The following is a 57,671-nucleotide window of genomic DNA, read 5'->3' as shown; positions in this document are numbered from 1 at the left end:
CTCCCAGAACTTGTTTCTGCCTGCAGTTGGCCTTCAAAATTTGACAAACTAATACTTCCCGAACTAGCCCTTAAAGTTGTCATTTCAGTTAAAGCTTGATCAATCTTTATACTTCCAGAACTTGTTCGAATACTCATTTTTTGTACCAGCATTTCATTAATGGACACCGATCCTGAAGATGAAGTGATTTCAATTTCCTCTAAATGGGTTTCTGGAAGGTAAATATCAAATTTTACATTTTCTCGATGGGTCCCTGAAAAACTACCACTGGGTCTTCTAGATTCTATTGAAAGCTTATTTCCTGAATCTTCAGAGTGCATATATGGTATATTACCTGTATTTGTTTCAACACTACCATGAAAATGCACTCTAATTTCTTCTCCATCGCTTCTAAAGACATTCACCGATGGACTACTTGTTCTAATTTCTATCTTTTTTACCGACTCTATAGGATAGGTTTTTTCTTCATCTATAATGTGCTTCTCTAGGTTTCCCCTATTAGTAGTAATCCCGAATTCATTAAGCCCAAATAAATTCCAACCCCTTTGGCTATTCAACACATTTTGTTTTCTATAAGTGGATATCATAGATCCGCCTATCCCAAAAGAAACCACCATTACAATCAATAAAATAACGACAAGATTTCTTACATTAATATTTGATTTCATTTTTCGCCCTCCTATCGGTAATCAATTTCAAATTGAATTTAAGATATTTAACAGTTAAGTGATAGAATAACTTTCCTAAATAACATACACCAATTGTAAAGAGAAGCCCCATTGAAGTAAAGCCTATACCAATGAAAAAAGTACTTATGGCATTGACATACAATGATGATGGTAAATGAATCCATCCCACTTGACCAATAATGCTAGACACCACCATTGCAATTCCTGCCAAGGTTATTCCTATTGATGCTGCAAAAAAGCCTATGCTAACACCAACCACTCCTATAAATGGTCCTAAAACAAAGATTAAATTAAAGGCACCTAAACTCACAGTTGCTAATACTCCTATTCCAACGTTATTGGTTGTGGCAGTTTCTTCAGCTCTATTAACCATGTATCCAGCTTTAAACTCTTTTGCCAACAAGATGGGATCACCTAATGATTCAGTTATTTCTTCTTCAGCTTTCCCTTCCTCTAAACCCATTCTAAAATATTCTTCATAGTCATATAGAATATCTTCCCGTTCATCGTGGGGAATGTCTGCTAGTAATCCTTCTATTTTATCTAAAAATTCATTTTTATTCATGGTCTTCTCCCTCCCTAATTATTCGGTTTACCCCTTCTACAAAACTATGCCATTCTTCAGTTAATTTATCCTTCATAGTCCTTCCTGTTTCCGTCAGTTGATAATACTTTCTAGGGGGTCCCCCTGTAGATTCCTCTAGATAAGTAGTGAACATTCCTTCATCCTTTAATCTCCTTAATAAAGGGTAGATGGTCCCTTCAGAAATAGATATATTCTTTGAGATTTCATTTACCAACTCATATCCGTAACAGTCCTTCTGACTAAGCATTGTAAGAACACATAATTCTAAGACACCTTTTTTAAATTGTATATTCATAGTAACCCCTTCCTCTTAATAGGCTTTTTTCTATTATTTGGTTATTTATGATTATAATATAACATAAGCTACCTTTTTATGCAAGGTACTGGGATAAAAAAATACAATAGAATTGTATTTTTAATTTTATCCTATCGCTATGATACTTTATCTATTTAATGAAGAAATTCCATACTCCCAGCAAATAAAAGGTATCCACCTTATTCTTCAATAGCTATTGCCCTAATCGGTGAGCCGTCCCCTTTTTGAATTTTTAAAGGTAAACAAGAGAACTTAAAGGAATCCATACTTATTTTATCGAGGTTTTTTAAGTTTTCAATGATCACTACTTTATTTTTAAGTAGGATATCATGAATGATCAACTCAGTTGATTCTACAGGTTCTACAGAAATCGTATCGATTCCAACACCTTTAATATTTAATTTTGTTAGTGCCTCTGCCAATTGAGGAGAAATTGATGGAAATCCTTTAAAGTAACTTTCCCTACCCCACTTTTTATCCCATCCAGTATTAAATAAAACAAAATCTACAGATTTAATTTTTTCTAAGTATGGCTCTATCGTTTCTAAACAGATTTTATCCCCCTCCTGTAGTTGTCTACAATCTACCACTATTCCATTTCCATAGAAATAATCTACTGGTAAGTCTTCTATCGTCTCTCCTGCTTGAAGCATATGAGCAGGGCAATCAAGATGGGTTCCAGTATGGGTATATAAAGTCATTTCTATCTCTCGAAAACCGTGTTTTTCAAAGGTACAGACATGGTTAAATTTTGGTGGTTCAGTATTAGGATAAACCTGCATATCTGGTGCAATAACATGTGTTAAGTCTATTATCTTCATTCCTTAGTCCTCCTAGGTATTTATATATTTTGAGATTTACTTCCATTTCTCAATATTAATTATATCTTTTTTTAATTTTCTGTCAATGTTTATCCACAAGTTACAAATAGTTGTTTCTGTATAGAACAATGTCTTCTTCTAAAGACTTTAGGATTAACTTCTTTGAAACATATTACGCAAAATCTTTTATATCAAAGCTAAAAAGTATATCAAAATTAGAACAAAGTCTTCCTTAGGAAGATTTATAGGATGACTTTAGGTGAAAAAAACTAAGCTACTTACACAATTTAATCCATTAAATTGGTTATCTGCTTATCTTGAAACTCATTACGTAAAGTTCTCTTATTTTAATAATAATTAAAGTCGAACTTTCCTATTCGTTATAAAAGTAGAACTTTCCAATTCATTAGAACAATACCTTCCTATGAATGATTTAGTGATAGGCCTGTATGGAAATACTTGACGGAAAATCATGATGATTGTAATCTTTAAAAACTATAATATTCCTATGTATTATAAAAAATAAGGACCTCTTACCAGTAGAAGCCCTTATTTTCATATCTATTAAATTAGTATAATCTTAAGTAACGATCCAATTCCCATTGATGTATTTGCTGGTGGTATTCCTTCCACTCTTGTTTCTTAGCATTTAAATAAATATTAAAAACATGTTCTCCTAAAGTATCCTTCATTAATTGACTATTTTCAAACTCTTCTAGAGCTTCCTCTAATGAGCTGGGAAATCTTTGTATCCCTTTTTCTTTTCTTGTCTTTTCATCTAAATCATAAGTACAACCTTCGAAATAGGGTGGCGGTTCTATTTTATTTTTAATTCCCTCTAAACCTGCTGCCAAGATTGCCGCAAGTGCTAAATAGTGATTAGCCGTTGGATCGGGATTTCTCAGTTCTACTCTAGTTCCTGTTCCTCTAGAACCTGGTATCCTTATCAATGGGGTTCTATTACAAATTCCCCATGCGATATCTGTTGGAGCCTCATACCCTGGTACAAACCTTTTATAGGAATTTACCGAAGCATTGGTAATGGCAGCTAACTCTCTACCATACTTAATTAGTCCCCCAATAAAATGGTAGGCTTCTTGACTTAAGCCTAATTTATCTTTCTCATCATAAAAGGCATTCTTACCATCTTTAAACAAAGACTGATTGATATGCATACAAGTACCATTAACGCCACTAATCGGTTTTGGCATGAAGGTAGCATGTAGACCATGCTGTTTAGCAATAGTCTTAACGACTAATTTAAATGTTGATATTTTATCTGCTGTAGCTAGGGCTTCGTCATATTTAAAATCTATTTCATGTTGTCCAGGGGCTGCTTCATGGTGGGAAGCTTCTATTTCAAAACCCATTTTTTCCAATAATAAACACATATCTCTTCGAGCATCCTCACCTAAATCTGTTGGGGCAGCATCGAAATAGCTTGCATCGTCATGGATTTGTGTAATGGGGTTTCCTTTTTCATCAGTTTCGAAAAGGAAAAACTCAACTTCTGGACCAACGTAGTAATCATATCCATAGGACTTTAATTCTTTTAATACTTTTTTTAATATATTTCTTGGTCCCCCAACAAAAGGTGTACCATCAATGTTATAAACATCACATATTAGTCTAGCAGACTTTCCATGCTCACCTGTACGCCATGGAAAAATCTGAAAAGTTGAAGGGTCGGGCTTTAAATACATGTCAGACTCTTCGACTCTTTTATAACCGTCTATAGAAGAGCCATCAAACATAATTTCACCCTTTAAGGCAGTTTCTAATTGACTAGATGTAATTGCCACATTTTTTAGTTTTCCAAATATGTCTGTAAACTGTAGATTAATAAAACGAACATTTTCGGCCTCCGCCATCCGTATGACTTCATCACTGCTTACTGATTTCAAATTTAATCAACTCCAATATTTTTTTTACCTGATCAGGGTCTTTTATACTGGTACGTACCAGCAGTGATTACAAATATAATTTATCATAGTTTAAATATTTCCACAAATCTCCTATAATACAGTATCTATACCTTACTCTTCCTCAGTCAAGGTCAGATGCCATTAGCTAGTAGGTCTTCAAAATAATTCTCATATAATCCCAATATGGGCTTATCCCTCAAATATAGAATTAAGTAAAGAGTTTAATGCCGATTAATGCCAGCATAAAATTTAATGTCAATCGTCTAATAGGTACATTTTCAAAATAATTCATATCAATTTATAAGATTCTTTGCAATTTACGATCAACTTTGGATAAAACGAATTTTAATTCAAATTTATGGTATTATGCATTTTCCTCAATTAAAAGAGTTAGGTACCCTGCACCTAACTCTTTTAATGATCTAAGTTTTTTTGAATAATAGTTAAGGTTCATAAAAGAAGTACTTAAAAGAATATTAATTAGTTGCTTTAATCCCACTATCTTCTTTTTTGCTTTCCACCACTTTATAACCAATGAATAGTAATGCCATAATTAGATATCCGATTGTATATTCAGAGGTAATTAAAATTTCTAATTTGGCTGCATGCATTAAGCCAACTGCCGACAGTAATGCTGCTACACCTGCAGCATAAGCTGCCTTCTTAAATTGATTATCAATAATAAATACCAGTATGGCTCCCCATAGAAGACCTGTGAACATTGCCCCTTGACCTAATGGTACGATCGCTGGTGATAGATTTTTTACTACATCTCCTGCTGGGCCATTAAATCGGGTCATGATATAGTTTGCAAAATAAGGGAACATTGCCAATACGACAGCAGGATGATGCTTAATTTCCACTGATGAAAAGGCTTGGGATACCATTGATATTCCTACAAAAACCAGTATTGGAGCTATTACTGCCATAGGAATGATTTTTGACATCGCTGCAATGATTCCAAAGGTTGAAGCTAATAGGAAAACAACTCCATTTAATACAGAATAACCTCTACCTGCATTCATCCACTTCGAACCAATTGAGGCAATATAAACAGTTGTTGGGAAAACCCCACCAAATATTGTACCTACCATAGTTCCAACACCATCCGCTAATTGTGCTTCTTGAACATTGTAATTATCGCCTGCAGCCGCCATCGCTTCCACATTGTTCATCGTTTCAATGAAATTATAAATTGAAATAGGTAATAAAATTGCTAATAAACCGATCATTTCTTTTGTTAATAGAGATAAACCTTCTAGAAATCCTAACGTTGGCACTGGTGGATAAAATCCAACTGTTGATAATCCGTCTGAAATCTGACCTACATCCGCTTTTCCAATCGTATAGGCTAAAAATGTTCCAATCACAATAGCAAATAACGATGCAGGAATTCTGAAGGGCATTTTCTTCTTGGCAATTAAACCCATTAATATTATTGCTAATACGACTAATCCAATTACTGGCATTTCATATGTTCTAAATAATAACTCAGCACCGATAAAACCAAATGCTACCCCTGCAAGAGAACCTAACATTGCTGCTCTAGGTAAGTGATCTCGACAAAACTTACCTAAGACGCTTCCCAATGCTTCAATTGCTCCACCTAAGAAACAGGCAGCCATTGCTATTTTCCAACCAAGCTCAGGATCTCCAGTTAAATTTAAGGCTGGTTGAAGAACACCAAATAAATAAATAAACATAACTGGAGTACTAATTCCATAAGACAATGCCGTCACGTTTGTACGATTTTCTTTAATAGCTAATTTTTCCGCCATACGAGCATAATAATAATTCCCAAATAAAACAGAAATCGCAGCACCTGGAATAACTCTCCCATAAACAATACTACTCGGGTAACCCATTGCGATCATGGATACTGCAATTAGTACAAAGTTAGCTAGATTATTCTGAAATAGTGCAAAGAAACCATCAACATCTTCCCTTTTAAACCATGGATAATTTACCTTTGTCATCATACTTCCCCCCTATTTTTCTATTTTTAAGACAGTGATCACACTAGTCTTCAAAAACAATTTTTTCCTCCTGCATTTCTCTAATAATTGCTAGAGATTCAACGTTGATGTTAGCTTCTTCCGCCAGCTTTCTACCCTTTTGAAACCCTTTTTCAATAACAATTCCTGCTCCCACTAGGTTCGCTTTAGCTTCATCTACAATTTGCTTCAAACCTAATAACGCTTGCCCATTAGCTAAAAAATCATCGATAATTAAAAGGTGATCTTCCTGACTTATATATCTTTTTGAAACCCTAATTTTATAATGTTTATCCTTTGTATAGGAGTAAACTTCTCCTTCATAGGTTTCATTGTCTAAATTTTTAGATTCAGTTTTCTTTGCAAATATAACTGGAACATTAAAATACTGTGCAGTAATGGCAGCAATAGCAATGCCAGATACTTCTGCCGTTAAAATCTTAGTAATATTTTTGTTATTAAATCTTTTTTTAAATTCTTTTCCAATCTCATTTAATAACTCAATATCTAATTGATGATTTAGAAAACTATCAACTTTTAAAACTTCACCTGCTTCAACTCGTCCTGCTTCTAATATTTTTTCCTTTAGTAAATTCATATGCTACCTCCTACTGAAAATTACCAGCTATCTCTTGCCCAGAAATTTAGGGTATAAAAAATCCCGTAGTTTTCATAACTACGGGGTTTAATGTAGAAAATGGGTATGCAAAATAGGCCATTAAATAGGCATGTTTTTTACATAGTAAAAAAACAATGATTAATGACTATACATATCTTCATTTACTAAGCATCAAACACCAGTAGTCAGGCTATTTACGGCAGCCTGGTAGAAACTCTTGGACCTATTACCAAAAATATACTAGGTTATTAGATTAGCTCTTGGTATTAAATTCTTGAGTTTAATTCTAAACCAGAAGGAGATAAAAATCAAGACTTTTCTAAAGGACCTTATGAAACTATATTATGAAGAAATGTAAATGTTACGTTATATTCATAATTATAAATGCCTTTAAAATATAAATCAACTTTTTTCTGAATATTCATAAATTATATACAATAAGACTTAATAAATGAATAACTTTACACCCCTACTTTTTTAATAAAATCACAAAAGTATTACTATCCTCTTTCCATTAACTGTCTAGTTAAATTTTTAGTATCTTATTGTTGTTTTATCTTTACCATGTTAAGATAGATTAATATGTTTTTTGTCGAATTTTGTCTTTTGGTTTTAATTAACGGAGGTTAATCTAGGTTTAACTAAGGGGGTTGTATTATGGTTATTGGAAAAGAACTTAGACCGAAAAGAAAGCCTAAGAAGGTAGTCTTTATTTTGCATTTTTTAATTATCTTCATCCTTTGGACCTTCTTAGTATTGTATCCTAACCCATATCGCTTTGCAGTTTCCATCTATCGAATTTCTAACCCTGCTATTAACCCCGAAGCGATAAGCCATTTATTAGAAGAAGTCCCTGATGATCCACAGGAAATCGAAAGATATGTTTTAACCAAAATCCCTTACCAATTTGACTGGTTAACCTATGGTGTACCCTTCTATTTCCCAACAGTTGAAGAAGTATTAGCCAATGGTACAGGGGACTGTAAAAGTAGGTTTGTGGTTTTAGCATCAATCTTTGAAGCAAAGGGGATCTCCTACAGACAAAGCTTTTCACTGAGTCATTTTTGGGTTCATTATGATGGCAAAGAAGAAAATCCGATAGAATTAGAAACTAATGCATTATTTATCAGAAACGATGATGGCGAGATGAAGATTCAACTTCCTCAGGAGGATCTTAAGGAAATATATGAAGTCTTGAAGGAAGGTTTTTGGGATTTTATGCCCCTACACCGAAAATTTCTTTTCGTGGCAGGGCTACCCATGTCAATAATGATCGCTTATTATATTAGAAAAAGAAGGCTAGAGGATCTCTATTAAAGACCTCTAGCTCTTTTTATGTTTGGGAAATGATATTTTTTTTAGTTCCTATAGTTTTTAAGTTTTTTCCTATCTACTTTTTAATAATCGATCCCAACCTAACAATGCCGCCCCAATGGCACCATTAAACTGAGAATCCGTTGAGTCATGGATCCCTATTTTAAGCTTTTCTCCTAATCTACTTTTAATATAATGACTTTTTGCTACCCCACCAGTAAAATAGACTTCTTCATCTACCCCTAATTTACTTACCTGGGCATAGGTTTTATTTACAACTGATTCTAATAAACCTGCTGCGACTTCTTCTTTAGTAGCGCCTTCAGCTAACAGACTAATTACTTCTGATTCAGCAAAAACGGTACACATACTGTTTATATTGCAAGGAGTTGCCCCTAAGGCAATTTCAGAAAGCTGACTAATATCTAGTTCTAATACGTTGGCCATTACCTGTAGAAAACGACCTGTACCAGCAGCACATTTATCATTCATAATAAAGTCTACAACTTTACCTTTTTCGTCCAACTTAATAACCTTACTATCTTGTCCTCCAATATCTATAACTGTTCTGATGGCAGAATTAAAATAGTGGGCTCCCCTAGCATGGCAGGTTATTTCTGTAACTTTTTGCTCTATGAAGGGAAGGGACACTCTACCGTATCCTGTTCCTACCATTACTTTTATATCTACTTTTGAAAAATCACCTTTAGTAATCAGTAAATCTATTAGGGCTTCACCTGCTTGTCTTGGACTCCAACCTGTTGGAAGGATTTCTTTTGCTATAATTTGTTCTCCATCATATGCAGTTCCTTTAGCAGCTACAGAACCTATGTCGATCCCTATACTTATCATTTTTTCCCTCCTTTTGCTTCTCAAAATCTAAATAACTTAAGGAAAAATAGAGCTGTCATTAAACAGCTCTATACACTAGATAGATTATATTGGTTAAAACTAGACTCTAAACAGCTCCTTCTACTGCAGTTTCAATGGTTTCTAAGAAGGCTTCAATTCTTACTTTAAGTTGACCTGTGTCAGAATCGGAATAGTCAGTTTCGATTTGAATAAATGGTAACCCTAATTCATCTTTTACAAAGTTTCTTACAGTGAAGGACTCAATATTATAGGTGTGACAGGCTTGCCAGGTTAAGTCTACTACCCCATCAACTTGATACTCTTCTGCTAGTCTTTTAATTAAGTCTAATCTTCCATTGTTATTAGACATACAAGAACATGGTGTAGATAAGTATTTTTCAGCTAATGCTTCAATTGGGTCCTTTGTTTCATCAACAAAAGAGTCTAATCCTTTGTAGCCTGTACAGTTTTCTAAAGCTACAACACTTCCACCAGCCTCTTCAATTATTTTTAATACCTTCTCTGACCCAGCACCAATTGGTACCCCTGTTAATAGGATTCTCGGTGCTTCTTCTCCATAGGCATAGATGCCCCTAGCCATTTGATCTTCTGTTTCTTTAATTAATTCTTCTATTAAATCAATTCCTGCCTCTTTATCAACATTAAAACCCTTCAGCCATTGGGCTAACATCATGTCCATTCCCGACAAAGGTGCAGGTTTATGGGCATTCAGTTTATGTAATCTTTTTAAAGCACTTCTTTCACGGTTAACTAATTTAATTGCATTCCTAAGTTTTTCATCTGTAATCTCCAAATTAAACTTTTCTTCTAAGAAGGATTTAAATTTAACCATCTCTTTTTTCCAATTTTCTAAAGCATCAGGATCATTGGCTGTTTGAGGAAGATTCATAACATGCATAGGTTTGATCTTTCCCATAAGCTCATACATTTTCTTCTTGCCATCACATGTTGTTTCGGCTAATAAAACATCACTAAAATAGAAATATGGACAGGTATCAGTTATAGCAAAACCATAGCTTGATTTTATCAGTGGACAGAGATTTCTTGGCAAATGCTTTTCTGCCTCTGCAATTGGTTCTTGTTTTGTTCCACATAATGTAACAGAAATAGCATCAGCTGCTAAAGCAATTTCTTGTGGCGAAAAAACACAATACATTCCCACAACCTTCTTACCAGCCTCACTTGCTTCTTTAATTTTAACAGAATTTACTCCCCTTAAACCTTCAATCTTCTCCATTAATGATGGTCTCACACTAAATTCCCCCTATGTTTTTATTGTCCTAATTTCCTTCTTTATTGAAATTCTAGCATAAAGTTAATTTTTTAACCAATAGTATCTATCTATAGAGGTCTAGTAAAACATTGGTCTTCTCTATAGAAAAACCAGTGACAGACTAAAAATAATCTGCCACTGGCTTTTCATTAACAAAGTCTTCTATAGCTTTAATTTCAGCTTCTTCTAATGAATATATTCCATAAACAAGCTGATCTATACTAGACTGTAATTTTGTCCGTACTAATCCATCATTACAGTGTAGCATTCTGGTTACTAGGTCAGTTAACTTACCTTCAACTCTATGATCAATTAAAACAGGTGTTTCTTTTAAAGGTGTTTGATAAAGTTCCAGTACTTCTCCCTTTCTCTTCCCTCTAAAATAAAACCATATATAATATAATTTTGAGTTTAAGAGCCCCAATAAATACTTTAAATTGATAGGATTATCTTTTTTAGTAATGTAGTAAACATCAGCACTAGAATACCAGGGGATTTCGTTATAACCAAAGGTGTTTACTCGACTTCTTTGGGGAGCAATAATTTTTTCTTCTAAAAAGATTCTTTCTTTTCTAGACCATTGTAAATGAAAGAATTCTATTACACCATTTCTTGCTTCCCTTCTATCCCTTAGAATTGGAGCATATTTTTCTAGATGTAACCATAAGTTTGGACACAAGTCATCTATACTTTTTATCTCACGATCTATGTAAATAATTTGTTTATTGGTTTTCTTAGCAGAATAATATCTCATGATGTCTGAGTTTTTAAAAAATGGCTTTAAGAACAACCCTTCTTTCTCAGTTAAATTCAGTTTCTTTACCTCTTCATCAGCTAAAACAAAGATGCCATCATTTTTATTCCCTTCTAAACTATACTTTTCAATATGCTTGCTGGTTAATTTATCGGCGCCTGAAACAATCCCTTGATTAATATGACAGAAATTAGCTAAGTTTGTGCCATTAGAAATTTTCCTTAGGGCCCTTCGAATAAATTGATTTTCTTCATCTACAATTCTGATATAAAGTTGGTCTCCTTCATATAGCTTATCATTTTCCACTAGAGAATAATTTGATTCCTTATCATTTCCATGGAGTATTCTTTTTATGACCGATTCATTTCCATACCCCTGCTTATTTACATTCATAATTTCTGCAAGTTGGGGTTTTCCCACAATTTTCTTCTTCTCAAATATTGAAATTAAGTTATGCTGACCTAATGCAGACTCAAAAATTCTAAGCTCGTTAAAATTAATTAGCTTTATAATATTGCTTCTTTCCTTCAAATCTGCCCTCAGTTTATAGGCTCCATTGGCAGTAGGAAAATAGTTAGTAGTTATAAAAGCAATAACTGCATCATCATTACCGATTTCTAGAGCCTTATGAAAGAAGAAATAAAACAAATCCATTTTACCCTGATAAAACCTTCTCCCAAAATCTGTATTTGCAATCCTTCTAAAAATCTCTTTATTCCCTTTCTCTCCCACATAAGGAGGATTACCGATAATAATGTCAAATCCTTTTTGTTTTTTATAGATATCTACAAATATTTCTTGCCAAACTAGCTGTTTAAAATCATCTGATGATTGCTTTTCATCTTTTAAATTTTCCTCTAGTAAATCAAACCTTGAATTAGGGAGGATCTGTTGAAAATCCATTGTCAATTGCTCTTCCCTTTTACTTATAATACCCGCATCAGTTTCTTCATTAAAGGGTTGTCCTAATAAGCTATTTCCAACATAGATATTCATATCTAAATTAGGTAGTGGTTCTGGTTGACCAAACCCCTCAAATACTTCCTGTTCAACCACCAGTGAAAGCCATAACCGTAACTTTGTAATTTCTACAGCCCTGGGGTCTATATCCACTGCATATATAGAATTTTTAATCGTTTCTTTCTTTAGATGATAAAGAGATCGCTCCTTGTAATTGGTCTTATTTTCTTTCATCCAACAAGGCTTTAGGTTAGATTCTTCCTCCATCATATGAATATATTCAGTAATAACATTTCTAATCTTAACGATCTCACTAAGGATTCCTAATGGAAATGCTCCAGACCCAACGGCAGGATCAGCTATTTTAACAGATTTAAGTGCATCGTCTATTGCTAATAATTGCCCTTGTATTGTTGGTTTAAGGAGATATTCTCCTTTTATGTTTTCACTTTTATAGATAATCTTTTCATAAGACTTCTTATGTTTTATAAAATCTTCATCCTTTATTAAGTCACCAAACAAGACAAATTCTCTTAAGTCCTGAATAGATAATTTAAGCTTTTTAGATAGGTAATGAATCAACCCTTCTTGGCTCATATAGTGGACAATCTCTCTAGGCGTATAAAACACTCCTTTAGATTTTCTATCCACTTCCTGTAGCAGATTTTCAAAGACCTTTCCTAACATTTCTGGATCAACTGCAATTTCTTTTTCGTAAGGCTCGTCCTCTTTAAGGGTAAAGTTATATCTCTCGAAAATATCTAGAACTCCTGTTCCAACCGTCCTTTGGCTATACCCCTTTGAAAAAAAATCATTAGGTATCCCAATACTACTTGTTAACCACTTTTTCCCTTCATTCTCTTCTTCAAATAGTTGTGATGACTCCACCTGCATAGAAAGTATGCTTAATATTTCTTTTAGAAGGGGGCGTAGTTTATTTAAGTAATAGCTACCATTTTCTTCTCCCAAAGTCTCATAATATAGGTCCCGCAAATGGGTTTTACTGCCATTCCCCCAAGCCATCGTTTTTTCAACACCAAGCCACCCCTTCTTTTGAAGGAAGTATAAAAAAGAAAAATATCCCATTAGCTTTTTAGCGTATTCTTCAGCATATTTATCTACTTCTAAGTTTAGTTTCTGGCAAGTTAATATTAGCTCATTAGAATCTTTAAAATACCTCTTTAATTCGAGGCATTTATTTTTGTAATCATAAAAAAAATTTTTCGTAACCTGTTCTATACTGAAGGCATCTTCAAGTTGTTTTATTGTTGTACTACTTTTAGTAATATTTAAAATAGCGAAAAATTGTTTTTGGGCCAAAATACTTGGTTCATCCCTACCAGCCAAATAAGAATACCTAATCATAGGAGGACGGTTTAATGGAAGTTGATCTCCTTTGAAGGTTTCATCGAACTTTAAATAAGATAAACGCCAATGATCTATTCCCTCTACGTAAAAGGCAACTAAAGCTGATTTCAGTTTCTCTCTTTGAAGTATTTCAGAAACAAAGTGTCTTTGTATACTCTTTCTAGCATTTAGCCCCTCTAGATTTTTAAGTTCGATGACCAATATTAATAAACCTTGATCTTCTAGGTCTATGTATTTTCCAATGTTATAATAAGCTACTATATCACTTGTATAGGCTTCTTCTTTTACCATCTGTTTTTCTATCTGATTGATAGCTGTTTTATGAAATAGGATAGTTAGTAATTTAATAAATTGTTCTATTTTAAAAGGATTTTCTAGTGTTTCCTTTAATGTTTCTAACTTGCTATTCTTCATCAATTGGTGCTCCCTTCATGAAATAGCCAAGACTTTTTATTATGTATGTTATTAAATTAGTAAATACTTAGTCTTATTATATTGCTAATTTAATATTAACTCAACTAAAATGGTGGTTTTTACATTTGCACCATATAAATTTGAATAACTAGATATTATCATTCTCCCTCAAAAAAATAAAGTCTTCAGTTAGAAGACTTTAAATATAGTTTACCTTGATGATATTAAGCTACTAAAATTAATACATCAGTATTTTTTCAATTCCCTACATTAAACCAATACTTAAACATTTATAGGGCTTAGAAATATGTTAAAAACCAAATTTTAAAATTTTTTTATTCATCTTTTCTCAACCTAATTATCCCTTTTTAGGGGTTAGAAAAAACACGATCAATGTCATACATAAAATAGCAGTAATAATGATTGAGGGATAGCTTTCTTGTTGTCTTAATTGATGTATGATAATACCTAAATACGCCCAAAGAACAACAAGGCAAAAGACGGTATCCCTTCTTCTAACTAACATTCTATAGCTAACTATGGTGCCAAAGATTAATGCTGCAATAGTCCAAATTGCCGCCAAAGTTCCTAATCCATTTAATCCAAAATATACCAATAAAGTTGTTAAGTTAGCAATTGTTGCTATTACGATCCAACCTAAATATACTTGAAAGGGTAAGTGAACATATATTTCTATTCTCTTATCTACCTTAACTCTGCCAATATTTAGATTTTGGTATATCTTAATAATTGAAAATAAAAGTAAAAGCATAAATGCCATAGAAAGGGGAATTTTTAAGTTGTGCCAAGCTAATATCCAACTTATATTTGCTATACAAGATACAATGAACCAAATTCCTATTTGGTCAATAAAAATTAAATTGTCTTTTCCATTAATCACTAAACTTTTACCTTGATAAACAATAAATAGTCCTAGTAAAAAATAAATAACTCCCCAGATAGCAAAAGTAATAGGAGCTGGTGTGAATAAGTTAGGATACATACTAGAAACTTCCCCAGTAGTATAGCCACCTATAGGTATTCGATTTGCCAACCAATTCACTAAAATCATCATAATAAAAAAGACAATATTTAATACCTGTAACAGCATATAATTTTTCCTCATAACAATGAACCTCCTTCATTAAAATTGGTCATAATTCTTTTATTTTTTATATATATGCTTCAACTACATTAACAAGGACAGGTTAAATAAAAAATATCTGATTTTTCCCAATTAAGAAGGATTCTTATATCATTTAACGAATAAGTACTAAAAGCTTTTTAAATACTAATACTTGACCACCAAGTTAGAGGGTCCCCTCTTTTTTTGTGGTCTTATTACATATTTTTGGAGGTGTCATTTATGAAAATACTATATTTTGACTGTTTTTCAGGTATCAGCGGAGATATGTTTTTAGGCGCTATGCTAGATATTGGAGTAGATGAAAGCTATTTAAGAAATCAGTTAAACCTATTGAAGGTATCTGGCTATCAATTAGAAGTTTTTCAAGATGAAAGAAAAGGTATTAATGGAACAAGAGCTAATGTCAAGTTGAGCCATCATCAGGCTGAACATGGTCATCATGGGCATCATCATCATGAACACCATCACAGCCATGAACACCATCACAACCATGAACATAATCACAACCATGAACATAATCACAACCATGAACATAATCACAACCATGAACATAATCACAACCATGAACATAATCACAACCATGAACATAATCATAGAAATTTACATGATATCTCTAAAATCATAAATGAAAGTGATCTTAATGATCGAATTAAGTCCATCAGCCTTGAAATGTTTAAACACATAGCCACTGCTGAGGCTAAAATACATGGTAAATCCCTAGAAGATGTGCATTTTCATGAAGTTGGTGCTATAGACTCAATTGTTGATATTGTGGGTGCCGCCATTTGCATCGATTACATGAAAGTTGATAAAGTAATATTTTCAACTATTGCTGTTGGTAGCGGCTTCGTAAATTGCGCCCACGGAAAATTCCCTGTTCCAGCTCCTGCTACTGTAGAAATATTAAAGGGAATAAAAATTACCTCTGGACCAGTTGAAAAAGAACTAACCACCCCAACAGGTGCTGCTATCGTTAAAGTGCTTGCTGATGACTTCTCAGATAATAAAGAGTTTTGTATTAAGCGCATTGGATATGGTATTGGAGGACGAGATAATCCTGTCCCTAATGTTCTTAGGGTTTTTGTTGGAGAAATAGAAGAAAAAGTAATGGACCTTCCCGAAACCCTCAAAGAAAAAGCTTCAATAATAGAATGTAATATTGATGATGGTAATCCAGAAATTCATCCCTACATAATGGAAAAATTATTAGAGAAGGGAGCAATGGATGTTTGGGTCACGCCAATTCTTATGAAAAAAGGCAGAAATGCAATTAAGCTGAGCGTCTTATGTTCGGCTGATATCATTAACCAAATAATGGAGACACTTTTTTTAGAGACCTCTACTATAGGGATAAGAACCTACAATGTGGACAAAGTAATGCTGAAAAGAGTGATTAAAAGTGTAACGACTCCCTTTGGCGAAGTTAACTTTAAATGTGTTTACTATGGAGAACAAGAACTTAAACATAAGCCAGAATACGAAGACTGTAAACGGATAGCTAAAACCCACAATCTTCCCCTTCAGAAGGTTTATGAGCTTGTTAATAAACTTTACCAAGAACAAATTAAATAATAGCTAATTAATCGTTAGAAGAGGTGATATTTTGAATACTAAAGAACTTAAGCAATTATTAGAGAACGTTAAAAACAACAACATAACCATAGATGAGGCCTTATCCAACTTAAAACAGCTGCCTTTTCATGACCTTGGATTTGCAAAAGTAGATCACCATCGGGAACTAAGACAGGGCTATCCCGAGATTATCTATTGTGCAGGAAAAACTACTGAACACGTAGTTGCAATCGTTGGCTCACTTTTAGAAAAAGGTAATAATATTTTAGGAACCAGAGCTACTAAAGAAATGTTTGAAGAAGTACAAAAACTTTATTCTGAAGTCAATTATCATCCTTTAGCAAAAACCCTCACTATCAAACAAAAGGAATTAGAGCTTAAATCCACCTACATTGTGGTGGTTACAGGTGGAACTTCTGATATTCCCGTTGCTGAAGAAGCTGCAATTACAGCTGAGATATTAGGTAATAAAGTTGAAAGAGTTTATGATGTAGGGGTAGCAGGTATCCATCGATTATTTGCTAATTTAGATATCATAAGAGGTGCTCAAGTAGTTATTGCAGTTGCAGGAATGGAAGGTGCTTTAGGTAGTGTTATTGGTGGACTTGTGGATAAACCTGTTATTGCTGTTCCTACCAGTGTAGGTTATGGTGCTAATTTTGGTGGTTTAGCCCCCCTTTTATCAATGCTAAATAGCTGTTCTAGTGGAACCGCTGTCGTTAATATTGATAACGGTTTTGGTGCAGGTTATATGGCTAGCATGATCAATCATTTATAACATAATCGATTCATCATCAGCTTATGCTAGATATCAAGTTAAATCAGCAATTAGAAATCTACTTAGATTATCTAAGTACCGGTATTAATCCAATACCTTTTATAATTCATTAATTTTAATAGCTTTCTCTCCTTACCTTAGCATGGATTGTTTAAAGCTAGTAAACCTAAGTTTATCAACATATAAGGTTTACTAGCTTTTTTATTTATCCCTAGAGACTTACCCACGATCCCTTCCGTCTTTTTTAATATTTTCCATTAAGTCTACAAACTGAGCCACCAAGACTGGATCGAATTGAGTACCGGAACATCTTTTAATTTCTTTTATAGCCTCTTCATGACTTCTAGCCTTTTGATAGATTCTTTCATTTGTGATAACATCATATGTATCTATAATTGATAGAATTCTTGACAAAAGAGGTATTTCTTCCCCTACTAACCCATTTGGATATCCTTTTCCGTCCCATCTTTCATGATGAAAAAGTATATATTTTGCTATATGAAAAAGGTCAGGGGATGATTCTGCAATCCGATAACCTATTTCTGAATGGCGCTTCATTTCTTCCCATTCTTCTTGAGTTAGCTTACCTGCTTTATTGAGTATTTTGTCTGATATAGCAATTTTTCCAATATCATGTAGTATTGATAATAATCCTAAGTCGCTTATCTCATCATCACTTAGCCCAATTTTTTTTGCCAGCAAAATGGATAATTTTTTTATCCTTTCTCCATGTTCCTTTGATTCATAGCTTCTTGACATAAGGGAATTTTGAAGGGAGGAAATCATATGACTACGAATACTTTTACTTTTTAGTAATTTGTTTCGATACATTTTCTCTTCAGACTCTTTTATTACATCGGATATTACTTCTTCCTTTAAAGTCTTAGTTGCACAACCTAATGAAATACTAATTTTGATTGGGTCCTCTTCTGCTTCTTTACATAATCTCTGAATTTCTAAACAGATATCTTTCGCTACTACCAGATCTGTTTGCGGAAGGATCACAGCGAATTCATCTCCCCCCCAACGGGCTACAATATCCTTATTTCTACAGGCAGTCCTAATGATCTCTGCTATTTTAACTAATAGTCGGTCTCCCTCTGCATGGCCAAAAACGTCATTGGTTAATTTAAGACCATTTACATCCCCAACAATGATGGAAATAGGAAAATTCTTCTCTGTATCTAAGTTGCTCAGTTTCTCTTCAAAATAGGCCCGATTATATAGTCCTGTCAATTTGTCATGAAAACTTAAGTAGCGAATTCGATCTTCAGAAATTTTTCTTTCGGTAATATCAGTATAAAAGCCATACATTCCAATTATCTTTCCATTAACAATAGTTGGTCCTCCCCTTATAGCTACTGGAAAAAGCTCACCATTTTTTCGCTTTCGATAAGCCTCTACCTCCACCTGTTGATTTTCTATTGTTAATCTACTTAATTCCTTTGCTTCTTCTAAACCATCTTTATTTGTAATTAACTCATCTAAATTTTTTCCTTTGCACTCTTCTAAAGTATAACCAAAAACTTTTTTAAACTGATCATTTATATTGATGATATTACCTTGCTTATCTAAATAAACAATTGCATCGGGGGAGTATTTAAACAATGAGTCTAAGGTCTTTTTTTGATATAGGATTCTCTCTCTATTTAACTTTCGTTCCCTGATATCTGTATAAATTACATAGCCTCCTATTACTTCATCATTAACTATAATCGGCGCACCCCTTAATATAACATTTATTTCATTGTGTTCTTTATCATATCTTACGGTGTCATTAAATAAAATTGTTTTTCCCCTTAAAATTTCATAAGATCCATATTGATTAACTTTCTGCTGGGGGTCTATGACATCATTAATATGTTTACCTTTTACTTCGTCAATACTATATCCAAATAGTTTACTAAACTCGCTATTAATCTCTACAATCCCATGATTATTATCAAACCTAACCATCGCATCTGGCGTATTATCAAATAAGCACTGATATGATCTAAGTCGTTCTTCTAATTCTTTCTTTTCTGAAATATCAGAAAAGATAAGAGTTATTACGTTATCCTCTCCCACTATCAACATTATTTCATAATGAAAACGTTTATCATTAACTACTAGCATGCCTTTAGACCTATGAATATTATCTAGCTTATTATCTTTTCTACTTACCTCTTCCCTCAAGAAATAAAATTGTTTAATTAATGTTTTCGGTAAAAAATCATCTATTTTTCTTCCAATTATATCTTTTGTTAGCGTGTTGAAGTACCCTTTAGATACTACTACATTAAGGCATGTCCCATCAAAATCGACCAACAAGATTCCATCTACCACTTCCTCCATAAGTATTAGTAATCGATCCTTTGATATGGAATATTCTGTCATGATCCAGTCCCCCTCCCATGCATCATAAAATCTTGGGATTTTTAATTTTTAGTTTAATACCCCTTTTCTGACAACTTAAATATATTTATTTATTTTATCACAAAAATATATGTAATGCCTGCTTCAGACTATTTTACCCACCCTTAGCAGACATTAGCAATATTACTTTATATCAAGAATCCTTCGATGTGACCTACAACCTTAGTTTTAAATTAATATGGATAATATAATCTATCGCCTCATTTAATGATAAAACCATTAACTAACCTTATTCCACCTCTAAATTTTCGCCAATGCCTTGCCATAGAGTCAAGTGTAAAACCCTTTCTCGGAGACATATGAACAAATTCTCGATTTGATACCATAATCCCAGTGTGGGTTACTATATTCTTCTTGACTGAAAAATAGATAAGATCTAAGGGTGCTAGTTCATGAAGCTCAACTTCTTTTCCCCCTATAGATTTAAGTCCCCTCAGGTATCTTTCAGGATCATATCTATACCAATCCTTTTCAATATCATTACCGTCTCCACTGGGGATCTCTATGCCAAAATCTTTATAAAACATAACCATAAATCCTAAGCAGTCTAAACCTTCTTCTAAAGTCCTCCCGTTGTGTTGAAAGTTTACATATCTATACTTCTCAACTAACTCAGTCAATTTATTCCGATAAGCCATTTGATCCATATTCTTTCCTCCTACAAAAGCCCATGGCTTTACTTTTACTTTCATCTTATGCATTTTTAAAAAACAAGTGATTTTTTCATAAAGGAAATGTATTGACATGAAATAATTTGATTTAGTTTCATTTAGGAAGATTATACAACCTCCTATCTTAACTAAAGATTTTTATAAATATTTAAGAAAATATATACTCCAAATTAATAATTACAAGTTATAATAGTTATATGCTAAGGGGTAGCCCTTAAATTTAAATGTAACAGTAATATAATTGCAAGCATTCTATGATATAATAGATATAGACCAAAGGGAGGAGATTTAATGAATATTGCTTTTTTTATAACCCCTAAAAGTGAAAGTGTTTATTTACCCCACAATGCAACAATGCGACAAGCCTTAGAAAAAATGGAATACCATCGATATACAGCTGTTCCTCTAATTAATGAGAAAGGTGAATATGTTTCCACCTTAACCGAAGGAGATCTTCTATGGAAACTTAAAAATACTTCAGGACTTACCTTTAAGGAGACTTCGGAGATACGTTTACAGGATGTACCAAAACACATGCACAATAAACCCGTTTCCATAAATTCTGATATTGAAGATTTATTTTCACTAATCTCTAATCAAAACTTTGTTCCTGTAGTAGATGATAAAAACATCTTTGTAGGTATTGTGACAAGAAACGCTGTCATGACCTACCTATACAACCTAGCCCAAAGGAACCATAACTTAACCTTCCAAGCAAATCTGATGAGTGTATAACATACCATAAATCAATAACCCCAGAAGCCTATTAGTTGGCAACTGGGGTTTCTTAATTCCTCTACTAGGGTCAGTCTAAGTCTCTAGACTGAGATAAAAACCGTCTATGGTGGGTTTTATTGTCTCTTTATTTCATGTATATTATAATTACAATAAATAACCAGATAAGTTTTTTAACAAGAAATTGGAAGTTAGGGTCTTTTTCTTATATCACATAATAAAGGAGGATTTTTTATGAAGAGATTTTTATTTGGTGTATTATTAATTAGTGTTGGCATACTCTTTCTACTGAGCAATATGCAACTTATTCCCTATAATATGGGTGATTTAATTTATAATTATTGGCCTGCCCTACTGATTTTCTGGGGGATCCATGAATTTTACGACGAGTTTTCTATTTATAAAAGAAGACCGAGTATCAGTGATCTATTTTTCCCAACGCTTCTTACCACTTTAGGGTTAGTGCTATTAGGTAATCGACTTAATTGGTTTCCCAATGGTTCCATCTCTATCTGGAATGCCTTTATCCCCGTAGTCATTATTTTCGTAGGTCTTTCATTTATCTTTCCATCTAAAAGAAAGAAAGTGGTAACCTTTCATTCAGATGGGAAACACAAAGAAAAAGTTAAATTTAAAGATAAGCATATCCACTTTTTTTCATCTCAAGATAATGATACTAGAAATGTACTTTTTGGTTCCTTTGAGATCGGCAATGAACCCTGGGTATTAGAAGACTCTTCCTATCATGTGGGGGTTGGAGAAGCAAAAATCAATCTCTCTAAAGCTTATATTAAAGAAGGTGAGACCCATCTAGATGTCTCTGGCTGTACTGGCAGCATTGTAATTATTATCCCTGCTGACATAGCTGTCAATATAGACGCTCACTTAGATTTAGGTTCTGTTGTAATCTTTAACGAAGAGCATTCTGGAACCCCCGGTCGTGTTAATTATAGAAGTTTAAACTATGACGAAGCCTATAAAAAACTAGACATCAATGTAAAGTTAAATATTGGCGAAATCTTAATTAAGCAGGTGTATTAAAATGCTTTCCCGATACCTTCGACACGGCCAATTTAGCGATAGTATTCAGTGGGTTATCCTTGAAAAAATATTTATTGTATCTATTTTTAGCAGTTCATTGACCCTATTAACCCTCTGGCTACTACCCCTTGAGATGGGAAACTATAAATCTTTGTTTATCATTCTATTAGTAATTTTTTCATCCTTTTTATTTACTTTTCTAATTGGGTTACCCTTTGGTAGAAATTTAAAATATGAGCTTCAGTCTATCCAGGAAGCCCATGAGGCTATTGGCCGTGGTAGAATTGATCTTCGCCTTATGGATGGAAGTTATACTGAAGTTAAACAAATAAACAATCAATTTAATATTATGGTGGACTATATCCAAAAACAAGTAGAATCTCTACAACGTTTAGTAAACGAAAACAAGATGCTTCTTAAAAATGCTGAGGAAACAGCTTCCATCGATGAAAGGAAAAAAATAGCTAGAGAACTTCATGATGCTGTAAGTCAGCAACTCTTTGCAATTTCCATTACATTAGGTGCTATTAGAAATTTAATAGATTCTAAACCTGAAGAAGCAAAAAAATACTTCCAGCGAGTAGAAGAAATGGTTCATACTGCTCAACAAGAACTAAGGGCCTTGATCATGCATCTGCGGCCAGTCAATCTTGACGGAATCAACTTTACTGATGGTTTAGTAAAACTCCTTAAAGAATTAGATGAAAAGAATCCAAATGTAACCATACGTTGGGACATTGAAGATCTAATTAATTTATCTGAAGGCATTGAAGATAACTTGTTTAGAGTCCTTCAAGAAGGTATTTCAAATGTTTTAAGACACTCAAAGGCTACATCTTTAATCATCACGTTATTTAATAGAAATAACCTTCTCTCTATCAACATAGAAGATAATGGTGTTGGATTCAACCTTAATGAAGATAAAATTGCTTCCTATGGAATAAAATCGATGCAAGAAAGAATTGCCGACATCGGTGGGCGGTTTGAAATATATTCCTATCCTAATAAAGGTACTAGGTTAGAGATTCGTGTTCCAATATAACACAAGGGAGGAGATTACATGGATAAAATTCGAGTCATGATTGTTGATGATCATGAAATGGTAAGAATGGGTTTGTCTGCCTACCTTTCCACAGAAGATCACCTTGAAATTGTAGGAGAAGCCAGTAATGGTTTAGAAGCTTTAAAGCTTAGTGAAGTTCTGTTGCCAGATGTCATTTTGATGGATTTAATGATGGATCAGATGGATGGCATTGAAGCCACTGAAAAAATACTTAAACGATTTAATGAAATAAACAAAACTGTGAAAATTATAGTCCTTACTAGCTTTATTGATGACGAAAAAGTTTTTGCTGCCTTAGAAGCAGGAGCCTTTAGCTTTCTATTAAAAACTGCTACTGCCAATGAGTTATCTATTGCAATAAAAAAAGCTGTAAAAGATGAGCCAGTATTTGAAGGAAAAGTGACAAATTTAATGATTAGTAGAGTAAATAAAAAAACAAAGCATACTCAGCTTACCCAGAGGGAACTAGAAGTATTACAGTTAATCGGACAAGGTAAGAGCAACAAGGAAATCAGCGAAGAACTCTTTATCGGTATCAAAACAGTTAAAACCCACGTTAGCAACATTCTAGCTAAGCTAGAACTAGAAGATCGCACAAAGGCTGCTGTTTATGCTAATCAAAATAATCTTCTATAGATAGATACAAGTTGCTTTCTGTTAGATAAAAAAATCAGCTACCTTCCCCTTTAGGTAGCTGATTTTTTTATCAAGTAGTAAATTATACTAAATTTTGCAAATGGGAGATAAAAGCTGAATAGCTTCATCATAAAGATCATTTAAATTAATTAGATTAACTTCCTCTGGTGAAGCATCCCGTTGGCTTGTACAAAGAGCCATTTGATATTTAGCGTCTATATTATACATTTTAAAGTAGTAATTTTTATTAGTATAGTCTTCTACTGTATTAAAACTAATTTTAATATCATCACCATTAAGTTTAAAGGAAAAAGCATCTAGGGGTATACTTAAACCTCTACCCACAGCTTTTATAAAACTCTCCTTTAAAGCCCACAATTTATAGAAATAGTCAAGTTGACTAGCCTTTTCTATAGCTATTAGGTCCTTATATTCTTCATTAGAAAAGAAGCGTTTTGCAATGGCCAGATCAACTGGTTTAATCTCTTCAATATCTACTCCCAATGTAGCATGATCACAAGCTATAACTACCCAGTCGCCTGCATGAGAGATATTAAAATAAAAATCATCAATCCCTTTAAGATAGGGTTTTCCATATGAATTAACTTCAAAATTGATGGCTTGATTCAGTAAACCAACCTTCTTCCTTATCTCACACCGAACCAATATATCTGCTATTAAAGATCTTTTTAAATCCATTAAATGATAAAATTTCTTTATTCTTATTCTTTTTTCTTGAGAAATTCTTTCCATAAGCTGATTAAACTGATCCTTAGATATGTTAGCATTAACATTAACTGCTATTATTTTATTCATAGGGTCTCCTTTTAGTCTTTGACTCTTTCAATTATATTTACTCTATCAAGCTACTTAAAAGCATTAACTATTTCTTATCCATTATCAAAAATAGAAGTATCTTTTCTGCATACCATAAGACATGTTTCTACTACATGGGGATCATAGAATATACCAGAATTACTTTTGATCTCTTCCAAGGCATACTTAAATCCTAAGGCTGGTCGATAAGGTCGATGGGAGGCAATGGCTTCAACAACATCTGCAACAGTAATAATTTTTGCTTCTAAAAGGATATCCTTTGCCTTCAAACCAAAAGGATAACCGGACCCGTCTAGCTTTTCATGATGTTGAAGTACAATATCAGCTACAGGCCACTGAAAATCTATAGACTTTAATATTTCGTATGCATTTTGAGGGTGAGTTTTAATTAGATCAAATTCTAAGGTATTTAACTTAGCAGGTTTAGTTAATATTTCTGATGGAATCCCAATCTTTCCAATATCGTGTAATATTGATGCAACATATAGTCCCTCCAGTTGTTCTTCGGAGAGGCCCATGTGCATTCCAATTCGACAAGCAAGCTTTGAAACATTTTTTTGATGCCCAGCTGTATATAAATCTCGCTTTTCTATCATATAGCCTAGACTTTCTACCATCTCCATTAATGATTTTTTTAACCTCATATCCAGTTTCTTTTCTTCTGTGATATCTGAAACTAAAAGGGCAAATTCCCTAAACTTCGGACTATATGCAAAAATTTTAAAATACTTATCTAACTTCTTAGAATATTTTTCAAACTCCTTAGGGATCCCCTTTAAGGCTACTTCCCCATAGACCTTCATCCATTTTTCATCTATCTCAGTAAAAATTTCTCTTTCAGTTCTTCCAACAATATCCTCAGCTTTAAAACCTGTTATTTTTTCAAAACTAGGATTTACCCCAATATATTTAAAATCAAAAGGTTTACCCTCTTTGTCAGTAATAATTTCATGGTGGGCAATCCCTTGATTCATTGATGAAAATAACAAGCGATATCGTTGTTCACTGTCTTTTAGTGCCTTTTCTTTCTTCACTAAATATTCATAGTTTTCCATTAACTCTGATTCTGCTGCTGCTAGTTGCTGGAAGGAAGCTTCCATTTCATGTTTTACAATATTCAGCTCCTCCTGCATTTTAATTGTTCTAAGTTGATTAATGGAAGACTCTCCAATTACATCAATCCATTTCGTAAGATAAATAATCATACTTTTTAACTTGTTTTCATCAATAACCGGTACTTTTAATAATTTTTCTAAATAGGTGTCACGATCCTTAATATTGCTATGTAACTGATCAAAATTAGGTTTTTCTATAAAAAAATGATTTATAAACAGGTATGCAATCAATTCATCATTAATCGTTAATGGGGCTATTACACACATTAACCCATTACTACATTGGTTTATTGTATACTTTATGGGGCCAATTTTCTGAAAGGTTTTCGCTTGATAATGTTCTAGTAAAGCCTGATGAAAACAATGCTCTATTCCACATAGCTGGGTCCCCACTTTATCGTTAGGTGTTTTCGCAAACAACTTTCCATTTAAATCTAATATAGCGAAGGGAACTTCGGCAATGTGATAAAAATACTGTGCTAACTCATCCATTTTATTTACATCCATTAAATCTCCAAGAACGGTAGACATAAACTTCTCCCCTTTCACTATTAACTTTAAGCTGCATATTTTACAGTATCCAATTCCTACTACGAAGTAATACTACAGAAGGTTTTAAATAGTTCTTTTGAATAATAGCCTTCATTAACCAGTTTACCAAGCATTTTTAAGGCTTCTTCAACCCCTAAACCCTTTCGGTAAATTCGATCCTCAGTTAATGCCTGATATATATCCGATAAAGCAATAATCTGACTCTCTTCTGTCAAGTCAACACCCTTAAGTCCTTCCGGATACCCTGTACCTAAAAGGTTCTCGTGATGATTTCCTGCCCATTCAGCAATCTCTTTGAAGGAAAAAATCTGTTTGAGAATAAATTTTGTGTAATATGAGTGCTTTTTGATAACCAGAATTTCCTCAGACTGTAGCTTGTCTGGCTTGTCTAAGATCTCATTAGGAACAACAAGTTTACCTAAGTCATGTAAGTAACCAGCAATTCTTAACTTAACACACTTATCCTCATCATACCCCAGTGCTTTTCCCGTTAAATATGCCCTCTCCGATACGCCTTGTGAATGTTTATGGGTAAAAGCACTCTTTTTATCTATAATAATAGAAAAGGCTCTTGCGATTTTCTCCATTTGGCTAATATTGACCTCAATCCTTCGATTAGGCATACGATCTATTAAGCTGGATTGAATATCATAGTTTCCTAAATCTATCCACATTTTATCCTTCTCTAGCAAACTTAAGGTTACATCCACAATCTCATCATTAAAAGTTTTTCCTTTTTCAGATTCTAACCATTGTCGAATCTCATTACGATGATTTGATCCATCCTTAGTGCCATCAAACCTTAATTCTAATTGATCCGCCAAATGAATAACCTGTGATAAGAAAGGAGTTTCATTTCCTACTAAACCAAAAATTCCAGAACCATCCCATCTTTCATGATGATATTTTATAATTTCTGGGATCTCTTCATCTAAGGGTAATTCTTTAGCCACTTCCCAACCAGTTGATACATGATGATGTCGATTTGTTGTTTCTGCAGTGATAAAGGCATTCTTTCCTTGAAGTAATAACGAATGGGTTACCCCAATATCATGTAAAATTGCTCCTTGAAAGGCATGCTCTAAAAGCTGTGGCTTGTCCATTTTCTTTACGATTTCCATAGCAATATAAGCTACTTTCTTAGTATGCTGAAATGGTTTATTTTCTGCCACATCTAGCAAAAGTGAAAAGGATAATAATATTTCATTCAAATTTCCACTAAATTCTACCATATTCTCCACTCCTATCCACATTGAATTAATAATTAACATTATTCTACAGAAATAGCTATATCCCTTTATTTTTATGTTGATTTCAAAAAAATATAGAACTGCTTAAGCAGTTCTATATTTTATACCCAAATTCAAAGGCTTCAATATTCATTTCGATCGCTTTTTTAGGAACATTATCCTTTACAGTCTCTAACCATGTATCTACTTTTATTTCTAAGTCTTGAGCCAATGCTCCAAGTAAAATCACATTTGATACTTGTTTCTTTCCTATCCTTCTAGCTTCTTCAAAAGCGTTTATTGCGGTAACCTTATATTTAGATTTAAGATTTTCTATTTCTTTAACTGGATATTCATATTTTTCTTGTTGTACCATTGTGGGATAAAAGTGTTTTGTATTCATGATAATTCTACCTTGATCCCTTAATACTGCACTCCATCTTAACGCTTCTAAAGGCTCCATCGCCACTAAAATGTCTCCCTCACCAGGTGGGAAATTAGGGGAATAAATTTTCTTCCCGATTTTAACATTACCCCATACCATTCCTCCCCGTTGAGATAAACCTACAACATCGTTACTTTTGACGTCATAACCATCTTTAAGGGCTGCCTGAGAAATAATTCTTGTCATTAGAATTAATCCTTGACCTCCAACTCCTCCTAACATTATATTAGTTGTCAATTTCCTCATCCTCCCTATCTATATCTGCTGACGATTTAATGGCATTAACAGGACATACCTGCGCACACACACTACAGCCTACACACATATCTTTATCTATCGAAGATTTAAGTTTATCAAAGCCTTCATATTCAGTCATCATTAAAGGTGGACAGTTTGTTCGAATACAGGCTCTACAGCTAATACAAATTTTAGGGTCAACATAGAAATATGGTTCTTCCATATTATATTTCAAAGCACAGGGGCCATTTGCAACTATGATTGATAAACCTTCATAGGCAATTTCTTCTTTAAACACTTTTGTTGCTGCCTTGTAGTCATATTGATTTATTTCTTTTACACGATCAAATCCCATATTATCTAGAAGGGTTTTAATCCCTACTTTCATGTCATCCCTGTCATTATAAAGCCCTGAACTAGCATTAGGTTGACCTCCAGTCATGGCGGTTGTTCTATTATCCAAAACAAAGAATGTCATGTTTTCATTACTTTCTTTGCGGTGAAGTAAATTTAAAAAACCTGTCATACCAGAATGGAAGAAGGTCCCGTCACCTATAACGGCCACTAACGGTTCTTCGCCTTCATTTTTCATAGACATTGCCTTTCTAATACCCTTCGTTATTCCAATGCTTGCTCCCATACTGATAATTGTGTTGGATTGTTCGAAGGGGAACAAACAGGCAAGGGAATAGCATCCAATATCGCCAATAACCGTTTTAACCTTTGATTTTTTTAGAAAGTCAAAGATCGGTCTATGGGGACAACCTGTGCAAAATAAAGGTGCTCTAGGTACAGTATCTACAAATCGGTCTCCATATTCTTTAGACTCTTTAATCACACCAGCATGATATAACCCTAATTCAATATCTTTAATATCCAGTTCACCAGTAAAGGAAAAATACTTTATACCTTCGCATTCTATTCCCATTAGTTTTAATTCATTTTCAATGAAAGGTTGCATTTCTTCTAAGACAATCACTCTTTTATATCTACTAGTAATCTCCTTCGCTTTTTTCTCCGAGATAGGATAAACCATTCCCAATTTCCAAATATTTGCATTAGGATTAATCTCTTTTAGGTTCTGATAGACTATTCCTGAAGTAATAATCAAAGTATCCGAATCTTTATCTTCCTCCAAAATATTTATTTCTGCATCATAGGCATAGGCTTCTAATTTTTCAAGTCTTTCTTTCATGAAAAATTGGGCCCTTCTAGAACCAGGTGGAATCATATTAAATTTATCTTTATCTCTGTTAATCCCTTTTGCAGCAACCTCTATTCTTTCATCTAAAGCTACAACACTCCTACTATGACATAACCTACTGGTGATTCTCAAGAGCATTGGAAGAGAATATGAATCACTAATTTCTAAAGCAAGTTTGGTAAAGTCTTTTGCCTCTTGCCCATCAGATGGGTCGAGAATTGCCATATTAGCAAACTTACCAAAAATACGATTATCCTGTTCATTTTGAGAACTAGCTAAACCTGGGTCGTCTCCTGTAACTAAGAGAAACCCTCCATTAACAGGGGTTTGGGTAAAGGTCATCAATGGATCTGCTGCAATATTTACTCCTACATGTTTCATGACTGCCATAGATCTTGCCCCAAAAAATGAAGCCCCAATAGCAACTTCTAGAGCCACCTTTTCATTTACTGAAAACTCCGAATAAACTTCTTGATATTCCTTAAGCTTTTCAATTACTTCTACAGTTGGAGAGCCAGGATAGCTTGCCGCTACTGTTCCACCTGCTTCATAAAACCCTTGAGCGATGGCTTCATTACCAGTTAATACTCTTTTTTCTGTTTTCATTTAATCACTCCTTAGTAACATTTTCCAAAAGGGACCCCTTTTATTTATGCTCAAAAAAAATTGTTTATAACATTTTTTTTATTTTTCCTCAAAAGGTTTTTATCATACAGTTTAATCCTGTATATAGTTCAGAATATTATTATTATTAATTTTGGGGAAAACGATGTCATTTTTGAAATTTTCAGACGCAATTAATATGATATAATAATATACAAGAGGTTAGTTTTGGAAATAATAATTGTAATTACGCTTTAAATTATGTATTATCTTTATATTAAATATAGGAGGGATATCATGAGTAAGACAGTTGATTTAGATTGGGGTAAACTAGGTTTTAGCTACATTAAAACAGACCTACGTTATGTTTCAAAATGGAAGGATGGTCAATGGGATGACGGACAATTGGTTGAAGATAACAATTTAACCATTAGCGAAGCCTCTACTGCCCTTCATTATGGACAACAGTGTTTTGAAGGTTTAAAAGCTTATAGAACAAAGGACAATAAGATTCAACTTTTTAGACCTGATCAAAATGCAAAGAGATTAAACGATAGCTGTAGTCGTGTACTAATGCCAGAAGTTCCTGTAGAAAAGTTTATCGATGCATGTATTCAAGTTGTTAAAGCCAATGAGCACTTTGTACCACCTTATGGAAGTGGCGCAACACTTTACTTAAGACCATTTGTAATCGGTGTTGGCGATAACCTTGGGGTAAAACCTGCTCCAGAATTTATCTTTAGTGTATTCTGTGTTCCAGTTGGCCCTTACTTTAAAGGTGGAATGGCTCCTGTTAACTTTATCATTTCTGACTTTGACCGTGCAGCGCCTTACGGTACTGGTGCAGCGAAAGTTGGTGGTAACTATGCTGGTAGCTTATATCCCCACAAATTAGCAGTAAGTAAAGGTTTTGCAGACTGTATTTATCTTGACCCTGCTACCCATACAAAAATTGAAGAGGTAGGTGCAGCCAACTTCTTTGGTATTACCCATGATAACAAGTTTATCACACCTAAATCGCCTTCTATTTTACCAAGTATTACTAAGTACTCTTTAATGCACTTAGCAAAAGACTACCTTGGAATGGAAGTTGAAGAAAGAGATGTATTAGTAAATAACTTAGGTGAATTTAAAGAAGCTGGTGCATGTGGTACAGCTGCTGTAATTACCCCAATTGGTGGAATTGAATACAATGGAGATCTTCATGTATTCCATAGCCAAACAGAGGTTGGTCCAATTACTAAAAAGCTTTATGATACCCTATTAGGTATTCAATTTGGTGAAGTTGAAGCACCAGAAGGCTGGATTGTAGAAGTTAAATAAATAAATAATTGATTATTTGTTTATAATAACCTAAAATTTTATTTCAGCTAAAGGTTAATCGTTAGGGCAAGCATCTTCGTAGATGCCTGCCCTAATATTATTAAAGAATTTTTTTTTATTTTATGTAATCTTTTTTAGCGTTTTTATAATAATCCTTCTCTATGCAGACAACTTCAAAGTATAAGTTTCTCAATTCATCCTCTTGATTCTCTGGTGTTAATTCTTGAAATTCTTTCGTCAGTTGATCTTCTTCATTAAAGATTCTTGGTCTCCACAACCCTAAACCAATTTCAGGAAAATAAAATGTACAGCCTAGTTCAGGATGATTTCTATCATAAGGTGAAATTTCATCTATCATCTTTACCAATAAGTCAACTTTAGTACTAAATACATCAACTCCTCTAAATAAGCAATTAAAGTACTTAGTTATTCTTGAGTCTAAGTGAATAAAATTAACTTTTCCCTCGGGGTCATATGCAACTTGTAAAGAAGAAGCAATGGCATTCTTATCATCATCTACTCCAAGGTGCTTTTTTGAATAATAGGCTATACACGCTTCTACTTCTTTCATCGACATCCCAAGGGTGATCTTTCCAATTCCTAGCTTAGGTTCAATAATTAAATCATCCATTGCTAATCCTCCTGAATATTGAATTATTATCTAATATATCTTTTCTCCTCAAACTTATTATATCTAAATTCATCTCCTCCCACAATCACAAAGGTAAGTAACTGTTAATAATGTGCTTTTAATTATCTTGTAGCCCAAAAAAAAGGGCTGTCTTTAATGTTTGCACAAATCATTTTAAGACAAGCCCTTTTATCTAATTTTCTCTAATAATTTTAACTTTGTCATCTACTAAAACAGCTTTGATCTTTTCTCCTGCTTCAAGTTGGTTCTTTAGATAATACTCTGCAATCTCATCTTCAATATATCTTTGAATTGTTCTTCTAATTGGTCTAGCGCCATATTTTTCATCATAACCTTTTTCTAGAATAAATGCTTTAACTTCATCAGAGATTTCTAGCTTCACTTTACTTTCTAGAACATCTTCCTTCACTTCTTTTAACATTAAGTCAACTATTTCTTTAAGTTCTTCCCTAGTTAATTGAGTGAATACAATGGTCTCATCTACTCTATTTAAAAATTCAGGCCTAAAAATTTCTTTTAAAGCGTCCTTAACCTTATTTTCCATTGCTTGATATTCATTATTTCTAAAACCCATGCCCTTAGCTTTTAAGTGACTACCAGCATTGGATGTCATAATAATAACAGTATTTTCAAAATGGGTTGTTCTGCCTTGACTATCGGTTAACCTACCATCATCTAATATCTGTAGTAACATATTAAATACATCTGGGTGAGCCTTTTCTATCTCATCCATTAAGATTACCGAATAGGGTTTTCTTCGAACCTTATCAGTTAATTGTCCCCCTTGATCATATCCTACATAGCCTGGAGGAGCACCAATTAATTTAGAAACTGTATGTTTTTCCATATACTCTGACATATCTACTCGAATCATAGCCTCTTCACTACCAAAAAGCTCACTAGCTAAAGTTTTTACCAGTTCTGTTTTACCAACTCCAGTAGGTCCAACAAAAATAAAAGAAGCTGGTTTTTTCTTTCTTCTAAAACCCGACCGATTTCTTCTAATGGTTCGAGCAATACTTTCTATTGCTTCTTCTTGCCCAACAATCCTTTGATGCAACCTTTTTTCAAGATTTAAAAGTTTTTCTGCTTCTTCTTCAGTAATTTTTTGAACAGGAATTTTAGTCCAAGCCTCTATCACAAAGGCTATGTCTTCAACATTTATTTTCACTTCACCCGAAGTTTTTTCGATTTCTTTTATCTTTTCTTGTAGTCTACATTCTTCAACTTTATATTCAGCAGCCTTTTCATAGTTATTGTTATAGGCAGCCATTTCAATTTTTTCTTGAAGTTGACTTAATTCTTCTTTTAACGCTTCCAGTTCTACTAGACCCTGGTTTCTTAGATTAACCCTTGACCCAGCTTCATCAATTACGTCGATAGCTTTATCTGGTAAATAACGATCAGTTATATATCTCTCAGACATTTTCACTGCTACTTCAATAACCTCATCAGAAATTTGCACTCTATGATAATCTTCATAGTAGCCCTTGATTCCCTTTAATATTTCTATAGATTCCTCAACTGTGGGTTCATCTACAATAACTGGTTGAAATCTTCGCTCTAAGGCAGAGTCTTTTTCAATGTGCTTTCTATATTCTTCTAGTGTTGTAGCCCCAATAATTTGTATTTCGCCCTTTGCCAATGCAGGCTTAAGAATATTGGCTGCGTTCATTACACCTCCATGTACTTCACCGGCTCCCATTATATTGTGGACCTCATCTATAACTAGTATCACATTCCCACATTCTTGAGCTTCTTTTATAATGGATTTCATACGACCTTCAAATTGTCCTCTAAATTGGGTTCCAGCAACAACTGCTGTAAGATCTAGAAGATAGACTTCAGCATCAAACAACTTTGAAGGAACTTGTTTTTCTACAATTCGGACTGCTAAACCTTCTGCAATTGCCGTTTTACCAACGCCTGGTTCGCCAATTAATACAGGATTGTTTTTTGTTCTTCGATTTAATATTTGAACAACTCTATCAATTTCTCGATTTCTTCCAATAATTTTATCCACCTGATGCTGTTGAGCCTTAGCAGTCAGATTTGTACCATAGGTATCTAAAAATTTCTTTTTACCTTTAGATTTTTTCTTTTTACCTTTGGTCTTTTCTTTCTTTTCATCAATTATAATCTCTTCTTCTGACTCTTCATCCTCTATATTTTCAATTTCATCAGATTCCTTCTCTAAGCCACCTAAACCCTTCATAGCTGATAAAGAATCATTAAATAAGTTCATAAGCATATCATTTTCTTCTAAATTATCCAGGTCCATATCATCAAAAGTTTCATTCATCTGTTCTGTTAGGTTTTCCACTTCTTCAGCAGTTAGACCTGTCTGTTGCATAATTTGATCAATAACAGGTATCCCCATTTTTTTTGCACATTCTATACATAAACCCTTCATTTCTGATTTGCCATTCTCTAATTTAGAAGCAAACACAACTGCCATATTTTTATTACATACTGAGCATTTTTTCATGTAATCATCATCCCCATATAAATATTATCTTAATTTTATTTTTATTTTTCTTATTCTTTATTTAATACCTTAGTATTAGGTAAAGTAATCATTAAGATTCTACCATATTAAACCAGTTTACGATAAACTAACTATTATTATACCATAATTTTATGAAATGTATTATTAAATCCCTTAAGCTAAGACAAAAAATCACCCTAACGGGTGATTTTAAATATATTCTTTTATATAAAACCTAATACTCATCTTCAAGTTCATCATAAAAATCCAGATATGAGTATTTTTCCCCTTTTTTCTGCCACCCCAGTATACAGTCCATATTAACATTTTGAGCTGCTCTAAAGATTGATTTATCTACAGCTTCAAAGTTACTCTTTAAGTTTTCAATTAATGCCTTAACTTCATGTCTCTTTGTTCCAATTTTCTTAGCTGCCACCATACATGCACAATTTAGAGGCCAGATCCCATTTGATTGAGTAAAATCTGCGATAGCTGCTTCTTCAATATAATATAATGGTCTAATCAGCTCTAGTTTATCAAAATTTGATGACTTAAGCTTTGGGAGCATTGTACTAAAGTTTCCCGTATAAAGGACGTTTAGAAGGGTAGTCTCAATAACATCGTTAAAATGATGACCTAAGGCTAACTTGTTACAACCTAATTCTTGGGCCTTACTATACAAAGCACCCCTCCTCATTTTTGCGCACATATAACAAGGATAGTCTTTAGCTAAATTATCAACAATTTTAAATATTCCTGAATCAAAAATATGCAATGGAATATTTAAGTGTTGACAATTATCTATTAAAAGTTTTTTTATACTTTCATGATAGCCTGGGTCCATTGCTATAAATTCCAACTCAAAGTTATCTCTACCATGTTTTTTTAATTCTTGAAATAGCTTGGCCATTAAAAGACTATCTTTACCACCTGAGATGGCTACAGCTATTTTATCACCATCTTCAATCAAGTTATACTCTTTTATAGCTTTAACAAACTTTGACCAAATATCCTTTCGATACTTAGTGATAATACTTCTTTCTATTTCTTGAAGGGACTTACGATCACTAAAGGGAATTAGTTGTTCGCATCCACTTCCTGATATCTCACTCACAAAATCACCTCACTATTTTACCCCAATATTATAACATCTTTATGTTATTTTGTCTTTCAAAAGCAAAAATAATGATTAAAATCTCTGATTGTTACTGGTATCATTTCACTTCTTAATAAATATTAATTAAAATTAACATACATACTATTGCATATTTATTCATTATGTATTAAAATTAATATCGTTGTATAAACAATCACTTTACTTAAAGGAGAATGAACGGATATGATTAGTCAAAACAAAAATAATACGTATTCAACTCAAGCTATACTACGTTTTATTATCCCATCATTAATTGGTGCATTATTATTTATGATACCTATTTCAAACAATGGTGAGATTACCATTCCAATAGCTTTATTTTCAAAGTCATTACAGGGTGCCCTAACAGATTCTCTCCCTGCCATCACAACTATTTTAATGTTATTATCATTTGCAGGAAGTATCATTACTAAAATATTTAAACCTTCTTTTATATTAAAGAACTCATTCTTAAAATCCTTATTTGATGTAACACCACTATGGCTTATTTCTAGGATTATAGGTGCTACTTTTGCACTTCTCACTTTATTAGAAGTAGGACCAAGTGCTATTTGGTCAGAAGATACTGGTGGTTTACTATTATTTGATTTAATTCCAATACTATTTTCAGTATTTTTATTTGCTGGACTATTTTTACCTTTATTATTAAATTTTGGTCTATTAGAATTCTTTGGTTCTTTATTAAATAAAATTATGCGACCTATTTTTAATTTACCTGGACGTTCTTCCATCGATTGTATTACCTCTTGGTTAGGAGATGGAACAATTGGAGTTCTTTTAACAAACAAACAATATGAAGAAGGTTACTATACAAAAAGAGAAGCTGCCGTTATTGCTACTACTTTTTCAGCTGTTTCCATCACCTTTAGCCTTGTGGTAATTGCACAAGTTGGTTTAGCCCATCTCTTTGTACCTTTTTATTTAACAGTAACACTTTCTGGGGTTGCAGCGGCAATTATTGTCCCAAGAATACCGCCTCTATCTAGAAAACTCGATAGTTATTACAATGATATGAAGGTAAATACAGGAGAAGTAATTCCCGAAGACTACACTGCTCTTCAATGGGGTGTTAAGCAAGCCGTTAATAAAGCTGGTCAGCAATCAAACGTTGGTGAGTTTTTTATCGGTGGTATTAAAAATGTTTTAGATATGTGGTTAGGTGTAATCCCTATCGTTATGGCATTCGGTACATTAGCTTTAGTTATTGCAGAGTTTACACCAATATTCCAATGGTTAGGACTTCCTTTTATTCCACTACTAAAAATTATGGGGGTTCCCTATGCTGCTGAAGCATCACAAACCCTTGTCATTGGTTTTGCTGATATGTTCTTACCTGCTATTATTGGAAGTAGAATCGAAAGTGAACTTACAAGATTTGTAATTGCCTGTGTATCTGTTACACAATTAATTTATATGTCTGAAGTTGGGGGCTTACTACTTGGGTCAAAGCTACCAATTAATATCAAAGATTTATTATTAATCTTTATTCAACGTACACTAGTTACCCTACCGATTATTGTATTAATAGCACACATCATATTCTAATCAAAACAATTAAATTTACTATATAAACAAAAATCCGATTCTATCATGAAAACTAATGAAGAATCGGATTTTCCATTTTTTGTAACGAATAGGACAGTTCGACTTTAATTATTATTAAAATAAGAGAACTTTACGTAATAAGTTTCAAGATAAGCAGATAACCAATTTAATGGATTAAATTGTGTAGGTCGCTTAGTTTTTTCACCTAAAGTCATCCTATAAATCTTCCGAGGGAATACTTTGTTCTAACGAATAGAAAAGTGTTATTCTATTTGTCTCTATTAGTAGATCTATCACTAGATCTATCTGTAGAACTATTTGCACTCTACCTGTCACCGTATCTCTGTCTAGCTACAGTATTGTACTTTTCTATTTTCTAGCATGATCTCTAATATGATTCGATCGGTCTCTTCCATTCCTTGAAAACTCAACTTACCTATATTACTTATGGTTTTTTCAATATTTTCATGAATGATTCCATTATCCGATGGAACAACTGACCCCTCCACTGCTAACTGAGCAGAAATATAGGCTGTTGCAGCAGCATTATATAATTTCAATGCACAACCTACCTTACCTCCATCACAAATCATCCCTGTAATATTAGCTACCATATTTTTAATTGTACCTTCTATTTGGTGACTATCACCCCCCATCAAAAATGCTATTCCTGTACTAGCGCCGATTCCTGCTGCTACAGCACAACCGCATAAAGGAGATAGTTTACCAGTGTAGCTTTTTATATATACTGTAATTAAATGACTTAGTGCCAATGCTCTAATTAATGTCGCTTCATCTTTACCCATTTTTTCGCTAATAGCCACCACAGGTAGAATAGCTGTAATGCCATGATTTCCACTACCTGCACTACTCATAACTGGGACCTTTTCCCCCGCCATTCTTACATCAGCCCCTGCCGCTGTTAAGGTGGCAGCATATCCTTCGAGTGTATCAATATTTCTATCTTTTGATAAGAACCCCACTCCCATTCCCACTTTCATTTCTAGCCCTAGTTTTGCTACTGCCAGATTCATATCCCTTCCTTCTAACATGAAGTTTATATATTCCAAAGGAATCTCTCTTACTAAATTAATAATTTCAGTAATTCTTTCATTCTTTAACCAGTTGATTAAGCCCTCTCGATCTTCTTTTACTTCGATCTCTTCATTTTGGTGTAAAGTTAAAGCTACACCATTCTTAGAAACATAGACTATATTATTATGGCTTTTTTCAATGACGCACCTTCCCTCCCCTATTTCTGAGGTAACAACACAATCTATAAATACTTCTGACTTTTTAACTACATTAACAGTAACTGCTCCCCTTGCAACAAATTCTAATGCTTCTTTTTCACCTTTTTCTGCATGTTTAAGGACTTGGAGTCCCTTTCCTGCCTCTCCTCCAAATACTCCCAATGCAGCCGCAATATCTATTCCTACTTTTGCTGTTCCAGGAATACCTACCGCCATAGCATTTTTATAAACATTACTATTTACAGTAACCATAATATGAATGGGTTTCCCTCCAATACACTCCATTGCAGTAGCAGCTGCCAATGCTACTGCTACTGGCTCTGTACAACCTATTGCAGGTGTTACCTCTTTTTCTAATATACTCTTAACCATTTGATATTTTTTCAACTTTATGTCCCTCCTAATTTATAGTCCTACTTTATTTCATAGCAAAAACCATGCCATAGCTTAAAGTAGGATTAATCCTTAAGGATTCACTAAAAAATATAGTTCTTTACAGGACAAGGAGTTAAGCAGTCTCATATTGATACTCATATTGCGTATCAAATTGAGACTAGTATCATAATGATACATTGTTTAGATTTCATGTACTTTAAAGGATTAAAGGCATTTAAAGCGAAATTAATAACTATTGCTTTTAATCTTGTAAAAATCTCTACTTTTGACTTTTATCATAAGAAAAAAATCTTAAGTATTGTATTAAGAAAGTAATCTTAAAAGTAAGAGCATATTCTTTAATAATACTCTAAAAGGTAAAGTTTCATCTGCTCTATAGGGTCTTCCTTTTGAACTACTATCAAGATAAGATCAATTATGCAATTTCCTCAGCTATTAAGATCTATTAAATAACTATAGAACTTATTTTATCGATTCAATATGATAGGAGGTAGTTTTAAATGACTAAATTAAATTTTACACCCTTTCCTAACCTCAAAACAGAACGCCTATTTATGAGACAAATCTCCTTGTTGGATTTAGAAGAAATCTTTCTTTTAAAATCAGATCAAGAAGTTTTAAAGTATCTCGATGAAAAAAGCTACGAAACCTATGATGAAGCTGCACAGTTTATTCATAAAATTATTCAAGGAGTTTCAAATAAACAATGGATTCTTTGGGGTATAACCACTACTGAGAGTCATCAATTAATTGGGACGGTTTGCCTGTGGAATTTTTCAGAGGATGAAACAAAGGCTGATATTGGATTTGACCTGTTACCAGATTTTCAAGGATTGGGCTATATGGAGGAAGCTGTCTCTAGGGTCATTGACTATGGGTTTAAAGTTTTAGAGCTTAAAGTAATTGCAGCAGTCACCCATGAATTAAATTCCAAAGCTAGAAAACTATTAGAAAAAAAAGGCTTCACAGTCCTAAAATCCCTAAGGGAACATTCTAGGTTAGAAGGACAGACTTTCAATTTTTTAATTTATGGACTACTCAATCAAGTTATTCAACATTAAATAGATAAAGCAAAGGACCTCTTTCGAGGTCCATTGAAGTAATCCTTTTAAAGAATCTATATCAAGCTAACAAACTAGAAGTGGTACAATGTCACTATTATTGTATCTTAAAGCTTGTACTGCTTTATTTTACGAAATAAAGTTGCTCTACCAATCCCTAATCTCTTGGCAGCTTCTTCTTTATTCTTACAACGTCTTAAAGCTTCTATTATTGCTGATTTTTCTAGTTCTTCTAACTTTATAATAGGTTCATCCATATTGTAAGAAGATTCTGCTGTTGTCTGCTTTAGTTTAAGGGGTAAATTCTCTACTCGTATTACATCTGTCTGCTCCATATTTACGGCATATTCAATAACGTTCTCTAATTCTCTAACATTACCCTTCCACTTGTACTGACAGAAAATATCTAAAATATCTACATTAAAACCTTTAATCATCTTATTCATTTTTAAATTGCATTTATTCAGCAAATACTCCATCAAAACTGGAATATCATCTTTCCTATCTCTAAGGGGTGGGATATTTAAGGGAATAACATTTAATCTAAAGAAAAGATCTTCTCTAAACTCACCTAAAGTAACCTTTTCTTCTAAATTTTTATTTGTAGCAGCAATAATTCTAATATCTATCGGTATAGAGCTTAAGCCCCCTATTCGATCAACCTTTTTTTCCTGAAGCACCCTTAATAGCTTACTTTGTAGATGAAGGGGCATATCCCCTATCTCGTCTAGAAAAATCGTTCCTCCATTGGCTAACTCAAATTTCCCTGACCTACCACCTTTAGCAGCACCTGTAAACGTCCCACCCTCATAACCGAATAATTCGCTCTCTAACAATTGTTCTGGTATAGCTGCACAATTAATTGCCACAAAGGGTTTATTTCTTCTTGGACTTGCATAATGTATTCCTCTGGCAAATAACTCTTTTCCAGTACCACTTTCTCCCTGAATAAGAACAGTTGATGGTGATTGAGATGCTTTTATAGCCTTCTCCTTTACTTCTAGCATCCCAAGACTCACTCCTACAATACTTTCAAAAGAAGTATTGTTTATTGTTGATCCAATGACATCATTAACTTCTTTTAAAACTTGGCAAATATTTTTCAAAATAAATATATAGCCTACTAAATCTCCCGATAATATAACTGGGTTAACTGTAGCAATCCCTCTTAACTGTTGCTGCTCCTGACGATAAAAAAACTCTCTGTTTTTGACTAGTGTACCACCAGCTACCTGGGCAATCAGTTCCCTAAATAATGGAATTAAAGCTGTAATATCTTGCCCTATTTCTAATAATGGACTACGAAACATTTTGTTTGCGATATTGTTATAATTACTAATTTCTCCATTTGCATCTACTGCAATGATTCCTTCTTCAAGGGAATCGATCACTATTTCCAATTTCTTAGTTGTTAATTGTAGATCTTCATGTTTCTCTTTTTCTAAAAGTTTTACAGCTATTAAATCAGCCATTCTTTGTAGAAACTCCATAAGACTTCCCGTATCAGCAAAAAGTTTCTCCTTCTGCTCTTGAGTAAAAGCAATTAGGCCTATCACACCTAATACTCTTCCATTAATAATGATTGGGGTACAGACTTCACCAAATTCTTTACAGTTTTCTTTTGCACCACATTTTAGACATACCTGGTCAGTAATAGGATCTTCTATAATATAGCCCTTACTAGATTCTAACACGTGACGAAAAACAGAATTTCCATCAACCTTTTCACCTTTCGAGAAGGAATATCCTCCAGTCCCAGCAACTCTGTGAAGTTCTTCATCGACGATGGTTACTTCAACCCCCATCACACTAGCTATTGCCTCGGCAATATTTTCCACATCTCTTTTAATATCTACTAGCTTAGCCATAGCCTAACCCCCTCCACCCTATTTTATCATAGGTTAACCTTTTTACTCTAGGAAAATATCCTAAAAGGGCAAGTAGTGCTAATATAAAGGCTTAAGTAAATCTACCTTTAAAGAAACTTCAAATTACAATACCAAATTTATGTATTTAGATACATTTTTTAGCTAAAGTAAAACTTAAAGGTTAAACCAGAGATTATATACTTTGATTCGTAACCCATAATGTAAAGTGTATTAGAGAAATGTAAAAGCTAAAGTTAATGTTCTCGTTAAGATTAAAATTAAAGTTAAAGCTGAACTTTAAGTAAAGGACCTCATCTCTTCAACTTTGAGGAAGTTAGGCTTTAGTTATGCTTTTTCTATAAAATAAATTTAGGTTAAGGGGCCTTTGTTAAAGTTAATGTTAATATTAATGTTAATGTTGAAGTTGAACATTAAGAAACCCAGTTCCATTCCTTTTTTAGGAAGCAACTGGGCTACAATAATAATTATTCTATATATATTGATTAAGTTACCTTTGTTAAAGTCTTTTGTTGATAAAGTTTAGTCAAGAATTTTGTTACAACAATTAATAATACAGTTGAAAGAACAAGACTTATAATAGCACTATTCGTTATTCCCGCAACAATAAATCCAACCACAGATACTGCTGCAACTGTAAGGGCATAAGGAATTTGCGTTGCAACGTGATCTAGGTGATGACATGCAGCACCAGTAGACGATAAAATTGTTGTATCTGAAATTGGCGAACAGTGATCTCCAAATACGGCTCCTGCTAATACTGCTGACATCATTAAACCAACCATTTCAGGATTAATATTCCCACTTAAAGGTATAGCAATGGGTAGCATAATAGCAAAGGTACCCCATGAAGTTCCTGTTGAAAAGGCAATAAATCCTGATACAATAAAAATCAATGCTGGTAATAGTTGAGCAGGGATACTATTACCAACTATATTAGCAATAAAAGTACCACTCTGTAACCCGTCATCCCTTAAAACTGAGCCAAAGGTCCAAGCTAAAATTAAAATACTAAAGGCTGGTACCATTGATTTTACCCCTTGAGTAAAGGCTTCCATAAACTGTCCGTAGGTCATTAACTTTCTTGGAATGAACATAATCATAGATAATAGAAGGGCACCAACACCACCATACACTAATGAGGTTGCTGCATCTGTATCTCCAAAAGCTTCCCAAAGGGAAACCCCTCCTTCAAAATATCCACCTGTGTAAACCATTGCTAACACCGTAAAGAGAATTAAGCCACAAATTGGTGCAATTAAATCCCACGGTGTTCCCTTAGTCGATCTGGCAAGGTTGCTAAAATCATCTCCTGGTGGTGTTGTATTTCCGTCTCCTTGAAGTTCACCAGTTTCCATAGCTAATTCTTCAAATTTAGCCATTGGCCCATAATTAACTTTAGACATTGCCACTAATAGAACCATGATTAATGATAACCAAGCATAAATATTAAAGGGAACAGTTGCCATAAAACCTTTTAATCCCCCAATTTCAAATCCAGACTCTGCTAAAGCTGGCTGAATAACCGAGATGACATAAGCTACCCAACTGGAGATCGGTACTAAAATCGTAACAGGGGCAGCAGTTGAATCTAGAATATAAGCTAGCTTTGCCCTTGAAATTTTATAACGATCTGTTAATGGTCGCATAACGGTTCCCACTGTTAAGCTATTGAAGTAATCATCAATAAATATTATACAGCCTAATAAAAATGTAGAAATTTGTGCGCCACTACGGGATTTTACCTTAGAAGAAGCCCATTCTCCATAGGCCGATGAACCCCCTGCTACTGTAACCACTGCAACAAGTCCACCTAATAAGGCTAAGAAAATTAGAATAGCCATATTCCAAGAATCACCTGCATTGACTATTATGCCATTTACCATTTCAGTAATAGGTCCGATTATTGGATTAGTAGAAGCTAATTCTGATGCTATTTCTGGAGGTGCAAAATTAACATATATGAAATATCCAGAAAATATCCCTATTATTAGTGAACCTAATACTTCCTTTGTTCTTAATGCCAATATTACGGCAATGACTGGTGGTATAATCGCTAACCAACCATAAGCATGTTCCATCATAAACAACAACTTCCTCTCTTTTTGTATTAACCTTGTTGTCTACTATCCAATACCAAAAAATATAAAAACACCTTAACAAGAATGTTAGGTGTTTAATGTTCTGGGAAAAACACATACCTACACTCCCCTTACCTTTAGCATGAGATAGCACAACATCAGAATTACAGGTAATAATCCTGATGACAGTCCTGCACTTATTCAATGCAGGCCCAGCCATAGATCATGGTTTCTATGACTTCGGCGACGGCTCCTTTCAAAGCATTTCTTCGGCTTCCAACCTCAATGAATCTACTCTTAGACATCGCGCCTCTACCTCATCCCTGGAGGGAGATGAGGATTTTTATTCATTTTTTAAGACTATAATACAATAACAAATAAATAGTAATCTGTCAAATAAAAAAATTATTTCGGGACTTAAAAGCTAATAAAAAAACTTGTACTACTTAAAGGACAAGGCCCATATATATTATTGAAGGATAAAACCTATGAAATTGATTAAATTAGGCCATGAAGTTCAAGAAAAAAACAATAGGAGGAATTGCATAACACCTTAACACTAGTTTATATTGTGTTTTTCCTATATAAATCTAGTATTATGCAAATTTCCTTAATTAAATGAATGGAGGAAATACCTATGGGAAAACTTTATTATTGTTTGGATTGCAGAAGAATTTTTAGTTCAGAAGAAGAATGTACCTATTGTCAGTCAAAGAATCTTAAAAAATTGGTTAAAATGGCACCAATTAATGTTATTGGAAGTAAACACAAAGGAAATGTTTTTAGTGTTAAGGAAGATGCAGTAACAGTTCTCTTATTTGACCCTCACAATAACCGCTATAAGAAGGATTTTCATGCTTCTGAATTAAAAAAGATATTATAGAAATATAAAAACTCCTTATGAATATATTGATTGATATGCTTCCCTTATGGTAGACAGTTGCAATAACAAAACTGTTTATTTTGGAAAGACACACTCAATTAACAATCTAAGGAGTTTTTTTAATGTTTTTATTACTTATGTTTATTTATTTATTATTTATTTTTGTTTATTTTATTTATTTGTGAAGGAGATTACTCGTTTGACAATGGGCGACTTAGTTTTTATTTTTGTATAAATCGAATATAAATTCATTGTTATGGTATTATGCAATTTCCTCATTTGTGTTTATTTATTTTTATTTTATTATATTTTCTGCCTTATTCCCTTGTTCAATTGTAATTTTTGAGGCGAACATTCTTTTCCAAAATATAATTAAAGCAATGCAAAGTAGGATTCCATAAGGGATTCTGGTAAAATTGGAAGAGACTAATAACCAGTGTATTCCTGCTGTAACCCCACAAAACATCATAGTCTGAAATAAGATAGATATATTATTATGCTTTATATACTGAAAGTCCTGACTAAAAGGTAATGGTCTATCAGAGTAATGAAAAATAATTAACATCAGTAAAACTAGAACTATGGCAACAATCAAGATATCAAAAATTATTTTTACTCCGTAAATCAATATAAATGGAATTGTAACAAAACAATATACTGGGAGAATATATTTTAACAAATATCCTTTTAGAGAACCTTTATAAATGCTATTGATATCTTCTATAGGAAGTATTTTGTATAGCCAAACAGCCCTATGCTTTTCACTTGTACTCAGTAATGGTATTGCATTACTCATCATAATAACAGCAAAATATAGGTAGAGAAAGTAATTTCCACTGCGTAGTATTTCATAGGACTCACTAAAGGAACCCGATACAGTTAGAAATCTAAAAATAAAAAGTAATGGTAATATCGTTGCAAATGCTAAACTAGGATAAAGTTTTAGCTTTAATGTTCTCTCGGAAGCTACCATGTTATGAGTAAACCGGAAGAATATACTCTCCATTTTATTAGTAGTAAAGAAGCTAGCAATTTTCTGTTGCCTTTTTTTAGCCTTAATTGAATGGCTATTCTTGTCTTCACTATTACTGTGTAGTTTCTGTAAAACACCTTCGAAATATGGTGATACCACTTTAAAATATAAAACTAGCATAATTACTGGAACAATAATACTTAAGATTGTAAAATACAGATAATGTATTTCTTTTCTTCCTTCTATTAGATAACTATAGGGGGCTGCAAACCATGTTGTAGGTATAAAATAGTTCCACCATTTAACTTCGTAGACAACATTAAGATTAAAGACTTGAAAAATTTGACCTACCAATTGATAGATAACAATCATAACGACAGATAAACCTATTTGAAAATAGTTTATAATATCCTTAAGCCGCTCACCATTAAAGAAATATAAAATTAAAAAATATAATAATGATGTTAAAAAAATGATTAGGGAAGCAATAAACAATAATTGCACTAGAAAAATCCCTCCAAAGAAAAAACCGAATCTAAAAGATCCTGCAACTAAGGTTGGTGTAGCTATGGTTAAAATAATTGTAAAGAGATAAATAAAAACATGTATAATTCTTGCTGTATTAAGGGTTTTATAATCTATTGGTTTTGGTAATAAAATATTTTTTTCTTTAATGTCCAACAACACCGAAGAATAGTCTGCCACCATAACAGAGGTGGCTAAAAACAGAATCATAGCGATAATAATATTCATTTTGTAGAATATCGGAAAAGGGATAAAAATAAACAGCATAAAAACAAAACCCATTAATAGATACATTAAGAGTGATTTATTAAAAGCATTCTCATCCTTCATATCATTATTTGACATTAAAACCGTTGGTACTCTTCTTTCATCCATCGTTAATTTGATCTGTAGAATTTTCCTCATTATGGGATAATCTACACCAAATTTTAAAAAGATAAACTTAAAAAGATCAAGTATTTTTAATGTTCGAAAATCCTTCATCTCTACACCCCTTGCAACGTGGAAACAAACTCATCAGCAATTTCCTTATATTTTTTAAACCCTGTTAATTCATTAAAAATATCCTGCAAAGAACCCTCCATACTCATTTTCTTTAAATCATCAAAAGTTCCATCTGCAACAATATCCCCATTGTTTAGCAATATAATCCTATTACTGATTTTCTCTACAACTTCCATAATGTGAGAAGAATAAAAGATTGTCTTTCCTTGCTTTGCTAAAGCCGCCAAAATTTCTTTAAAGATCATTACACTATTGGCATCTAGTCCACTTAAGGGTTCGTCAAAAAACAGTATATCTGGATTATGTATCAAGCTAGCAATAATTAGAACCTTTTGCTTCATTCCCTTTGAGAAGGATGAAATTCTACCATGAAGGGCCTCCTCTATGGAAAATAGACCCATTAATTTTTTGATTTTTCCTTCTAGATCTTCTAGATCTAGACCATAGACTTCACCAATAAAGCTTAAGTATTCATAGGCTGTTAAATTATCAAAAATCTCTGCCGTTTCTGGTACGTAGCCTATTCTATTTTTATAAGTTACACTATCCTTAGTAATATCTTCTCCAAAAATCCTTACCTCACCTTTATATTCGTTGATGATTCCTAAAAGGATTTTTACTGTTGTACTTTTACCAGCTCCATTAGGACCAATATATCCAATTATTTCGCCTTTATAAATCTCTAAATTAATGCCCTTTAGTACTTTTTTAGTGCCATAACTCATTTCTAAGTCTTTAATAGAAACAACCATTTCTTTTTCCATAATTTCGCCTCCAACTCTTAGAAAACATTTACTTCATATGGTACATTATACCATAGTAGTTCCTATTTATACTCTGCAAAAACAACATAATTTCTAAATTATTTTCCTCATCAAATAACTTAATAATAATTGTGCCTACATAAGAGAAAACACCACCATAAGTAACTACTTAAAGTGGTGTTCATTGTTTATACTATATTATTGTTCTATGCAACTGCAATTTTTCCTTCTTCAAATAAGTTTAAAAAAGTTTCTGTAAGTTGAGGGTCAAACTGAGTCCCTTTATTTTTCCGTAGTTCTTGTAAAGCCTCTTCTACACTTAACGCCTTTCGATAGGGTCGGTCTGTTGTCATGGCATCAAAAGCATCTACAATACTAAGAATTCTTCCCTCTATAGGGATACTGTCTCCCTTAATACCCCTTGGGTATCCTTTACCATCATATCTTTCATGGTGGGTCATAATTGCAGGAATTACTTTTACTATGCCGGGTACATGCTTAATAATTGTTATAGAGATGTCAACATGCCTCTTCATAATTTCAAATTCTTCAGCATTGAGGGCTTCCTTTTTAGTTAAAATACTTTCTGGAACACCAATTTTCCCAATATCATGAAGTAAGCCTGCACTTTTAACTATATCTACTGTCTCTTCACCCAAACCCGCTGCTTCAGTTAGGGCTATAGCATATTTAGATACATTTTCTGAGTGACCATAGGTATAATGATCTTTTGCATCTATCGTTGCTGCCAAAGCATAAATTGCAGAAAAATACGCAGCTTTTATATCTTTTTCCATTAATTCCTTCTCACAAAGATCAATAGCGCTATTTTGTTTTTTGTCCTTTTTACTATAAAGAACACTCTGATTCCTTCCACCATTTTTAGCAACATACATGGCAGTATCGGCATGTTCGATCATTTCTTCAGCGGTTCTACCATCCTTTGGATAGTTGGCTACGCCAACACTTATTGTTAAAAATTCGTTAGTGTCTTTTGATGCATAAAAGCTATTTTCAACTGCCTTTCTAATTTCTTCTATTGCTTTTAAAGAGGCCTCCCCTTCGATATTAGGAAATATAATCGCAAACTCTTCTCCTCCGTATCGGGCAATTATATCATCCTTCCTAGTTGCTTTCTTTAGAACTTCTGCAATTTTTATTAGCGCTTTATCTCCTGCCGAATGTCCATATAAATCATTATAGAGTTTAAATAAATCTACATCAATCATTGCTACTGAAAAAACCTCGCTACTATTTTCTTCTATGTATCTACCAAGTATTTCATGGAAATGGCGATGATTGTAAAGTTTAGTTAGACCATCGGTTATTGCTTCATATTTAGCATCATTATATAACTTTGCATTTTCTATTACGACAGCTGCATTATTAGTAAGGGTGGTTAATAAGTCAATTTCTTCTTGGGTAAAAGACTCTCCAGTCTTTTTTTCAGAAATAACTAATAAGCCTATAATCTCATCCCTAAGCTTTATGGGGACAATTAACTCTGTTTCTAATTTGTATAGTTGTTGTTTCTCAGTACGCCATAACCCGGCAAAATAGGGTAGGTTTTCGATTTCATTTATCGTAAGCCATGACTTCTTTTGTTTGAACCACTGTAATATAGGATGTTTACTCCCATAAGCAATTTCCTTCGACCATTTTTCTTCTAATGCTGGATCAAACAAACAATATTCATCATCGCCCCTTTTCAAAAGCAAATGAATTTGTTTTGGTTTTAAAGCATTACTTAAGGATTTAAGTAGAAAATCAGATAGTTCATCCAAGTCTAAAATATTGTTAATGATCCTACTAAAATCCCTTAGGATCAACTGATGATTTAATTTCTCCTTGTAAAAAAGACGATCTATTCCTTTTTGTAATAAGTTCCTTAGAGGTTGTAAAACTAAAGCTAACACGACTGCCATCCCTAAGGTTTCTGTCATGTTGATGTCTCTAGAAAATCTGATTAAGATCTTTTGAAGAGAAAATATAGCTATAATATATACCCCTGTCAATAATAGTGTATAAAGTGAGTAGCTCATTCCCTTTTTAACAATTAACTTAATTTCTAAAAATCGATAACGATAGATTGAGTAGGCTATAAAAATTGCATTTATTGTGTTTAAGACGATATCCAGTGGATATTTACCTAATGTTGGAATTAAGTTTAAAAGCCCTCCTATTATCACTAAAACTAAACCAACAAGAATAAATTTTACTCTAGTATAGGGTATTTTTTTAGACTTCACTTTCTGAATAATATTAGTAAAAGCTAATACAAGATAAGTGATACTCCAAATCGCCATTGATGAAGCAAGGGGGCCTAATGTATAGTAAAAAATATTATTGATGGAGTAAGCATCCACCATAATTAAACCAGTAAAATTAGCAACTAAGAATAGTCCCCCAGTGATGTAACCCGTCAGCAATTTGCGATTTTGGTTTTTAGTTTCTGTCAGTACAAGAGTAAAATGATAAAAGGTAACTGGCATTCCGATTAACCCCACACATAGAATTCGATTCCAAAATAATGCTCCAGGCAAAGTATTGGTCCTCATAATAAAAGAACCAAAACTCCATATAATCATGGAAATAATATAAATGGCGTAATATCTTGTAATCTTATTTTTTCTAGTACCAAATAGAATTATGAGTAGAAAGCAATAGCATAAAAAGGAGACAAAAGGAATCAAAATTAAGTAAGAAAATAGCGGCACTCTTTATCACCTCAAAATAATTATTAACTACAGTTCATTAACGTTTCTATAGTTTGTTGGCTCGGATTCATCTTAATCATTGTATTCTGTTTATCTTTGAAATGATTAAATGCCCCCTTAGGCAGAAGTGTAACCCTTAAAGGATCTCTACCTAGCATCATTTTTATATCTTTATAGTCACTATCTGACTTTTGCAAGCTTTCATTTAGAATGTTTTTTACAGTATTTGCATCTACATCATTTCCCAACATTTCAAGGTATATATGTAACACTGGCTCCTTTTCTTCAAAACGCTTTGCTGCAACCCAATCTTTTACGGGTAGCTTACCGACTGCTACAGCTTTATCAATTGTGGCTTTTGTAATTCGTGTAAATCCAGCAAGATCTATAATATTGGCTATTCGATCAACAAATCTTACTTGTGGCAATTTAATATTGTTAGCTACATTCTCTAAGGCTAGGCATTCAATAACGTCTCCTACACGATATCTAACAAATGCACCACCTCTAAACTTTGTAATCACCAATTCATAACGTTCACCTGCTTTTATTTCATTTAAGAGTAATGTTTGGGGAATAAAGTTTTTATCCTGAAGGCTTTTTAGAGAATCCTTCTCTGGTATAAACTCTAGAAAATTAACATCTGGAAAAAATGTTAAACCACTATCCCCCCAAGTTTCGGTGGCAACTGTTGCAATTTCCGTTCCTCCATAAATTTCTAAAGGTCGTTTTCCCCAATAATATTCAATTTTGTCTTTAAAAGCATGAGTATCTGTCCCTGCACATAGTATTCCTTTAAAATCCCATAAATCCTTTGGGAAAATAGTCTCTTTTTTAATATGTTTTTTTATAAATGCCCTTCCAAGCTTGTACAACATTTTAATATTAACAGATTTAGACGACTTTAGCACCTCAAAAGTTCCCTTGCCCCCTGTAGAACCCTTTGCGTAATCTTCCCCAATCTTCACCAATATACTAGATAAACCGAAAAATAGGTCTGCACCCTTAGTCAAAGCTAATTGAAATCCAACTTTATTTCTTTCTTCAAAGCTTAAGCATTCTGCTTCTTCAATACTTGGTAAATACTCGAAGTTGATTTCATTTCTAACTCCATAGGGGGCTAGCCCTGTTAAATAGGGTAAAGGTGCCATCCCGTACAGAAATTTATCGTTTTCTCTTAAGGAAAATTCGCCTCTTTTCTTACTAGTTGCTAAAATTAAACTGGCTAGAAATGCTTTAGTATGTTCTTCAATCATACTCTCCGAATAGGGAGCCAGTTTAATTTCATGGGTCCCCCCCTTCCAAGTTGTTTTAATCCAATACTTTGGTTTTGATGGTAATACATCTACCCTTTTATTCAAAAGAAAATCTGCATAGTCTTCGTAGGTGGTCAATGGAACCATTTCTCTAAATTCTTCAATTGTCTTCGGTTTTACGTTCTCCCCCATGATTGTCTTTCCCAATTTGCATCTTGATAAGAGTTCGATCTGTTCTAAAAGCAATCTTTCTTGTATTTGCATAAACTCTTCAATATTTAAATCCAAAAATCCACAATATTTCTCCCAAATTTTATCATAATCCTTTTCTCTAAGCATCTCTTCTAATGCCATAATCTCAATCCCCCAATTAAAATATAGTTGCTTTACATTTATTTATACTATTTTTTGTAGGTATTAACATTGGTGTCGTCTTCATATAATCTTTATACTTCGGAAACATTTTAGGAAAAAAATACCTTTCTTGTATATAGACATGTAACACATCTAGACTTGTCCAAATGATGCCTGCTGTTATTAATAGCACTGCACCTGTAGTGAAAAAGAAGAAGAAAAAAAGTAACCCAAACCATAATACTCCAGGATGCCTACAAAGGGCATAGGTGCCAGTATCAACTAATGATTGACTATGCTCCTTCTCTCCATAGGTCTTAACAAATGGTAGTTCTAAGAATAGCGAATAGACTAATAATCCAATTGAAACTATCCACAGAACTCCAGATATCATTCTAACCAACAACGGTATATAGATCTTATCGGATATAATGGTTACCATAATTGCAGAAAACACTAAAGTCGATAGACCCAATATTCCGAAAACTCTTCTTCTTAAAGCCTGATTTTTCAATGTGTATACATCAAATAAAAATAAAAAAATAAATGCTAATGATCCTATCAAAACATATCTCATCCTCTAACCCCTTCTTCCCTCTGTCTTTGTCATTCATAAAGAACATAACATACTTTTCTTTTTTACTAGTACGTCCTATCTTATTTTAATAGTAAAACTGAATATTTTTTGTCGAAATTTGAAAACGAAATCATTTTTTTCTTAACAATTTCTTAGAAAAGTGTAATCCTGATGAAAGAATAGTTTTTTTACATAATTTATGATATAATATTTAATTGTGTTGATATAACTTTAATTAGTTCATCAATGGAGATTATTTTATTATAAAATATAAATTTGAAGAATAGTATCTCAATACCAAATTTTTAAATATATACGATAAGAAAAGTGAGGATGGTTAATAAATGATTAATGTAACGAATGTCAGCTTAAGATATGGCGATAGGAAATTGTTTGAGGATGTAAATCTTAAATTTACACCAGGCAATTGTTATGGTGTTATTGGAGCAAATGGTGCTGGAAAGAGTACTTTTTTAAAGATCTTATCTGGTGAAATTGAAGCTAATACAGGTGATATAAGTATACCAGCAGGCATCAGAGTCTCTGTATTAAAACAGGACCACTACCAGTACGACCACAACCAAGTTTTAGAAACAGTTATTATGGGAAATACTCGCCTTTATGAAATTATGAAGGAAAAGGATGCAATCTATGCTAAAGCAGAGTTTACCGATGAAGATGGGATTAAAGCCGCTGAGCTAGAGGGGGAATTTGCCGAACTTAATGGATGGGAGGCTGAATCAGAAGCTTCTTCATTATTACAAGGTCTAGGTATTCCTACTGATTTACATTTCAAAAATGTTTCTGAATTAACTGGTGGTGAAAAAGTTAAGGTACTTCTTGCCCAAGCTCTATTTGGACAACCTGGTATCCTAATTCTCGATGAGCCTACTAACCACTTAGATATTAAATCCATCAACTGGTTACAAGAATTTTTAATTGAATTTGACGGTACAGTTATTGTCGTATCCCATGACCGTCACTTCTTAAATAATGTTTGTACCCACATGGCCGATGTAGATTTTGGTAAAATTAAGCTATACGTTGGTAACTATGACTTCTGGTATGAGTCAAGTCAGCTTGCTTCAAGGTTAATGAAGGAACAAAATAAGAAAAAAGAGGAAAAGATTAAAGAGTTACAAGACTTTATCGCTAGATTTAGTGCAAATGCATCTAAGTCTAAACAAGCTACTTCTCGTAAAAAATTATTAGATAAAATTTCAATTGATGATATTCAACCCTCTACTAGAAGGTATCCTTATTGTGGCTTTAAACCTGAAAGAGAAGTTGGTAACGATATTTTAATTGTAGATGGTCTTACAAAAACCATAAACGGTGAAACACTTTTAAATAATGTTAGCTTCACAATGAATAAAGGCGACAAAATAGCTTTTATAGGTAATGAGCTTGTTTGCACAACATTATTTAAAATTTTAATGGGTGAAATTGAGCCAGATAGCGGAACCTTTAAATGGGGCATTACAATTAATAAAGCTTATTTCCCTAAAGACAACTCTGAATTTTTCAATGGAGTAGATCTAAACTTAGTAGATTGGTTACGTCAGTATTCTGAAGAAAAATCTGAAAGCTATATAAGAGGCTTTTTAGGTAGAATGTTGTTCTCTGGAGACGAAGCTCTTAAAGAAGCTTCTGTACTATCTGGTGGTGAAAAAGTACGTTGTATGCTTTCTAGAATGATGTTAAGTAATGCCAACTTCTTAATTCTAGACCAACCTACAAACCATCTAGACTTAGAATCTATTACTGCTTTAAATAATGGATTAAGAGATTACAGCAGCAACCTTCTATTTACATCCCACGACCATCAGTTTATTCAAACCATCGCTAATAGAATTATTGAATTTAAGCCAGATGGTGTAATTGATAAGCAGATGAGCTATGATGAGTATTTAGAAATGATGAATGCTTAAGAACTTTATAATAATATAGAAATTGCATAAAACGAATATAAGTTAGGATTTATGGTATTATACAATTTCATAAATAACTAAAAAAACCAGTTCCTTTAGAAAATTATAGGAGCTGGTTTTTTAATATCTTCTTTTACAGTGTATATTTAAATCCTTATTATCGATCTTTAATCTTTTAAATTGATTTTTTATTATGTTATTCTATCTTCTTTTACAGCAATAATTGTAATATGGCAGGTAACCATAAAATTATCAATATTATTATTGTAGTTACCCATATGAAGGTCTCCTGCTTTTTACTTACCTTCCCTTTATAAACATTATAATGGGAATAAATTAGTGATAAAACTGCAAACCCCTTTAAATATTGCTGATAAGGTGCAAAAGTTTCAACGTAAGAAAGTCCGATACCGCCAATCCCCAGCGATAATACCACTATGGGAATCACTCAGCATAAGGAGGCCATTAAAGTTGATATGATTGCCCCTATATTAAGTAGTACAGATTCTTCCCTTTTCATTTTCTGTCACCTTCCTTTTATATCATTATTTAACCCTAATTAAGATTACTTGTCCTATTATTCGATATAACCCCCTAAGGGGCTCTTAAATCAACTACAAAGGTAATCGTGTACTAAGCTTATGAAATAAACCATTATAGTTTCAGCTTTGCCAAGGCATCGGCTAAAGCCGTATTAATAGGCTTTTCTGCTTCTTTCTTTTGTTCTCTTAAAAATTTGGCAGTTTCCCCCTTAGAAGGTTTATTCTTTGCTTCCTTTTTACGTTCATTAAAGACCGATAGTTTTTCTCTATGGCCACAGCTACAAGCAAAAAATCTTCCTTCACCTTCTCCCCGAAGTTCTAGCTTTTTATGACAGTTAGGGCAGCGAGAATTAGTAATTTGAGCTACGTTTTTTCGATGTCCACATTCCCTATCTTGGCACACCAGCATTTTCCCTTTTTTTCCCTTTACCTCTAACATGTATTTTCCACATTCAGGACATTTATTTCTAGTTAAATTATCATGTTTAAAGATGGCATTTTCATCTTTAATTTCTTTGACAATTGCCTTTGTATATTCCCTCATCTCCTTAACAAAAATCTCCTTTGAAATCTTCCCTTTAGCAATTGCTGACAACTTTTGTTCCCATTCAGCTGTTAGTGCTGGTGATTTAAGGTCTTGAGGAGCTAGTTCTAAAAGTTGTTTTCCTTTTGAAGTAATCCAGATCTCCTTCCCCTTCTTCTCGATTAAAAAAGTATTAAATAATTTTTCAATAATATCTGCTCTAGTTGCCACCGTCCCTAATCCACCGGTTTCACCAATAGTTTTAATCAATTCTTTATCTTCTCCTGCCATATATTTTACTGGATTCTCCATAGCCGTAAGCAAAGTACCTTCATTAAATGGAGCAGGTGGTTTTGTTTTTCCTGACGTTTCAACTAAATTAGAAATCTTAATAATATCTCCTTTATTGATTGGTGGTAAAATCTGTTCCACCATTCCATCTTTTCCTTCATCTTCTTCAATATTATTTTGATATACCTCTTTCCATCCTTGATTAATCACAGTTTTTCCCTTAGCAATAAATCTTTCTTCACCTATTTGGGTTTTAATAGTAGTTTGTTCATACTCAAAGGAAGGTGATAACACTGCTAAAAATCTTTTTACGACAAGATCATAAATCTTACGTTCTTTATCATTTAAGGCCCCTAAGTAGGCCTTCTCCTCTGTTGGAATAATTGCGTGATGATCCGATACCTTTTGATTGTCTACAAAGGATTTATTAACTTTAATTGCTGACTTTAATAACTTCGTAGCAATTGGTGAATAAGGTCCAACTCCACAAGCCTTAACTCTATCCTTTAATGTATCTACAATATCTGTAGAAATATATCGTGAATCAGTTCTTGGATATGTCAACAGTTTATGGGCTTCATACAGTTTTTGCATAATAGCCTGGGTTTCCTTTGCGGAGTAACTAAAAATTCTATTGGCATCCCTTTGAAGTTCTGTCAAATCATATAATTGAGGTGCATGATTTTTTTTATAAGCCTTTTCTACCTCCACTACAACTGCATCTTGATTCTTTAAACGATTGAAAATTCCATCTATCTTAGTTTTGTCAAAAGATCTAATCTCTTTTGTTTTAGAATCCTGCCAAGTTAATTTTAAACTCTTTGTTATTGCAGATATACCATAATAGGTTTTAGGTCTAAAGTTTTGTATTTCTTTTTCTCGTTCAGCAATTATCGCTAATGTTGGCGTTTGCACCCGACCGCAGGAAAGCTGAGCATTATATTTACAAGTTAAAGCTCTAGTTGCATTCATTCCAACGATCCAATCTCCTTCAGCCCTAGCAACTGCTGAAGCGTATAGATTTTCGTAGTCTTTTCCACTTTTTAATTTAGTAAAACCTTCCTTAATTGCTTTATCTGTGACAGAAGAAATCCATAAACGTTTTAGAGGTTTTTTAATATTTGCCTTCTCAATAATCCATCTTGCTACCAATTCTCCCTCTCTCCCTGCATCGGTGGCAATGACAATTTCATCTACATCTTTTCGACTCATTTGGCTTTTAACTACAGTAAATTGTTTTCCACTCTGCTTAATTACCACAAGCTTTAAATGGGGTGGAAGCATTGGTAGATCCTCTATCTGCCAAGATTTATATTTTTGATCATAAACTTCTGGGTCTGCTAGGGTAACTAAATGCCCCAAGGCCCAAGTAACAATGTATCGATCACCTTCTATAAATCCATTACCTTTTTTATTACAATTTAATACCCTTGCTAAGTCTCTTCCTACCGAGGGTTTTTCTGCTAATACTAATATTTTACCCATATTCACAATCCCTTCTCTTCGTCAACTATTCCATCATTTATAATAATTAATTTATTTATAAACTTTTTACTTGTTTATTTTACCATACTTTTTCTTTATATTTAAATTCCTTTCTATAAAAGCTTCATTGTCATCATGTTGCCTCCATACGATTACAATGGTATGATATAGTAAATATTCAATAGAAAGGAAGATTTCTAAATGGATTATATTTTATTAAAAGAAATCTTTAAAAGAAATTTACTAACGCTTCTTCTTTATCTTCTATCAAGTTTTACAGTGGGGACCCTTTTATTAAGCCTAAACTTCTATGAATATG

General features: G+C 33.2%; 43 protein-coding genes and 2 riboswitches (2 of these 45 only partly in view). Of the genes, 13 read left to right on the top strand and 30 right to left on the bottom strand.

What is annotated here, in order from left to right; translation table 11 throughout:
• The 7 genes from T335_RS0116680 to T335_RS0116650 all read right to left on the bottom strand — a co-directional run.
• Positions 1–668: the 5' portion of a DUF4097 family beta strand repeat-containing protein gene (locus T335_RS0116680; RefSeq protein ID WP_026478547.1), read on the bottom strand. The gene continues 367 nt to the left of window position 1, outside the view; only the first 668 of its 1,035 coding nucleotides appear in the window; it begins with the start codon at positions 666–668; its stop codon lies off the left edge, out of view.
• Positions 652–1,254, bottom strand: coding sequence for an HAAS signaling domain-containing protein (locus T335_RS0116675; protein ID WP_026478546.1), 603 nt, complete (start codon positions 1,252–1,254; stop codon positions 652–654). Before T335_RS0116675 ends, T335_RS0116680 begins: the two co-directional genes overlap by 17 nt.
• A complete protein-coding gene (locus T335_RS0116670; protein ID WP_026478545.1) occupies positions 1,247–1,570 on the bottom strand; it encodes a PadR family transcriptional regulator in 324 nt (107 codons plus the stop codon). The genes T335_RS0116675 and T335_RS0116670 overlap by 8 nt, the downstream gene beginning before the upstream one ends.
• Positions 1,571–1,770: 200 nt before the next feature.
• Positions 1,771–2,412 (bottom strand): cyclase family protein, encoded by a 642-nt coding sequence (locus T335_RS0116665; RefSeq protein ID WP_026478544.1) that lies wholly within the window; start codon positions 2,410–2,412, stop codon positions 1,771–1,773.
• 569 nt (positions 2,413–2,981) lie between these two features.
• Positions 2,982–4,316 carry a type I glutamate--ammonia ligase gene (gene glnA, locus T335_RS0116660; RefSeq protein WP_026478543.1) on the bottom strand — a complete coding sequence of 445 codons (1,335 nt, stop codon included), beginning with the start codon at positions 4,314–4,316 and terminating at the stop codon, positions 2,982–2,984.
• Between the two features lie 497 nt (positions 4,317–4,813).
• Positions 4,814–6,313 (bottom strand): solute carrier family 23 protein, encoded by a 1,500-nt coding sequence (locus T335_RS0116655; protein ID WP_026478542.1) that lies wholly within the window; start codon positions 6,311–6,313, stop codon positions 4,814–4,816.
• Between the two features lie 43 nt (positions 6,314–6,356).
• On the bottom strand, positions 6,357–6,929 hold the full coding sequence (locus T335_RS0116650) for a xanthine phosphoribosyltransferase (RefSeq protein ID WP_026478541.1): 573 nt from the start codon (positions 6,927–6,929) through the stop codon (positions 6,357–6,359).
• Positions 6,930–7,112: 183 nt separating this feature from the next.
• Positions 7,113–7,213: riboswitch (purine riboswitch) on the bottom strand.
• Positions 7,214–7,607: 394 nt separating this feature from the next.
• On the opposite strand from T335_RS0116650, the gene T335_RS21120 reads away from it, so the two are divergent.
• Positions 7,608–8,267, top strand: a complete 660-nt coding sequence (locus T335_RS21120; protein ID WP_051569368.1) for a hypothetical protein — start codon at positions 7,608–7,610, stop codon at positions 8,265–8,267.
• 69 nt (positions 8,268–8,336) lie between these two features.
• Here T335_RS21120 and T335_RS0116640 read toward each other — a convergent pair whose 3' ends face one another.
• The 4 genes from T335_RS0116640 to T335_RS0116625 form a co-directional block, all read right to left on the bottom strand.
• A complete protein-coding gene (locus T335_RS0116640; RefSeq protein WP_026478540.1) occupies positions 8,337–9,116 on the bottom strand; it encodes an acyl-CoA dehydratase activase in 780 nt (259 codons plus the stop codon).
• A 106-nt stretch (positions 9,117–9,222) separates the two neighbouring features.
• The gene (locus tag T335_RS0116635) at positions 9,223–10,389 is read right to left on the bottom strand and encodes a double-cubane-cluster-containing anaerobic reductase (protein WP_026478539.1); all 1,167 of its coding nucleotides are present in this window, start codon (positions 10,387–10,389) and stop codon (positions 9,223–9,225) included.
• 142 nt (positions 10,390–10,531) lie between these two features.
• Positions 10,532–13,906 (bottom strand): Eco57I restriction-modification methylase domain-containing protein, encoded by a 3,375-nt coding sequence (locus T335_RS0116630; RefSeq protein ID WP_026478538.1) that lies wholly within the window; start codon positions 13,904–13,906, stop codon positions 10,532–10,534.
• 358 nt (positions 13,907–14,264) lie between these two features.
• A complete protein-coding gene (locus T335_RS0116625) occupies positions 14,265–15,032 on the bottom strand; it encodes a tryptophan-rich sensory protein (protein ID WP_026478537.1) in 768 nt (255 codons plus the stop codon).
• A gap of 240 nt (positions 15,033–15,272) precedes the next feature.
• Here T335_RS0116625 and larC point away from each other — a divergent pair, with 240 nt between their 5' ends.
• Entirely contained in the window at positions 15,273–16,625 is a 1,353-nt protein-coding gene (gene larC, locus T335_RS0116620) for a nickel pincer cofactor biosynthesis protein LarC (RefSeq protein WP_026478536.1), read from the top strand.
• Between the two features lie 31 nt (positions 16,626–16,656).
• On the top strand, positions 16,657–17,403 hold the full coding sequence (larB, locus tag T335_RS0116615) for a nickel pincer cofactor biosynthesis protein LarB (protein ID WP_026478535.1): 747 nt from the start codon (positions 16,657–16,659) through the stop codon (positions 17,401–17,403).
• Between the two features lie 219 nt (positions 17,404–17,622).
• Here larB and T335_RS21115 read toward each other — a convergent pair whose 3' ends face one another.
• Positions 17,623–19,779 (bottom strand): PAS domain S-box protein, encoded by a 2,157-nt coding sequence (locus T335_RS21115; protein WP_051569367.1) that lies wholly within the window; start codon positions 19,777–19,779, stop codon positions 17,623–17,625.
• 239 nt (positions 19,780–20,018) lie between these two features.
• Positions 20,019–20,465 (bottom strand): C40 family peptidase, encoded by a 447-nt coding sequence (locus tag T335_RS0116605; protein WP_026478534.1) that lies wholly within the window; start codon positions 20,463–20,465, stop codon positions 20,019–20,021.
• A 315-nt stretch (positions 20,466–20,780) separates the two neighbouring features.
• Between T335_RS0116605 and T335_RS0116600 the strand changes: the two genes are divergently transcribed.
• The 4 genes from T335_RS0116600 (at position 20,781) to T335_RS0116585 (ending at position 23,964) form a co-directional block, all read left to right on the top strand.
• Positions 20,781–21,224: a CBS domain-containing protein gene (locus tag T335_RS0116600; RefSeq protein WP_026478533.1), complete on the top strand. Its 444-nt coding sequence runs from the start codon at positions 20,781–20,783 to the stop codon at positions 21,222–21,224.
• A 234-nt stretch (positions 21,225–21,458) separates the two neighbouring features.
• Positions 21,459–22,265 carry a cell wall-active antibiotics response protein LiaF gene (liaF, locus tag T335_RS0116595; protein ID WP_026478532.1) on the top strand — a complete coding sequence of 269 codons (807 nt, stop codon included), beginning with the start codon at positions 21,459–21,461 and terminating at the stop codon, positions 22,263–22,265.
• Between the two features lies 1 nt (position 22,266).
• Positions 22,267–23,307: a sensor histidine kinase gene (locus T335_RS21110; RefSeq protein ID WP_051569366.1), complete on the top strand. Its 1,041-nt coding sequence runs from the start codon at positions 22,267–22,269 to the stop codon at positions 23,305–23,307.
• 18 nt (positions 23,308–23,325) lie between these two features.
• Complete coding sequence (locus T335_RS0116585; protein ID WP_026478531.1) at positions 23,326–23,964, top strand: response regulator; 639 nt, start codon at positions 23,326–23,328, stop codon at positions 23,962–23,964.
• 87 nt (positions 23,965–24,051) lie between these two features.
• On the opposite strand, the gene T335_RS0116580 is transcribed toward T335_RS0116585, so the two are convergent.
• The 5 genes from T335_RS0116580 to T335_RS0116560 form a co-directional block, all read right to left on the bottom strand.
• Positions 24,052–24,780: a 4'-phosphopantetheinyl transferase family protein gene (locus tag T335_RS0116580; RefSeq protein ID WP_034328790.1), complete on the bottom strand. Its 729-nt coding sequence runs from the start codon at positions 24,778–24,780 to the stop codon at positions 24,052–24,054.
• A gap of 74 nt (positions 24,781–24,854) precedes the next feature.
• On the bottom strand, positions 24,855–26,447 hold the full coding sequence (locus T335_RS21775; protein ID WP_051569365.1) for an HD domain-containing phosphohydrolase: 1,593 nt from the start codon (positions 26,445–26,447) through the stop codon (positions 24,855–24,857).
• A 59-nt stretch (positions 26,448–26,506) separates the two neighbouring features.
• Positions 26,507–27,700: an HD-GYP domain-containing protein gene (locus T335_RS0116570; protein WP_026478529.1), complete on the bottom strand. Its 1,194-nt coding sequence runs from the start codon at positions 27,698–27,700 to the stop codon at positions 26,507–26,509.
• Between the two features lie 112 nt (positions 27,701–27,812).
• Positions 27,813–28,388, bottom strand: a complete 576-nt coding sequence (locus T335_RS0116565; RefSeq protein ID WP_026478528.1) for an indolepyruvate oxidoreductase subunit beta — start codon at positions 28,386–28,388, stop codon at positions 27,813–27,815.
• A complete protein-coding gene (locus tag T335_RS0116560; protein ID WP_026478527.1) occupies positions 28,369–30,189 on the bottom strand; it encodes a thiamine pyrophosphate-dependent enzyme in 1,821 nt (606 codons plus the stop codon). Before T335_RS0116560 ends, T335_RS0116565 begins: the two co-directional genes overlap by 20 nt.
• Positions 30,190–30,483: 294 nt before the next feature.
• On the opposite strand from T335_RS0116560, the gene T335_RS0116555 reads away from it, so the two are divergent.
• Positions 30,484–31,509 (top strand): branched-chain amino acid aminotransferase, encoded by a 1,026-nt coding sequence (locus T335_RS0116555; RefSeq protein WP_026478526.1) that lies wholly within the window; start codon positions 30,484–30,486, stop codon positions 31,507–31,509.
• Between the two features lie 115 nt (positions 31,510–31,624).
• Here T335_RS0116555 and T335_RS21100 read toward each other — a convergent pair whose 3' ends face one another.
• The 3 genes from T335_RS21100 to T335_RS0116540 all read right to left on the bottom strand — a co-directional run bounded on the left by T335_RS21100 (position 31,625) and on the right by T335_RS0116540 (position 35,763).
• Positions 31,625–32,140 (bottom strand): hypothetical protein, encoded by a 516-nt coding sequence (locus T335_RS21100; RefSeq protein WP_034328788.1) that lies wholly within the window; start codon positions 32,138–32,140, stop codon positions 31,625–31,627.
• A 193-nt stretch (positions 32,141–32,333) separates the two neighbouring features.
• Positions 32,334–34,649 carry an ATP-dependent Clp protease ATP-binding subunit gene (locus T335_RS0116545; RefSeq protein WP_026478525.1) on the bottom strand — a complete coding sequence of 772 codons (2,316 nt, stop codon included), beginning with the start codon at positions 34,647–34,649 and terminating at the stop codon, positions 32,334–32,336.
• Between the two features lie 235 nt (positions 34,650–34,884).
• Positions 34,885–35,763: a tRNA 2-thiocytidine biosynthesis TtcA family protein gene (locus T335_RS0116540; protein WP_026478524.1), complete on the bottom strand. Its 879-nt coding sequence runs from the start codon at positions 35,761–35,763 to the stop codon at positions 34,885–34,887.
• Positions 35,764–35,988: 225 nt separating this feature from the next.
• Here T335_RS0116540 and T335_RS0116535 point away from each other — a divergent pair, with 225 nt between their 5' ends.
• Positions 35,989–37,350 carry a YjiH family protein gene (locus tag T335_RS0116535; RefSeq protein WP_034328787.1) on the top strand — a complete coding sequence of 454 codons (1,362 nt, stop codon included), beginning with the start codon at positions 35,989–35,991 and terminating at the stop codon, positions 37,348–37,350.
• A 347-nt stretch (positions 37,351–37,697) separates the two neighbouring features.
• Here the strand turns inward: T335_RS0116535 and T335_RS0116530 are convergent, their stop codons facing one another.
• On the bottom strand, positions 37,698–38,990 hold the full coding sequence (locus tag T335_RS0116530) for an L-cysteine desulfidase family protein (protein WP_026478522.1): 1,293 nt from the start codon (positions 38,988–38,990) through the stop codon (positions 37,698–37,700).
• 509 nt (positions 38,991–39,499) lie between these two features.
• Between T335_RS0116530 and T335_RS21095 the strand changes: the two genes are divergently transcribed.
• Positions 39,500–40,060, top strand: a complete 561-nt coding sequence (locus T335_RS21095) for a GNAT family N-acetyltransferase (protein ID WP_051569364.1) — start codon at positions 39,500–39,502, stop codon at positions 40,058–40,060.
• 107 nt (positions 40,061–40,167) lie between these two features.
• Here the strand turns inward: T335_RS21095 and T335_RS0116520 are convergent, their stop codons facing one another.
• Positions 40,168–41,928, bottom strand: coding sequence for a sigma-54-dependent Fis family transcriptional regulator (locus tag T335_RS0116520; protein ID WP_026478521.1), 1,761 nt, complete (start codon positions 41,926–41,928; stop codon positions 40,168–40,170).
• 503 nt (positions 41,929–42,431) lie between these two features.
• Complete coding sequence (locus T335_RS0116515) at positions 42,432–44,030, bottom strand: Na+/H+ antiporter NhaC family protein (protein ID WP_026478520.1); 1,599 nt, start codon at positions 44,028–44,030, stop codon at positions 42,432–42,434.
• 137 nt (positions 44,031–44,167) lie between these two features.
• A riboswitch (Lysine riboswitch) is annotated at positions 44,168–44,350 on the bottom strand.
• 314 nt (positions 44,351–44,664) lie between these two features.
• On the opposite strand from T335_RS0116515, the gene T335_RS0116505 reads away from it, so the two are divergent.
• Positions 44,665–44,910, top strand: a complete 246-nt coding sequence (locus T335_RS0116505) for a hypothetical protein (RefSeq protein ID WP_026478519.1) — start codon at positions 44,665–44,667, stop codon at positions 44,908–44,910.
• Positions 44,911–45,205: 295 nt separating this feature from the next.
• Here the strand turns inward: T335_RS0116505 and T335_RS0116500 are convergent, their stop codons facing one another.
• From T335_RS0116500 to T335_RS0116480, 5 genes are all read right to left on the bottom strand, one after another.
• Complete coding sequence (locus tag T335_RS0116500) at positions 45,206–46,891, bottom strand: hypothetical protein (protein ID WP_026478518.1); 1,686 nt, start codon at positions 46,889–46,891, stop codon at positions 45,206–45,208.
• Positions 46,892–46,893: 2 nt separating this feature from the next.
• The gene (locus T335_RS0116495; RefSeq protein ID WP_026478517.1) at positions 46,894–47,676 is read right to left on the bottom strand and encodes an ABC transporter ATP-binding protein; all 783 of its coding nucleotides are present in this window, start codon (positions 47,674–47,676) and stop codon (positions 46,894–46,896) included.
• A 206-nt stretch (positions 47,677–47,882) separates the two neighbouring features.
• On the bottom strand, positions 47,883–50,393 hold the full coding sequence (locus T335_RS21090) for a diguanylate cyclase (protein WP_084281433.1): 2,511 nt from the start codon (positions 50,391–50,393) through the stop codon (positions 47,883–47,885).
• 23 nt (positions 50,394–50,416) lie between these two features.
• Positions 50,417–52,003, bottom strand: a complete 1,587-nt coding sequence (locus tag T335_RS0116485; RefSeq protein WP_026478516.1) for a GH3 family domain-containing protein — start codon at positions 52,001–52,003, stop codon at positions 50,417–50,419.
• Between the two features lie 16 nt (positions 52,004–52,019).
• Positions 52,020–52,580, bottom strand: coding sequence for a methyltransferase (locus tag T335_RS0116480; protein WP_026478515.1), 561 nt, complete (start codon positions 52,578–52,580; stop codon positions 52,020–52,022).
• 344 nt (positions 52,581–52,924) lie between these two features.
• On the opposite strand from T335_RS0116480, the gene T335_RS0116475 reads away from it, so the two are divergent.
• A complete protein-coding gene (locus T335_RS0116475) occupies positions 52,925–54,511 on the top strand; it encodes an ABC-F family ATP-binding cassette domain-containing protein (RefSeq protein WP_026478514.1) in 1,587 nt (528 codons plus the stop codon).
• 654 nt (positions 54,512–55,165) lie between these two features.
• Here T335_RS0116475 and T335_RS0116465 read toward each other — a convergent pair.
• The gene (locus T335_RS0116465; protein WP_026478513.1) at positions 55,166–57,352 is read right to left on the bottom strand and encodes a DNA topoisomerase III; all 2,187 of its coding nucleotides are present in this window, start codon (positions 57,350–57,352) and stop codon (positions 55,166–55,168) included.
• Between the two features lie 201 nt (positions 57,353–57,553).
• On the opposite strand from T335_RS0116465, the gene T335_RS0116460 reads away from it, so the two are divergent.
• On the top strand, positions 57,554–57,671 hold the 5' portion of the coding sequence (locus T335_RS0116460) for a hypothetical protein (protein WP_026478512.1). The gene runs 368 nt beyond the window's last position; 118 of the gene's 486 nt are visible here — the first part of the coding sequence; it begins with the start codon at positions 57,554–57,556; the stop codon falls past the right edge of the window.

The sequence above is a fragment of the Alkaliphilus transvaalensis ATCC 700919 genome, from assembly GCF_000621485.1.
GTDB lineage: Bacteria > Bacillota > Clostridia > Peptostreptococcales > Natronincolaceae > Alkaliphilus > Alkaliphilus transvaalensis.
Note: the sequence above shows the minus strand (reverse complement) of the source record. Positions and strands in the feature narration are given on the sequence as shown.

Excerpts from the sequence above, each read along its gene's own strand:
- T335_RS21110 (WP_051569366.1), top strand. The coding sequence starts at position 22,267 with ATGCTTTCCCGATACCTTCGACACGGCCAATTTAGCGATAGTATTCAG.
- T335_RS0116665 (WP_026478544.1), bottom strand. The coding sequence starts at position 2,412 with ATGAAGATAATAGACTTAACACATGTTATTGCACCAGATATGCAGGTT.
- T335_RS0116505 (WP_026478519.1), top strand. The coding sequence starts at position 44,665 with ATGGGAAAACTTTATTATTGTTTGGATTGCAGAAGAATTTTTAGTTCA.
- T335_RS0116650 (WP_026478541.1), bottom strand. The coding sequence starts at position 6,929 with ATGAATTTACTAAAGGAAAAAATATTAGAAGCAGGACGAGTTGAAGCA.
- T335_RS0116630 (WP_026478538.1), bottom strand. The coding sequence starts at position 13,906 with ATGAAGAATAGCAAGTTAGAAACATTAAAGGAAACACTAGAAAATCCT.
- liaF (WP_026478532.1), top strand. The coding sequence starts at position 21,459 with ATGAAGAGATTTTTATTTGGTGTATTATTAATTAGTGTTGGCATACTC.
- T335_RS21100 (WP_034328788.1), bottom strand. The coding sequence starts at position 32,140 with ATGGATGATTTAATTATTGAACCTAAGCTAGGAATTGGAAAGATCACC.
- T335_RS0116675 (WP_026478546.1), bottom strand. The coding sequence starts at position 1,254 with ATGAATAAAAATGAATTTTTAGATAAAATAGAAGGATTACTAGCAGAC.
- T335_RS0116580 (WP_034328790.1), bottom strand. The coding sequence starts at position 24,780 with ATGAATAAAATAATAGCAGTTAATGTTAATGCTAACATATCTAAGGAT.
- T335_RS0116625 (WP_026478537.1), bottom strand. The coding sequence starts at position 15,032 with ATGAGGAAAAATTATATGCTGTTACAGGTATTAAATATTGTCTTTTTT.
- T335_RS0116600 (WP_026478533.1), top strand. The coding sequence starts at position 20,781 with ATGAATATTGCTTTTTTTATAACCCCTAAAAGTGAAAGTGTTTATTTA.
- T335_RS0116465 (WP_026478513.1), bottom strand. The coding sequence starts at position 57,352 with ATGGGTAAAATATTAGTATTAGCAGAAAAACCCTCGGTAGGAAGAGAC.
- T335_RS0116545 (WP_026478525.1), bottom strand. The coding sequence starts at position 34,649 with ATGAAAAAATGCTCAGTATGTAATAAAAATATGGCAGTTGTGTTTGCT.
- T335_RS0116585 (WP_026478531.1), top strand. The coding sequence starts at position 23,326 with ATGGATAAAATTCGAGTCATGATTGTTGATGATCATGAAATGGTAAGA.
- T335_RS21775 (WP_051569365.1), bottom strand. The coding sequence starts at position 26,447 with ATGTCTACCGTTCTTGGAGATTTAATGGATGTAAATAAAATGGATGAG.
- T335_RS0116670 (WP_026478545.1), bottom strand. The coding sequence starts at position 1,570 with ATGAATATACAATTTAAAAAAGGTGTCTTAGAATTATGTGTTCTTACA.
- T335_RS21120 (WP_051569368.1), top strand. The coding sequence starts at position 7,608 with ATGGTTATTGGAAAAGAACTTAGACCGAAAAGAAAGCCTAAGAAGGTA.
- T335_RS0116565 (WP_026478528.1), bottom strand. The coding sequence starts at position 28,388 with ATGAGGAAATTGACAACTAATATAATGTTAGGAGGAGTTGGAGGTCAA.
- T335_RS21095 (WP_051569364.1), top strand. The coding sequence starts at position 39,500 with ATGACTAAATTAAATTTTACACCCTTTCCTAACCTCAAAACAGAACGC.
- T335_RS0116495 (WP_026478517.1), bottom strand. The coding sequence starts at position 47,676 with ATGGAAAAAGAAATGGTTGTTTCTATTAAAGACTTAGAAATGAGTTAT.
- T335_RS0116640 (WP_026478540.1), bottom strand. The coding sequence starts at position 9,116 with ATGATAAGTATAGGGATCGACATAGGTTCTGTAGCTGCTAAAGGAACT.
- T335_RS0116570 (WP_026478529.1), bottom strand. The coding sequence starts at position 27,700 with ATGGTAGAATTTAGTGGAAATTTGAATGAAATATTATTATCCTTTTCA.
- T335_RS0116480 (WP_026478515.1), bottom strand. The coding sequence starts at position 52,580 with ATGAGATATGTTTTGATAGGATCATTAGCATTTATTTTTTTATTTTTA.
- T335_RS0116475 (WP_026478514.1), top strand. The coding sequence starts at position 52,925 with ATGATTAATGTAACGAATGTCAGCTTAAGATATGGCGATAGGAAATTG.
- T335_RS21115 (WP_051569367.1), bottom strand. The coding sequence starts at position 19,779 with ATGACAGAATATTCCATATCAAAGGATCGATTACTAATACTTATGGAG.
- T335_RS0116515 (WP_026478520.1), bottom strand. The coding sequence starts at position 44,030 with ATGATGGAACATGCTTATGGTTGGTTAGCGATTATACCACCAGTCATT.
- T335_RS0116655 (WP_026478542.1), bottom strand. The coding sequence starts at position 6,313 with ATGACAAAGGTAAATTATCCATGGTTTAAAAGGGAAGATGTTGATGGT.
- T335_RS0116535 (WP_034328787.1), top strand. The coding sequence starts at position 35,989 with ATGATTAGTCAAAACAAAAATAATACGTATTCAACTCAAGCTATACTA.
- T335_RS0116520 (WP_026478521.1), bottom strand. The coding sequence starts at position 41,928 with ATGGCTAAGCTAGTAGATATTAAAAGAGATGTGGAAAATATTGCCGAG.
- T335_RS0116485 (WP_026478516.1), bottom strand. The coding sequence starts at position 52,003 with ATGGCATTAGAAGAGATGCTTAGAGAAAAGGATTATGATAAAATTTGG.
- T335_RS0116560 (WP_026478527.1), bottom strand. The coding sequence starts at position 30,189 with ATGAAAACAGAAAAAAGAGTATTAACTGGTAATGAAGCCATCGCTCAA.
- larC (WP_026478536.1), top strand. The coding sequence starts at position 15,273 with ATGAAAATACTATATTTTGACTGTTTTTCAGGTATCAGCGGAGATATG.
- T335_RS0116555 (WP_026478526.1), top strand. The coding sequence starts at position 30,484 with ATGAGTAAGACAGTTGATTTAGATTGGGGTAAACTAGGTTTTAGCTAC.
- T335_RS0116605 (WP_026478534.1), bottom strand. The coding sequence starts at position 20,465 with ATGGATCAAATGGCTTATCGGAATAAATTGACTGAGTTAGTTGAGAAG.
- T335_RS0116500 (WP_026478518.1), bottom strand. The coding sequence starts at position 46,891 with ATGAAGGATTTTCGAACATTAAAAATACTTGATCTTTTTAAGTTTATC.